At 65.3% G+C, this 57509-nt stretch carries 51 protein-coding genes (2 of these 51 only partly in view); 20 read left to right on the top strand and 31 right to left on the bottom strand.

The window, feature by feature from the left end; genetic code table 11:
- The 4 genes from VGQ44_14295 to VGQ44_14280 all read right to left on the bottom strand — a co-directional run.
- Positions 1–322: the start of an ABC transporter ATP-binding protein gene (locus VGQ44_14295; protein ID HEV8447998.1), read on the bottom strand. Its footprint begins 413 nt before the window's first position; 322 of the gene's 735 nt are visible here — the first part of the coding sequence; the start codon lies at positions 320–322; its stop codon lies beyond the left edge, outside the window.
- 57 nt (positions 323–379) lie between these two features.
- The gene (locus VGQ44_14290) at positions 380–1369 is read right to left on the bottom strand and encodes a sugar phosphate nucleotidyltransferase (GenBank protein ID HEV8447997.1); all 990 of its coding nucleotides are present in this window, start codon (positions 1367–1369) and stop codon (positions 380–382) included.
- A complete protein-coding gene (locus VGQ44_14285; protein HEV8447996.1) occupies positions 1366–1737 on the bottom strand; it encodes a cupin domain-containing protein in 372 nt (123 codons plus the stop codon). The genes VGQ44_14290 and VGQ44_14285 overlap by 4 nt, the downstream gene beginning before the upstream one ends.
- 96 nt (positions 1738–1833) lie before the next feature.
- On the bottom strand, positions 1834–4998 hold the full coding sequence (locus VGQ44_14280) for a M1 family metallopeptidase (protein HEV8447995.1): 3165 nt from the start codon (positions 4996–4998) through the stop codon (positions 1834–1836).
- 64 nt (positions 4999–5062) lie between these two features.
- On the opposite strand from VGQ44_14280, the gene VGQ44_14275 reads away from it, so the two are divergent.
- Positions 5063–6112 (top strand): hypothetical protein, encoded by a 1050-nt coding sequence (locus VGQ44_14275; GenBank protein HEV8447994.1) that lies wholly within the window; start codon positions 5063–5065, stop codon positions 6110–6112.
- Between the two features lie 108 nt (positions 6113–6220).
- On the opposite strand, the gene VGQ44_14270 is transcribed toward VGQ44_14275, so the two are convergent.
- The 6 genes from VGQ44_14270 to VGQ44_14245 form a co-directional block, all read right to left on the bottom strand.
- Entirely contained in the window at positions 6221–8929 is a 2709-nt protein-coding gene (locus VGQ44_14270; protein ID HEV8447993.1) for a prolyl oligopeptidase family serine peptidase, read from the bottom strand.
- A gap of 130 nt (positions 8930–9059) precedes the next feature.
- On the bottom strand, positions 9060–9599 hold the full coding sequence (locus tag VGQ44_14265) for a F0F1 ATP synthase subunit delta (GenBank protein ID HEV8447992.1): 540 nt from the start codon (positions 9597–9599) through the stop codon (positions 9060–9062).
- A complete protein-coding gene (gene atpF, locus VGQ44_14260; GenBank protein HEV8447991.1) occupies positions 9599–10207 on the bottom strand; it encodes a F0F1 ATP synthase subunit B in 609 nt (202 codons plus the stop codon). The genes VGQ44_14265 and atpF overlap by 1 nt, the downstream gene beginning before the upstream one ends.
- Before the next feature lie 61 nt (positions 10208–10268).
- The gene (atpE, locus tag VGQ44_14255; GenBank protein HEV8447990.1) at positions 10269–10553 is read right to left on the bottom strand and encodes an ATP synthase F0 subunit C; all 285 of its coding nucleotides are present in this window, start codon (positions 10551–10553) and stop codon (positions 10269–10271) included.
- Between the two features lie 246 nt (positions 10554–10799).
- Entirely contained in the window at positions 10800–11762 is a 963-nt protein-coding gene (gene atpB / locus VGQ44_14250) for a F0F1 ATP synthase subunit A (GenBank protein HEV8447989.1), read from the bottom strand.
- The gene (locus VGQ44_14245; GenBank protein ID HEV8447988.1) at positions 11759–12043 is read right to left on the bottom strand and encodes a hypothetical protein; all 285 of its coding nucleotides are present in this window, start codon (positions 12041–12043) and stop codon (positions 11759–11761) included. Before VGQ44_14245 ends, atpB begins: the two co-directional genes overlap by 4 nt.
- Before the next feature lie 619 nt (positions 12044–12662).
- On the opposite strand from VGQ44_14245, the gene VGQ44_14240 reads away from it, so the two are divergent.
- Positions 12663–13202 carry a BsuPI-related putative proteinase inhibitor gene (locus VGQ44_14240; GenBank protein ID HEV8447987.1) on the top strand — a complete coding sequence of 180 codons (540 nt, stop codon included), beginning with the start codon at positions 12663–12665 and terminating at the stop codon, positions 13200–13202.
- A 408-nt stretch (positions 13203–13610) separates the two neighbouring features.
- Entirely contained in the window at positions 13611–14621 is a 1011-nt protein-coding gene (locus tag VGQ44_14235) for a MoxR family ATPase (GenBank protein ID HEV8447986.1), read from the top strand.
- A 15-nt stretch (positions 14622–14636) separates the two neighbouring features.
- Here the strand turns inward: VGQ44_14235 and VGQ44_14230 are convergent, their stop codons facing one another.
- On the bottom strand, positions 14637–15602 hold the full coding sequence (locus VGQ44_14230; GenBank protein ID HEV8447985.1) for a dienelactone hydrolase family protein: 966 nt from the start codon (positions 15600–15602) through the stop codon (positions 14637–14639).
- 108 nt (positions 15603–15710) lie between these two features.
- Positions 15711–16475 carry an isoprenylcysteine carboxylmethyltransferase family protein gene (locus tag VGQ44_14225; GenBank protein ID HEV8447984.1) on the bottom strand — a complete coding sequence of 255 codons (765 nt, stop codon included), beginning with the start codon at positions 16473–16475 and terminating at the stop codon, positions 15711–15713.
- 156 nt (positions 16476–16631) lie between these two features.
- On the opposite strand from VGQ44_14225, the gene VGQ44_14220 reads away from it, so the two are divergent.
- Positions 16632–17045 (top strand): hypothetical protein, encoded by a 414-nt coding sequence (locus VGQ44_14220; GenBank protein ID HEV8447983.1) that lies wholly within the window; start codon positions 16632–16634, stop codon positions 17043–17045.
- Positions 17046–17066: 21 nt separating this feature from the next.
- Here the strand turns inward: VGQ44_14220 and VGQ44_14215 are convergent, their stop codons facing one another.
- Together VGQ44_14215 and VGQ44_14210 are read right to left on the bottom strand one after the other, a co-directional pair.
- Positions 17067–17255, bottom strand: coding sequence for a hypothetical protein (locus tag VGQ44_14215; GenBank protein ID HEV8447982.1), 189 nt, complete (start codon positions 17253–17255; stop codon positions 17067–17069).
- A 27-nt stretch (positions 17256–17282) separates the two neighbouring features.
- The gene (locus VGQ44_14210; GenBank protein ID HEV8447981.1) at positions 17283–17780 is read right to left on the bottom strand and encodes a hypothetical protein; all 498 of its coding nucleotides are present in this window, start codon (positions 17778–17780) and stop codon (positions 17283–17285) included.
- A gap of 122 nt (positions 17781–17902) precedes the next feature.
- On the opposite strand from VGQ44_14210, the gene VGQ44_14205 reads away from it, so the two are divergent.
- The gene (locus VGQ44_14205; GenBank protein ID HEV8447980.1) at positions 17903–18820 is read left to right on the top strand and encodes a hypothetical protein; all 918 of its coding nucleotides are present in this window, start codon (positions 17903–17905) and stop codon (positions 18818–18820) included.
- Positions 18821–18831: 11 nt separating this feature from the next.
- On the opposite strand, the gene VGQ44_14200 is transcribed toward VGQ44_14205, so the two are convergent.
- Complete coding sequence (locus VGQ44_14200; protein ID HEV8447979.1) at positions 18832–19152, bottom strand: hypothetical protein; 321 nt, start codon at positions 19150–19152, stop codon at positions 18832–18834.
- 541 nt (positions 19153–19693) lie between these two features.
- Here VGQ44_14200 and VGQ44_14195 point away from each other — a divergent pair.
- Entirely contained in the window at positions 19694–20077 is a 384-nt protein-coding gene (locus VGQ44_14195; GenBank protein ID HEV8447978.1) for a hypothetical protein, read from the top strand.
- A gap of 10 nt (positions 20078–20087) precedes the next feature.
- On the opposite strand, the gene VGQ44_14190 is transcribed toward VGQ44_14195, so the two are convergent.
- From VGQ44_14190 to VGQ44_14180, 3 genes are all read right to left on the bottom strand, one after another.
- Entirely contained in the window at positions 20088–20297 is a 210-nt protein-coding gene (locus VGQ44_14190; GenBank protein HEV8447977.1) for a hypothetical protein, read from the bottom strand.
- A gap of 69 nt (positions 20298–20366) precedes the next feature.
- Entirely contained in the window at positions 20367–20807 is a 441-nt protein-coding gene (locus VGQ44_14185; GenBank protein ID HEV8447976.1) for a GNAT family N-acetyltransferase, read from the bottom strand.
- Complete coding sequence (locus tag VGQ44_14180; protein ID HEV8447975.1) at positions 20804–21331, bottom strand: GNAT family N-acetyltransferase; 528 nt, start codon at positions 21329–21331, stop codon at positions 20804–20806. Before VGQ44_14180 ends, VGQ44_14185 begins: the two co-directional genes overlap by 4 nt.
- Before the next feature lie 174 nt (positions 21332–21505).
- Here VGQ44_14180 and VGQ44_14175 point away from each other — a divergent pair, with 174 nt between their 5' ends.
- The 3 genes from VGQ44_14175 (at position 21506) to VGQ44_14165 (ending at position 25705) form a co-directional block, all read left to right on the top strand.
- Positions 21506–22240, top strand: a complete 735-nt coding sequence (locus tag VGQ44_14175) for a hypothetical protein (GenBank protein HEV8447974.1) — start codon at positions 21506–21508, stop codon at positions 22238–22240.
- A gap of 130 nt (positions 22241–22370) precedes the next feature.
- Complete coding sequence (locus VGQ44_14170) at positions 22371–24872, top strand: fused MFS/spermidine synthase (protein ID HEV8447973.1); 2502 nt, start codon at positions 22371–22373, stop codon at positions 24870–24872.
- 95 nt (positions 24873–24967) lie between these two features.
- A complete protein-coding gene (locus VGQ44_14165; GenBank protein ID HEV8447972.1) occupies positions 24968–25705 on the top strand; it encodes an arginine deiminase family protein in 738 nt (245 codons plus the stop codon).
- Positions 25706–25724: 19 nt separating this feature from the next.
- On the opposite strand, the gene VGQ44_14160 is transcribed toward VGQ44_14165, so the two are convergent.
- The 4 genes from VGQ44_14160 to VGQ44_14145 form a co-directional block, all read right to left on the bottom strand.
- Positions 25725–26006, bottom strand: a complete 282-nt coding sequence (locus VGQ44_14160; protein ID HEV8447971.1) for a hypothetical protein — start codon at positions 26004–26006, stop codon at positions 25725–25727.
- A 124-nt stretch (positions 26007–26130) separates the two neighbouring features.
- The gene (locus tag VGQ44_14155; GenBank protein ID HEV8447970.1) at positions 26131–29268 is read right to left on the bottom strand and encodes a hypothetical protein; all 3138 of its coding nucleotides are present in this window, start codon (positions 29266–29268) and stop codon (positions 26131–26133) included.
- 78 nt (positions 29269–29346) lie between these two features.
- A complete protein-coding gene (locus tag VGQ44_14150; GenBank protein ID HEV8447969.1) occupies positions 29347–30222 on the bottom strand; it encodes a transporter in 876 nt (291 codons plus the stop codon).
- Positions 30158–30967 (bottom strand): SDR family NAD(P)-dependent oxidoreductase, encoded by an 810-nt coding sequence (locus VGQ44_14145; protein HEV8447968.1) that lies wholly within the window; start codon positions 30965–30967, stop codon positions 30158–30160. Before VGQ44_14145 ends, VGQ44_14150 begins: the two co-directional genes overlap by 65 nt.
- 122 nt (positions 30968–31089) lie before the next feature.
- Here VGQ44_14145 and VGQ44_14140 point away from each other — a divergent pair, with 122 nt between their 5' ends.
- From VGQ44_14140 to VGQ44_14130, 3 genes are read left to right on the top strand one after another with little or no spacing between them, the layout of a single operon-like run.
- On the top strand, positions 31090–33252 hold the full coding sequence (locus VGQ44_14140; protein ID HEV8447967.1) for a DPP IV N-terminal domain-containing protein: 2163 nt from the start codon (positions 31090–31092) through the stop codon (positions 33250–33252).
- A gap of 4 nt (positions 33253–33256) precedes the next feature.
- Complete coding sequence (locus VGQ44_14135; GenBank protein HEV8447966.1) at positions 33257–33745, top strand: thiamine pyrophosphate-binding protein; 489 nt, start codon at positions 33257–33259, stop codon at positions 33743–33745.
- The gene (locus VGQ44_14130) at positions 33742–34320 is read left to right on the top strand and encodes a thiamine pyrophosphate-dependent enzyme (protein ID HEV8447965.1); all 579 of its coding nucleotides are present in this window, start codon (positions 33742–33744) and stop codon (positions 34318–34320) included. The genes VGQ44_14135 and VGQ44_14130 overlap by 4 nt, the downstream gene beginning before the upstream one ends.
- A gap of 140 nt (positions 34321–34460) precedes the next feature.
- Here VGQ44_14130 and VGQ44_14125 read toward each other — a convergent pair whose 3' ends face one another.
- Positions 34461–36965 carry an ABC transporter permease gene (locus tag VGQ44_14125; protein ID HEV8447964.1) on the bottom strand — a complete coding sequence of 835 codons (2505 nt, stop codon included), beginning with the start codon at positions 36963–36965 and terminating at the stop codon, positions 34461–34463.
- Between the two features lie 404 nt (positions 36966–37369).
- On the opposite strand from VGQ44_14125, the gene VGQ44_14120 reads away from it, so the two are divergent.
- Positions 37370–40459, top strand: a complete 3090-nt coding sequence (locus tag VGQ44_14120) for a M14 family zinc carboxypeptidase (protein ID HEV8447963.1) — start codon at positions 37370–37372, stop codon at positions 40457–40459.
- Positions 40460–40670: 211 nt separating this feature from the next.
- Here the strand turns inward: VGQ44_14120 and VGQ44_14115 are convergent, their stop codons facing one another.
- Complete coding sequence (locus VGQ44_14115; GenBank protein HEV8447962.1) at positions 40671–41465, bottom strand: hypothetical protein; 795 nt, start codon at positions 41463–41465, stop codon at positions 40671–40673.
- 129 nt (positions 41466–41594) lie between these two features.
- On the opposite strand from VGQ44_14115, the gene VGQ44_14110 reads away from it, so the two are divergent.
- Positions 41595–42962, top strand: a complete 1368-nt coding sequence (locus tag VGQ44_14110) for an amidohydrolase family protein (GenBank protein HEV8447961.1) — start codon at positions 41595–41597, stop codon at positions 42960–42962.
- Here the strand turns inward: VGQ44_14110 and VGQ44_14105 are convergent.
- The gene (locus tag VGQ44_14105) at positions 42959–44617 is read right to left on the bottom strand and encodes an AarF/UbiB family protein (protein HEV8447960.1); all 1659 of its coding nucleotides are present in this window, start codon (positions 44615–44617) and stop codon (positions 42959–42961) included. The two genes, VGQ44_14110 and VGQ44_14105, sit on opposite strands and share 4 nt — an antisense overlap.
- Positions 44618–44656: 39 nt before the next feature.
- On the opposite strand from VGQ44_14105, the gene VGQ44_14100 reads away from it, so the two are divergent.
- Positions 44657–46594: a M1 family metallopeptidase gene (locus VGQ44_14100; protein ID HEV8447959.1), complete on the top strand. Its 1938-nt coding sequence runs from the start codon at positions 44657–44659 to the stop codon at positions 46592–46594.
- Between the two features lie 24 nt (positions 46595–46618).
- Here VGQ44_14100 and VGQ44_14095 read toward each other — a convergent pair whose 3' ends face one another.
- Positions 46619–47275, bottom strand: coding sequence for a copper homeostasis protein CutC (locus tag VGQ44_14095; protein HEV8447958.1), 657 nt, complete (start codon positions 47273–47275; stop codon positions 46619–46621).
- Positions 47272–47796: a DUF1572 family protein gene (locus tag VGQ44_14090; protein HEV8447957.1), complete on the bottom strand. Its 525-nt coding sequence runs from the start codon at positions 47794–47796 to the stop codon at positions 47272–47274. Before VGQ44_14090 ends, VGQ44_14095 begins: the two co-directional genes overlap by 4 nt.
- Positions 47797–47847: 51 nt before the next feature.
- Between VGQ44_14090 and argJ the strand changes: the two genes are divergently transcribed.
- The gene (argJ, locus tag VGQ44_14085) at positions 47848–49020 is read left to right on the top strand and encodes a bifunctional glutamate N-acetyltransferase/amino-acid acetyltransferase ArgJ (GenBank protein HEV8447956.1); all 1173 of its coding nucleotides are present in this window, start codon (positions 47848–47850) and stop codon (positions 49018–49020) included.
- A 25-nt stretch (positions 49021–49045) separates the two neighbouring features.
- Here the strand turns inward: argJ and VGQ44_14080 are convergent, their stop codons facing one another.
- On the bottom strand, positions 49046–49915 hold the full coding sequence (locus VGQ44_14080) for a carboxypeptidase-like regulatory domain-containing protein (GenBank protein ID HEV8447955.1): 870 nt from the start codon (positions 49913–49915) through the stop codon (positions 49046–49048).
- Between the two features lie 36 nt (positions 49916–49951).
- Entirely contained in the window at positions 49952–50386 is a 435-nt protein-coding gene (locus VGQ44_14075; GenBank protein ID HEV8447954.1) for a Rid family detoxifying hydrolase, read from the bottom strand.
- Positions 50387–50837: 451 nt separating this feature from the next.
- On the opposite strand from VGQ44_14075, the gene VGQ44_14070 reads away from it, so the two are divergent.
- Positions 50838–51185, top strand: a complete 348-nt coding sequence (locus VGQ44_14070; GenBank protein ID HEV8447953.1) for a PadR family transcriptional regulator — start codon at positions 50838–50840, stop codon at positions 51183–51185.
- Positions 51182–53848: an ABC transporter permease gene (locus tag VGQ44_14065; protein ID HEV8447952.1), complete on the top strand. Its 2667-nt coding sequence runs from the start codon at positions 51182–51184 to the stop codon at positions 53846–53848. The genes VGQ44_14070 and VGQ44_14065 overlap by 4 nt, the downstream gene beginning before the upstream one ends.
- Positions 53849–53877: 29 nt before the next feature.
- Here the strand turns inward: VGQ44_14065 and VGQ44_14060 are convergent, their stop codons facing one another.
- Together VGQ44_14060 and VGQ44_14055 are read right to left on the bottom strand one after the other, a co-directional pair.
- Positions 53878–54855: an amidohydrolase family protein gene (locus tag VGQ44_14060; GenBank protein HEV8447951.1), complete on the bottom strand. Its 978-nt coding sequence runs from the start codon at positions 54853–54855 to the stop codon at positions 53878–53880.
- Positions 54845–56167, bottom strand: a complete 1323-nt coding sequence (locus VGQ44_14055) for an amino acid permease (GenBank protein ID HEV8447950.1) — start codon at positions 56165–56167, stop codon at positions 54845–54847. Before VGQ44_14055 ends, VGQ44_14060 begins: the two co-directional genes overlap by 11 nt.
- A gap of 306 nt (positions 56168–56473) precedes the next feature.
- Here VGQ44_14055 and VGQ44_14050 point away from each other — a divergent pair, with 306 nt between their 5' ends.
- Entirely contained in the window at positions 56474–57277 is an 804-nt protein-coding gene (locus tag VGQ44_14050) for a hypothetical protein (protein HEV8447949.1), read from the top strand.
- Positions 57278–57437: 160 nt separating this feature from the next.
- Positions 57438–57509 carry the beginning of a hypothetical protein gene (locus tag VGQ44_14045; GenBank protein ID HEV8447948.1) on the top strand. It continues 1125 nt past the right edge of the window, so the window shows 72 of its 1197 coding nt (coding positions 1–72); its start codon is at positions 57438–57440; the stop codon falls past the right edge of the window.

Genomic DNA, 57509 nt, shown 5'->3' with positions numbered 1-57509 from the left:
CGACGTCGGCGACACCATAGAGCCGAGCGATGAACCGCAGGTGCTCCTCGACCGACAGATAGTCGAACAGGTGCGGCTCGTCGGGAATGAACGCCAGCGCGCGCTTCGCCGGAATCGGATCCTTCTGGATGTCGTGACCCGCGATCGCGACCGCGCCGCTCGACGGCGCGATGATCCCCGCGAGACAGCGCAGCGTCGTCGTCTTGCCGGCGCCGTTCGGTCCGACCAAGCCGAGAATTTCGCCCGCACCAACGTCGAAGCTCACGTCGCGCACGGCTGTGAAATCGCCGTAAAGCTTCGTCAGCGCGCGAACGGAGATCATGATGGCGGGTGGGGGAAGACCGCGTTTGGTCGAACAGCGTTTGTGCCGAAGCGCCCTCTAGGAGCGCACCTTCACCACAGAATGGTCGCTCACGTTGACTTGCCCTTGCGCTCCGTCCACGACGGCCGCGTCGCCGATCAGCGAACCGGCCAGCGACGAGTCGACGACCGACGCGCCCTCGCCCACGATCGTATCGCGAACCCGCGAGCGCTCGATGCGGCTTCCGGCGCCGATCGAGACGTTCGGCCCGATCGTCGACGCGACGAGCGAGACGCCGTCCTCGATGTACACGGGGTCGATGAACTCGACCCCCGGAGGAGCCGTCGCTGGTTTCCGCGCTCGTCCCTTCTCCAGCATCGTTCGGTTCGTGTCGAGCAGCGTCCCTTGCTCGCCCGCGTCGTACCAACCCTCCACGTCGATCACTTTGATCTTCGCGCCATGGTCGATCATGTACTGGAACGCGTCGGTCAGGTAGTACTCGCCCTTGTTCTTCGGTTGCTGGAGCGTCCAGTCGATCCCTTCGTACAGGAGCTTCCAATTGCGGATGTAGTACAGCCCGATGTTCGCTCGCTTCGACACCGGCGTCGACGGCTTTTCGACGATCCTCGTCATGTTGCCCGCCGCGTCGCTCACCACCACGCCGAACCGCTGATAGTCCTCGACCGTTTTCACCCAGATGATGCCATCGGCGTCAGTCTGCTTCACCACCGACAGATCCGCGTCGAAGATCGTGTCGACGAAGATGATGAACACCGGCTCGTCCACGTACTCGCGCGCCAATGCGACGGCGCCCGCGGTGCCGTCCTGGACCTTTTGTTCGATGAACACCGCGTCGAACGAATACTTCGCTCGCGCGTAGGCCTCGACTTTGTCCTTCAAGTGCCCCGTGATGTAGATGACCTGGCTCACGTCGCCCAGCTTCGCCAGATCCTCCATCACGTAGTCGATCACCGGCTTGCCGGCGATCTTGAGCATCGGCTTCGGAGTGATGTGCGTGTGCGGCCGGAGCCGCGTGCCCTTTCCCGCCAGCGGAATGATGACTTTCACGGCGCGCTCGTCCCTTCTCGGCCGTAGCGGTCCTTCAGCCGCACCACGTCGTCGAGGTGCGGTGTCGAAACCTCCAAGATGTCGCAGTCCGTGACCGCTTCCATCTGATGTACCGTCCCCGGCGTGACGCGGTACGCGTCGCCGATTTCGAGATTGACGTCCACCGGCCGGTCGCCCTCCCAGATGCGATACTTGAGCTGCCCGGACAGTAGGTAGACCGTTTCGTCTTTCACTGTGTGATACTGCACCGACAGCGCTTCACCCGCTTTGATGTGCAGAATCTTGCCGACGTACTCGTCGGTCTTTGCCCAGATCGTCTCGTGTCCCCACGGTTTGGGAACGTGCGTGATCGGCGCTCGACCGCTCATCGGGCGCGGGCGTCGGCGAGGACATCGAAGCGACTGGCGGTTCCGGTCATGGGACCGAAATAAAGATGGTCGGAAAAGGGGGCGGTAGACGCGGGTCTACCAGAGGTCGCCCACCGTAACGGTCCACCGCCGCGCGATCGATCCGTGTCCGCCCAACCCGGCCCCGCCCGCCAAACCGCTCTGGTTCACGAACACCGGCGCGTCGAGGCGCACGTACACGTCACGGTCGTAGAGACGGCCTCGTGCCACCAGACCGGCGCCCGCGTCGGCGAGCGTCTGGTTGGTCAGCACGGTGTATGCGGAAGTCCCTCGGCCCGCATCGCCGAACACGGCTACCGATATCGAGCCGTGCCCCCATCCCCCCTTCGCCTCCGCCAGCCGCTGGACTAACTCGCCGTTGACGGAGCCGACGGCGTCCAACGCCAAGTCGGTCCGGAAGCCTCGGAGCGCCGCGCCGCCGAGCGGCAGGTAGTTGATCCCCGGCTGCTTGAACAACGCGCCCCGCGCGCGGAAGAGATCGTTCCGGAACGTGTCGAACGGATCGTCGCTCGACGCGAAGATCGATCGCTGCTTCGGCGCGTTGTGCGCTACCCCGCCGTAGACGCGCACGTGTACCTGAGACGCGCTCCCGTTGATCGACCAGGTCCCGCCTATCGATGCGTCGGCGCGCACGTAGTCGCGCGTGTGCTCCTGCCGCGTCGCGAACACGCTGGTCGCGAGCCCCGACGCGAGCGACCCGCGCATCGTGATGTAATCGCTGTCCGCAGTCACCGCCGACCGGTAGGACACCGTTCCGCCCGCCTCGACCACGGTCGCTGGTGCCCACTGCTCAGGCAGGAGAAGCGAGTCGCTTGGCACGGCGACGGTCACGTACGTTTTTGCTTTGATCTGCGGCCCGGGCGTCGAAATGAATGGACTGAAATCCCAGTTCTTGTAGACGTCGGCCTTGAACAGCCCGTCCAGATAGTTCACGTCGGCGCCGTACCCCATCAGCGGCCGGTCGAAACCAGGCAGGTAGGGATTCTCGAGCCTCGCCCACGCGTTCGCTCGCGCGAGAACGTTCGACGTCTTTCCGGTGAACGGGTCGCGTGGATTGCGCGAGGTGAACGCGAAGCCGCCGTCGTGAATGTCCACCATCGACATGTAGTTCGTCTTGGCGCGCAGCCCGAGCACGATGCCCTGCGGATTCGAGTACCAACCGGCCGGCGCCAGCTCGACGAGCGTCTTGGCTCTATCCGCCTGGTCGAGGTACGGCCAGTTGAACGTGACGCGCGGCTCGGGGAGCGTGATCAGCATGTCCTCGGGCGAGTCGTTGCGCCTGTCCCAGTCCCAGGTGACATGGTACGGATCGAGACGCACTTCCTCCGGCCGCTGGCTCGTCGTCACCGTGACGACTTGGCGCGGATCACCCGTCGGGTTCACGCGCGCCACCGTCCAACCGCTCGACGTGCGGACCCCGACCGGCATCGGATGGCGCAAGTCGCCGCGTCGCACGACGCCGACCGCCGTTTTCCAACCGGTTCCGTCCTGGCCTATGCCGTACGAATCCACCGCGTAGTCCATGAGGCCAGTGCCGTGCACCCACTGGTCGAAGAACCAACCCAGATCCCGCGCAGATACAATTTCCGCCGCCGCGCGCATCGCCCGCTCGTCGACGTGCTTCAGCGCCCAGTCGTCGTAGTACCGTCGCAGGAACGCGCGGAAGGTCGAGTCGCCGAGCACGTCGCGCAGTTGGCCGTACATCAGCTTGGCCCGCGTGTAGATCATTTCATTGTAGATCTCGAACTCGGAGAAGTCGCCCGCGTTCGTGCCGACCGGCTGCGCGCGATCGAGAAGCTCCAAACGCAACGACGACAACCCGGCGCTGTCCTTCGCCGGGATCGTGGCCGCCTGAAGTCGATATCCGCGCGGAATGAGCGGTGGAACCTGCGGGCGGCCGATCTGCTCCTGGGGCGTCTTCTCGAGCGCCCAGTCCGTTTGATAGCTCGTCAGCCCTTCGTCCATCCAACCCGAGCGCCACTCGTTGTTGCCGAGGATGCCGTATGTATAGATGTGACCCGCCTCGTGCAGGATGAGGCCCTGCGACGCCGAATCGTCCATGATCATCATGGGGAACTCGGTGCCGCCCTTGTCGAGGCGGTGCACGTTGGTGATTTGCGGATAGGCATATGGCCCATAGACCGACTCGAGCCACTGAAGAGCGAACAGCGTTCGGTCGAGCGCGCGGCGGTCCGCCCACGTCGTTTCGTCGCCGGGCTTGAACAGCACGTTGACCGACACCGTGTCCCACGTCGGAAAGTGCGCGTGCGCCGGCGTCTGCCGAACGTACGTGCCGCCTTCGTATAAGTAGTCCGGCGACGCGCTCCAAGCGAAATGATGGACGTCGTTCGCGACGAACCGCACGGCCCTGAATCCCGCCGGCGTCTCGGCGGTGAGCGTCCGATTCGGCAGCTCCGAATACGCGTGTTCGGCGAGACGTGCCGGTCCGTTCTTCGAAACCCGCGTCCATCCGGGATCTCCGTCGACCGGCACACCGCTCGACGCCAGAACCTGATCGTCGCGCACGATCATTGTCACGTCGTACGTCCCGTATTCGCCGTATAGCTCGCCGGCAGGCTGGAGCGCATTCGCCTCCCAGCCGCCGCGGTCGTAAACGGCGACCTTGGGATACCACTGCGCGAAATCGTACGTTCGCCCGCGCCGCCCTTGTCGGCGCGTTACGGTCGACGGCCGGGCGTTCCAGGCGAAGTGAACGCGAATGGAATCGCGCGGCGCCAACGGCCGGGGCAGCCGAAAATGCGCGACGGTGCTGTCGGGCGCTCCCGGGTAGTCGACGACGACCGGGGTGCCGTCCACGGTCGGCGCTTGCGTGAACCGCTCGTAGCCGAAGTCCGGCTCGGCGAGATTTTGAAAGCGCACGCGATTCTCATTCTCGTCGCGCGTGCTCCACTTGGAGGCTGGCCGGAATGCGTTGAGGTACTGGTGGACGAACATCTCGCGCAGCGTATCCGGCGAGTTGTTCGTGTAGGTCAGCACTGCCTCGGACTCGAGCCGCGCCTGTGCCTCGTCGAGCTTGGCGACGACCTCGTAGTGCACTCGCTGCTGCCAGTATCCGGTCGTGTCCCCGGATGGAGGGCTCGTCGCACCGCGAAATGGGCGGCCCGGCTGTTGAAGGCGAAGGGGGACGGGGAGGACGAGGGAAAGCTCGGAAACGGGGGACCGAGCGGCAGCGAGCGACGCGGCGACGACGTATACGAGCATCTCTGATCGATTCGTGTTAGGCTACTTGCAGGGGCGGGGCTCCACACGTCACGTTCAACGCTCAATGTACTCGACGTGCATCTTTTGCAACCATTCGCTCGGCGCGAATAGGCGCATCGAGCACTTCCCGGTCGGCGAACGGTTGGCGTTCGACGGTACCAAGGGAAGGCTCTGGGCGGTCTGCCCGGATTGCCATCGCTGGAACCTCTCGCCCCTCGAAGAACGCTGGGAGGCGATCGAGGAATGCGAGCGCCTCTTCCGCGGCACGCTCGTACGCGTGTCGACCGAGAACATCGGCATGGCCCGTCTCGCCGATGGGCTCGAGCTGATTCGAATCGGCAAACCGCTGCGTCCCGAGTTCGCCGCGTGGCGATACGGCCGGCATTTCGGGACGAGACGGCGCCGAGCGGCGGTGATGGGCGGCGCGGGCGTGGCGGGCGCGGCAATCGCCGGAATCGCCCTGGGTCCCACAATCGCGCCAGCGCTCGGACTCGGCGCCATTTCGCTGGTCGCGGTGCCGGGCATCACGACTGTGATGGGCGTGATTCCGATGGTCGGCATTCTCGCCGCGCGCGACTACATCCAGCACGATCGAGTCGTCGCTCGGCTCGCTCAGGGCAAGCGGGTCGTCACGGTGCGCGCGAAGCACGTCGGCAACGTCGAGCTGGACGTGAGCGGCGCGGGGGAAGGGCGCGCGTCTCTCGTCGTCCATCATGATACCGGATGGACTCAGTTCAAGGACGCGGCCGCGATTCACGCGACGGGAGTCATCATCTCCGGCGCGAATCGATACGGCGCGCACCAGACGCGTGTGCAGGACGCCGTCCGCGAGATCGAGCACGCCGGTGACGCCGCGAGCTTCCTCTCGGCGGCGTCACGACGCAATTCGTGGCGCCATGGTCGCATCATGTCGCTCGTGAATCAGTACCGCCAGCTCGGCGCGATGAAGCTGTCGCCGATCGAGCGGCTCGCGCTCGAGATGGCCGTGCATGAGGAGAACGAACGGCGCGCCCTCGAAGGCGAATTGGCGATGCTGGAAACCGCGTGGCGCGACGCCGAACACATCGCGGCGATCTGCGACGACGATCTGACGCCGCCCAAGCTCTACGAGTGACGCCGGGGAGTGGCGACTGCCGCTCCCCCCCCCCGCCCCCCCGGCCACGCAAAGCACGACGCCCGCCGGAAGATCCGGCGGGCGTCGAGTAGAGTGGCCTTCGGCGTTTCAGGGAACGATCGCCGCGGGCTTGTCCATCTTTTTCTGCGGGTTCTTCACGTACACGTCGAACCAGGCGATCCAGCGAGCCCACTGGTCCAGATCCGACTCGCGCGTCGCCGGGCCGTGGTCCTCGTACGGATACATGAAGAGAGCGGCCTGTTTCCCCTGGCCTTGCAGCGCCTGCATCATGCGGATCGACGAGATCGGATCCGTGCCGACGTTCTGATCCTCGAGCGAGTGATACATCAAGACCGCGCCGCTCAAACGATCGGCGTAGAAGAACGGCGACATCTCTTCGTACGTGTCTTTCGCTTCCCAGAACGTGCGCCGCTCGTTCTGGAAGTTGTAGGGCGTGAGCGTGCGGTTGTACATGCCGTCGCCCGCGATGCCGGCCTTGAAATACGGCGTGTGCGTCATCGCGTTCATCGTGCTGAACGCCCCGTAGCTGTGGCCGCCGATGCCAAGTCGGTCGCGATCGAGGTAGCCCGCCTTGTCCACCGCGTCGATCACGAGATCGAGATCTTCACGCAGCTCATCGACGTAGTGGTCGTTCATGCGCCCGGTCGGTCCGACGATCGGAATGTCCACCGGCTGAATCACGACGTAGCCTTGCGTGACCCAGATCTCCGGGCTCCGTGCCGCGACGTTGGCGAACTGGTTGATGTTCGTCGTGCGGCGGCGTTGATCGTATTCAGCCTGCGTCGAGAACTCGGTCGGGTAGAACCAGATGATGCCCGGCAGACGCGTGCCTTCCTTGTAGTCGCGCGGCAGCGTGACGTCGATATAGAATTTGTAATTGTCGCGCGGACGCTCGACGAGCAATCGTTTACGGATCGCCTGCGAGACCTCGGGCGCGAAGTCGGTGTTCTTCGTCAGCTTCGTCTCCGAGCCGCTCTTCATGTCGCGCAGGTAGGAATCCGCGACCATCGTCGGCGACTGCTTCGTCACGATGACCTTCGAATAGTCGTCGTCCAGCGGCGCGACGACGTCCTCGGCGATGTCGCCCTTGCCTTCGAACAGCCGCGTCTTTTGGTCGGTCTCGATGTCGACCTTGTCGACGAAGTTGTGCGGCGCCTGCTTCGCCCAGTCGGCGAAGTACCGGGTTCCCTCGAGAAAAACGCTCTTCCCGTCCGTCGAGACGAGCACCACGTTGCCGCCATTCGGGCCGCGCTTCACCTGCAACGCGCCCGGGTTGGCGAAGAACGCCGAATCGCTCTGCGCACCGCCGCGACCGCCGCCACCACCGCCGCCGCCTCGACCACCGCGGCCGCCGGCCGCGATCGAGCCGCCCTTCGCGATCTCGTAATGCTTGCTCGGATCGGCGAGGCGCACGGCATAGAGATCGGTGCCTTCGCTCACGAACAACGTTTTTCCGTCAGCACTGAACTCGGCCGACGTCATGCGGCTGTTCGCTTCGAAGAGCTGCTTCACGTCGCCCGCGCCGAACGGCGGCGACCACAGGAAGAGACGATCCTTGCGGTTCGCTCCCCCTCCACCACCGCCGGCGCGACCCGCGCCGCGACCGGCCGCTCCACCGCCGCGCGCACCATTCTGCCCGGCTGGCGGGGCCTCGCTCTGGAGATACACGAGACCGGTGCCCACCGGATTCCACTGGATGTTGCGCTTCGCGGAATCCGCTTGACCACCGCGGCCGCCGAAGCCCGGGCCCGCGGCGAACGGCGTCGTATCGTTGGCGCCGCCGGTTCCTTCGCGAAGCGCCGTCTTGGAGATTTGCGCGAGCTCCTTGCCGCTCCCGTCCCAAATCTCCTCGACCGTTCCGAAGTTCGCGACGGGGACGAGGTACGAGTACGGCTTGGTCTGCAGCGTGACGCGGAAGTACTGCCCGTCCGGCGATGCGTCGACGCTCGTGATCAACGCGGGCGCGCCGATTTTCTTGACCGCCTTCGTCTTCACGTCGATCACGGAGAGCTGGCCGAGCGTATAGTAGTCGAGCAGATCCTTCTCGTATTGGTCGCGGAGGAGGCTCGCGTAGTTGCGGTTCTGGAGAACCTTCCCGGCTTCACTCGTGCGAACGAGCGGTCCCGTTTCAACCGGCGGCCGCTTCGGCTCGGCGGGACGACCGTCCGGCAGCAGCACGGCGATGATGCTTTTGCCGTCCGCCGTCCAATCGAAGGTCGTCACGCGCACCGCGAGTAGCGGCGTCTTTGCCGTGAGCAGGGTCGACTTCCCGGTCGCGACGTCGGCGACGTAGATGTCGGTTCTTGCGTCGAACGACGCGATGTAACCGATCGACTTTCCGTCTGGCGACCAAGTCGCACCGTTCACGACGGCGCCCTTTGGCGTCTCGATCGTACGGCTCGAGCCGTTCGTCGGGTCGAGCAGCGTCAGGCCGATGCTGCCGCGCGTCGTGAGCGCGCGCGCCCGGTTCGCCTTCCAGTCGATCTCGACGCCGCCGAGTCGATAGTGCGGCTTCCCGAACACGTCGATCGAGGCCAGGCCCTCGCTTTCCGTCTTCAAGAAAAGCTTGTGGTCGGGACTCGGATTCGTGTACGCCACGTTGTTCCGCGGCGCCGACACGATTCGATCGACGATCTCCGGCGGCTTGACGTACGTTTCCTTCGCCAGAACCTCCTTCGGATTCCAGCCTTGCTGCGTGACCGTTTGCGCCGATATCGGCGCGGCGAGAACGAGACCGGCGAGGCCGATCACTGTGCGCAACGAAGCACGCACGACGAGAGGGGACGAGCGCGTCATCTCTGACTCCACAGGTGGCGACAGGTGGACCGGGACAAACGTGGGTGGGCGCATCACGCCCCATTATACGGAAGGCGGGGGCCGTGTGCTGGCCCCCACCACCCGTCCACCCGTCCACCTGTCCACCCGCCTATCTGCCCAACATCTTTCCCCTCAGGATCGCCAGCCGTCGCCGGACCGACCCGTCGAGAACCGTGTCACCCACCCTGACCACGACGCCACCGAGCACGGCCGGGTCGACGTGGAAGTGCGGAACGACCGTCTTGCCGAGGACGCGGGAGAGCTGGGAGGTCACGAGCTCGCGGTCGCGCTCATCCGCGTCGCGCGCGACCGTCACCGACGCGTGGACCCGGCCTTCCACCTCGTCCATGAGGTCATGGTATTGGTGGGCGATGGCCGGAATCAGCATCTGGCGCCGGTGGTCGACCAGCGCCTGGAGGAACCGAACGAAGGTCCGCGGGAGCGCGCCGCCGTACGCCTTCTGGATGATCTCATTCTTTTGCTTGCTGCTGACTCGCGGCGACTCGAGGAAGACCCGAAGACGCCGGTCGGTCTCGAACGCGTTCGAAACGCTGTCGAACATCTCGCCCCAGCCACGCAGGTCGCCCGCGCGCTGCGCAAGCTCCAGCAGCGTCTCGGCATAGTTTCGAGCGATCGTGGGTTCGCGCATCAGCCGACCTTTACGTTGCCGATGGACGACAGGTAGGACTCGACGAGCTGGCGGTTCCTGGCCGACTCGAGGTTCTGCTCGATCACCTTGCTCGCGCCGGCGAGCGCCAGATCCACTGCTTCCTTCCGGAGCTGGGCGATCGCGCGATCCTTCTCGCTGTCGATCTCCCGACGAGCCCGCTCGAGCATCTCCTGCTGTTCGCGGCGCGTCTGGTCAAGCAGATCGCCCCGCATCTTCTCGGCGACCGATCGGCCGTCGGAAATCAGCTTTTGCGCCTCCCCCCGCGCGGCGTCGATTTGCGCCTGGTGTTCGGCGAGAAGCTTGGCCGCGGCGTCGCGATCGGCTTTCGCAGCGTCGATCGCCGCCTCGAGCGCCTTTTCGCGCGCCTCGACGGCAGCCGCGATGGGACCGAACGCGAATCGGCGGAGAATGAAGAACAGGATCAGGAAGATCGCGAGCGTCCAGAACATCAGGTTGAGCTGGAGGCCGACCAATGAGCGGCCAGGATGCTCGGGGGCGGGGCTAGCGGCGGCTTCCTGAGTAAGGGCGACGCTCGCCGCCACGGTCTTCGTGGCGAATACGGTCACCGACCAGAAACGCATACGCATGAGATAGTCTCGATTGAGGTGGCGAGACTGGCGCCCCCGGGGGCGCCAGTCGGCCGAATCGCTAGAAGTAGGTCTTGAGCTGAATCAACAAACACACGACGACGCTGAACAACGCGACGCCTTCGATGAGCGCCGAGAGGATCAGGGCGCCCGTCTGAATCGTGCCGGCGATCTCTGGCTGGCGCGCCATGCCTTCGGTCGCGCCCGCGCCAATTCGCCCAATACCGATACCCGCACCGATCGCGGCCAGACCAGCACCGACACCGGCACCGAGCATCGCCCAAGCGCCCGTATACGCGGGGTTGAAGGCCCCGGCTGCGGCCTGCAACAGCGGAAGAATTGCCATGGTTCAGTTCTCCAATCGAAACAGCGGTTCACATCCGTTGCTTCGCACCGGTTGGCGATCGTCCGCCGCAGTGCCGCTCGTCAACGAGCCCCGGGGCTCAACGAGCATCGCCAAGCATTCGCCCGGCTACTTCTGCGGAGGTTGAAGCACTTCCTCCGCAGTACTGCAACTGTATGGTTGACGGGTGGACGGCAAAAGCACTCACGTCTGGGTTTTTCCTGTCCACCTGTCCACCCGTCCACCTGTTTAGTGATGCGCCGCCCTGATCTGTCCAATGAAAACGGCGGCGAGCAGCGAGAAGATGAACGCCTGGATGAAGGCCACCAGGATCTCCAGCACCATGATGAAGAGCGCCATCAGTAAGGCGAGCGGGGCGAGCGCGAACACGAGCCACCCCACCATCATGAAGATCAGTCCGATCAGCGCGAGAATGATGACGTGACCCGCGATCATGTTCGCGAACAGACGGATCGTGAGCGCGAAGGGCTTGGTGAACTTTCCGACGATTTCGACCGGCGTCATGATAATCGTCATCGCCTTCAACAGCACCGGACCCTCGGGCCAGTAAATGATCGTGCCGATGTAACGCGCGCCGAGCGCTTTGATGCCGGCCGCCTCGATCACGACGAAGGTGATGATGGCCAGCGTCGCCGTGACAGCGATGTTGCCCGTCGGCGTCGATCCGTATGGAATCAGCCCGAACAGGTTACAGACCAGAATGAAGAAGAAGAGGGTGAGCACGAACGGGACGTATCGTTCGCCGCCATGGCCTCCGAGTACCGGGACGTAGATCTCGTTTCGGAGGTACAGGATCACCGCTTCGAGCCCGGCGGCGAATCCTCTGGGGCTCCCCGCTCGCTGCGTGCTCCGGACGTGTACCCTGGCCGTCCAAATCAGCACGATCGTCAGGAGCACGGCCGCGAACAGCATGAAGAAGATGTGCTTCGTCAGCCCCATGTCGAACGTGTGTCCGGCGATCGTCACGTTCCACGTAGCGAACGTGTGCTCGCAGGACCACTCCTGGAGACTCTTGAAGCACGGGAACTCGATGGTCTTCGAGTCCGTGATGTGCGGCATGATGATGTCCGCGGGGCCGAGCTGTTTGGCGAAGGGAGTGACGGGCTCCTGCGCTCCCTGGGCGCGTGCCGCGGTCGGTGCGAGGAGCGCGGCCGCGACGAGCCATCCGAAAAACCGCGAGGTCAGTCTCATGTTCGAATCAGCAATGGTTCGAGCAATGACGATGCGAAGAGTAAGGTCGCCAAGGTGATCAGCGCCGCGACCGGCGGCAGCCTCAAGGCGAGTGCAACGACCAGCGCGTAGCCGACGAGGCCCAGGAACCGAACCAGCATCCCGGCCCCCATTCGGGCCGTGATTCCAGCTCGGCCCGCAGCTCTGGCGACGGCGAACGCCGCCAGCTGGAGCAGGACGGCAAACCCGGCGCTGATCCAGACGGCGGAACGCTCACCGGGCCCCCGAAATGCGAGGCTCAAAAGCGCTCCCCCCAAACCCGCTACCGCCGCAACGAGTAACCCGTACCGCGCAAGTGCCTTTGTCACCTACCCCGCCCGGTCCCGCCGTCAGATTGTCCCTGGGCGACGACGTCCTTGGACCTTCGTTGAGCTGCTGTAACGCGCCGATACATCGAGTAAAAGCCGCCAGCCGCGCCGACGAAAACGAAGATGAGAAGGAGCCACGGGGACGTGCCTAATCTTTTGTCGAGCCAAACGCCGGCGAACACGAAGACCAGGATCGTGAGGGCGAACTGGAGTCCGATCCCAGCGAATTCCGCCCCGGACACGACCTGGGCGGTGCCGCGGCTGACCCTGCTTCCGCGTCCTTCCGGCCCCTTTGGCGCGTCCCGCTTGTCGTCCATTTCGATGCAGAATTTAGGAGCTTGTGAAATTTTTCGCAAGCAAACCTGGCAGTCTGCAACGCCGATTGCCAAACGCACGACCGGTGCTCATAAGTCGATGCATCACCGTTGCTTCGCCGTTGCCTCTCATGTTGACTATTCGTCCACGCGCAGATAGGTTGGCGCACGGCCGTACTGTGAACGGTTACTGCGGTTCACGTGCAACCGGGGGCCAACCCTCGCCGCCACCGGGATTCATGAACATTCGTATTGCCATCGCGTTGGCTTTCGTAGGCGCGCTCGCGTTCGCCTGCAGCCCGCGCTCGCGCTCCAGCTCACAAAACTCGCAGCCCGCCGCGCTCGCGAGCGCCATGCCGTTGAGAACCAGCGCAACCGGCGAAATCGTCGAACGACCGGAACGTCCGCGCGCTCGACCGGCGTCATCGCAGAAAACAGAAGCGAAGCTCGACTCGCATCTCGACGTCACCGTTCAACCACGTGCGATTCAGTTCGCGCTCGGCGTGAAGAACGTCGGTAAGAAACACCTCGAGCTCACGTTCCGCAGCGGACAGTCGTACGACTTCGTCGTCGTCGACTCCATCGGACGCGAGGTGTGGCGCTGGTCCGCCGGCCGCATGTTCACGCAAGGCGTCCAGAACAAGCAGCTGAGCGGCGGCGACTCCATGCACGCGCGCGAAACGTGGATGGCGCCGACACCCGGCCACTACACCGCGATCGCCACGCTCAACAGCGCCAATTTCCCCACCGAACAGCGCGCCGACTTCGTCGTGCCGTAAGAAAACTCTAAGGCTCCACGTACCACGGATCGGGCCGCCCATCTCGGCGGCCCGTTGTATTTCTGCCTAGATAACTAGGACTGCAACAGCCTGACGCAGAGGACGCAGAGAAACAGAGGGACGCAGAGGAAAGCAAACAGCGAAGAAACACTTGGCTGTCGACCTCAGTCAGCCACGCCGCAGCTGCCCGAGGTCGTTCTCAAAAGCCGCTTCGCTCTTTCTCCTCATGTGTTCCCTCTGCGTCCTCTGCGTCCTCTGCGTCCTCTGCGTCCTCTGCGTCCTCTGCGTCTCTGCGTTGAGTAGTTGCAGTTGTCGTCCAGCAGCCCGGAATCGGCCGGCCCTGGACCGTCGGGCCGCACCGGTTAGGTTGTCCCGGACACCTCAATCGCGAGACAGGAGCGATCCCGAGTGGCGACGCGACAGGCAACGGTGGACGATTCGCGCGACGTCGAGCTGCTCGAGCAGCTCGCGCGCGCACGATCGGAGTTGATCGCGCAGATCGGCCGACGGATCATCGGGCAGCACAAGATCGTCGACGATCTCGTCGCGGCGCTCCTCGCCGGCGGCCACGTGCTCCTCGTCGGCGTTCCCGGTCTCGCCAAGACGCTCCTCGTGCAGACCGTCGCGCAGGCGCTCGATCTCACGTTCTCACGCGTGCAATTCACGCCGGACCTGATGCCGAGCGACATCACCGGTACCGAGCTGCTCGAGGAAGATCACACATCGGGCGGCGCGCGCCGGTTCTTCAAGTTCGCGAAGGGCCCGATCTTCGGGAACGTGGTACTCGCCGACGAAATCAACCGCGCGCCGCCGAAGACGCAGGCCGCGCTGCTCCAGGCCATGCAGGAGCATGCCGTTACCGCGGCGGGCCAGACTCACCGGTTACCGGAGCCGTTCTTCGTCCTCGCGACGCAGAATCCGATCGAGCAGGAAGGCACGTATCCGCTGCCCGAAGCGCAGCTCGACCGCTTCATGATGCAGCTCACGATCGGCTACCCGAGCCGCGACGAAGAAGAGAGAATCGTCGCCGCGACGACGGGCGACCTCGACGTCGAGATCCGACCTGTGCTCGACGCCGCGCAACTGTTGCAGCTCCAGCATCTCGTGCGCCGCCTTCCCGCGCCGCCGTCGGTCGTCAGCTACGCGGTCAAGCTCGCGCGTTCCACGCGCCCCGCCGCCGATGAAGCGACGCCGATGGTCAAGAAATACGTGAGCTGGGGCGCCGGCCCGCGTGCGTCGCAGTATCTCATACTCGGCGCCAAGGCACGCGCGGCGATGGACGGGCGCGGCGTGCCCGATCTCGAGGATGTGAACGCGATGGCAGTCCCAGTGCTCACCCACCGCGTCGTCGTGAACTTCCAGGCGGAGGCCGAGGGGATGTCGCCCGAGCGCTTGGTGACCGTCCCCTCGAAGCCGTAACCGCGCGGGCGGGGATTACATCATCCCCATGTTCTTCTTGAGGAAAGCGATCGTCTGCGGCCACGCTTCCTTGATCGCCGCAAGATTTCCCTGTTGGACAACTTCGTTGGGCGGGGTCTTCGGGTCGTCCTGGGCGCGAACGAACCCGTGCTCGGCGTTCGGGAAATTCTTGCCGTAGTACGACTTATTCAAAGCCTTCATCGCTGAGTCGACGCCAGGCATTCCAGCCCCTGTTCGTGCGTCTATGGCGCCGTTGAACATCATCACCGGCACTCTGATTTTGGCGAGCGAATCGCCGATCGGTACGGCCCCGTTCATGTAGGGAAGGCCGTAGAACGCCACACCACCCGATAATCCCTGAATGCCGCCGTTGATCATGTGGTCCCAGACCGTTCCACCGCCCCAACAAAACCCGATCACCGAATATTTCTGAGCGGCGGAAGGCTGTGACATCGCATAACGTGCCGCGGCGTCGATGCCCTCGTTTCGCTCGGCGATCGATACGCCGCGGATGAGTGCTCGGGCTGTATCCCCCGACAACTCCACCGTGCTCGCCCCGCCACGGACTCGAGAGAGCAAGTCGGGTGCGATCGCGATGAAGCCGTCCGCCGCTACCTGATCGGCTACGCCGCGCACCCATGTTTGAAGTCCGAAGATCTCGTGCACGACGACGACTACGGGCGTGCGCGGGTTGGACGTGGCAGGGTAGACCACCCACGCCATCAGCGAATCCGACGAGCCGGGCCGCCAGGCGATTTTGACCCACTCGCCATGCCGGTTGCTCGCCGCGAGCCTGGCCGCCGCCTGGTTCGCGCTCGGCGGCAGCGCGGGGTTGCCTTGGTTGTTCGATGCCGCAACCGAGGTCGCCGCGAGATCGCCGGCCGCCATGTGCGACATGTGCTCGTCCATTTGCTGCGGGCGGTGACACGCCGCCAGTGAAAGCGCGGCTACAGCGCCAACGAAAATGCGCGGGAACGACATACGCAGCTCTCCGTCGTGTGAGGGCTATGATTTTTTCTGCGGGGGCCGCAAATCAATACGCGGCCTGACAATAGATTCCCCGTCCCCCGCGCGGAAGGGCGGCGGACCTCAGAGAATCCACGGAATCAACGCGCGTGTTTGGCGACGATATTCCTCGTAGCGAGGGCCGAAGACCCGCGCGAGGCTCTGCTCCTCGAGTCGAATCTTCCTCAGATACGTCGCGACGACGACGGCGACGGCGAGAAACGCGTGCAGATCTCCCGACACGAGGGCCGAACCAAGAAACATTCCGAGGATGGCCGTATAGATCGGATGCCGCATAAAGCGATATGGCCCCGACCGGACGAGCTCGTGGTCGACCTTCTCGGTGATGGCGCCGCTCCAGTTGCGGCCGAGCGTGCGCCTCGCGCTGATCGCTAGACCAAAAAAGGCTGCCTGCACCGCGAGGCCGAGGTAGACCCACCCGGTGCCAACCGGCAGGATGCGGTGGTCGAGCCATGGAAGCGGCGCGAACAACAGAAAGAATCCCAGCAGCAGCAGGTATTGATGTAAGGCCCGCGATTTCGCCGACTCCGAGCGAACCGTCGATGCCGTTTTCGTCGCGGAGACGCCCCAGTACACTTGCCACGCGATCCAGAGCAGCGCCGAAATCGTGAACGGCGTGGAAAGAATCCGCGCCCGGTAGTACACGACCAGCGCGAGAAGCGTCAGCAGGATCGCCTGTACCGTTAGTTGCGCCGCCCGCCCGGTCAGCCGCAGCGGACCCAGCGCCAGAACCGCCGTTTGAGACCGTGTTCGGTTTGCGGCGACGGCGGGGTTCGCCTCGTCGGCCTGGGCTTCTTTCACCGCGTGGTCGACGCGTTCAGAGGTCATGGAATCCCCTCGAGGGGCCGTCCTGGTTTCGGGGCCGATGTCGGACCTTCGTCCAATCTTTGGCCAAAGCCCTTGCGGACTCTTGCCTTCCCCGCTGATTATGTCGCTGTCTGGCGCGAACTTGCAAACGCTCTCGATCCGCCGAGAGGAACACCGATGGGTCTCCCGCAGCGCGCAGGATCACCCGCAAGCTCGTTCTCCGCGCTTCCCCCAGGCGTCGCTCACGCCGCGGGAGAGTATCAGCGACTGCGTGAGATCGAAAAGGGACATCTCGCCTTGATGGCGCGGCATAACCTGCTCGCCGACTGGACGCCGGAGATTCGGGAGACGGTCATCGAGGCGCGCAAGCACATTCAAGAGGCGAACATAGCGCGCGAGAAGCTGCGCGGGCTCGTCCGCGATATCGTCACGACGCTGCGCGCGGAACGGATGTCGCTCTCCGGAGTGCTACGACACGCACGCTCGCTGCTGCAAATGCTCGAGGCGTCGGGCGCGATCCAGAGCGACGGCGGCTGGCTCGAAGCCGACGTGCTCGAATGGGCGATCGAGGACTACGAGTCGAGCGCGTGACAGCCACCCGACTCCGGAGCGTCAGACGCGCGCGCGCCACTCCGCGGTCGCCTCGGGGACCAGTCGTGCTCCCCAATGACTGACCTCGAGGATGTAGTAGTCGCGCCGCTTCGGATCGCGGGGATCGACGACCTCGTAGTACGTCGGCTGGGGCTCGACCCTGACGGTGAGCCCGTTGCATTCGCCGCCTTCACAAGTGACTTGAATCATGCGTTCGTCCTCCCCCACCGGCGGTCGTCAGCTCGCCTGTTGAACGGCGGACCTGGCGCCGGTGAGAAACCGGGGCCCACTCTCACACGCGCGCTCGACCGTGCGCGCGATACTCTCCGGCAGTCGGACCGCGCCGCGCGCGTGCGCTTCGAGCACGAGCGCGAGGGCGCGACGCTGACGGTCGAACGCGGAAAGCAGTTGCGCCCCGCCGTCGGGGGTCGCGAACACTCCGTGCACGAGCCCCTGCAACGAGCTCTGCTCGGCCGCGTCCGATGATGCGTCGTTCATGCAGACTTCGAGATTCCAGGTTTGGCGGTGGTGCTCGCACAAACCAGTCCTGCTATCTGGGGATGCGCCCTGGGTGCACGCCGCGCAAAGAGCGATCGCGCGCAGCAGGTCCGCACTCGGAACGAAAGCCATCGGGTCTTCCTCGAGAACTTGTCGTAGCTCCTTCGCCAGGTCAGGATCGCGCGTCGTGGCGTAGACCAGGTGAAGGCGGCGGCGCGCGTTGGGTTCGATGCTCATGACTGGACTCGCCGCGGGATTGATCGCACGCTGTTACTGGGGTTTGAAATGCCTGTCAGAAGAGTGAGCGAGGATGGGGCGGCGGCGCCGGCGCCCGCATCCTCGCCGTTCGCAGATCCCACATGACCACGCCGTCGACTCCTGCTCTCTCGCCGAACGCGCTCGAGACGCTCGACCGCCATTGGGCGGTGAAGGTCGTCACGCCCGAGGACCGGGCGTCGTCCATCCAGTTCGCAATGGGTGTGCTCACGCGGCTCGGCGCCGGCGAGGCTCCGCCGCCTGAGACGACGCTGCCCGAGTTCGTCGTGCCATTGGCTGGCGCGTACGTCATCGCGGCCAGTGAGTGGCTCGACTTCGAGGGATCCGCGTCGCCCAGCGCGCTGCTCTCCGCCGAACAAGAGGCCCAACGCACGGCTCACATCGAGGTTGGCGCCGATCGAGCGTTCACGCTCACGGCCGCGCTCCCGGTCGAGGCGCACGAGCAGGTCGCCGCCCTCTACCGGACATTGCTCCTCGCCGGGCTCGCCCAGCTCGGCAACAAGCACACCGAGTTTCGCCATTGGCTGCGCGCCTATGCCCCCGTGCTCTTCCCGCCCGAGGAACGCGGAGCGGGCGGCGAGCGATGGGACATCGTGCTGCTGCGACGCGTGGTCGAGCTCTGGACTCACGTGCTCCGCGGCGCCGGACCGTCGGGCCTCGGACACGCGATGGAGCTCATCGCGTCGATTCGTGAAGAGCGACCCATTCGCGAGGTCGCCCTGCTCGCGACCATCGATCCCGCCGACGAGACGCGCACGCGGTTCTACCTCTTCACGCTGTTCCATCTGACCGAGGCGGCCACCGAGCTGCTGCTCTTCCGCCTCCACGGCGAGCCGTCGCGTGTCGACGCGCGGCTGTACAGCCACTTCACCCTCGCCCGCGACGCCGCCGGCGGCGATCCGCGTCTCGACGCAAGCTTCGATTGGCTCTACGAGGCTGCCCGTCGAGTGGTCGAGCTGCGCACGGCGCAACTCGAGCTCCTCCCCGAAGCCGCTCGTTGAGCGTTCTCTGATCATCGCGGTGATCGCCGGGTGCTCCCCACGAGCATGCGGTGCCCACTCGGCGACCGCGCGACGACGACCGACACGCGCGATCCCGCGCGCGCGGCAGGTCTGAGGGCGAGCACCCGCGCGCCGGACTGCGTGGAAGGCGCGACGTCATCGGCGAGACGGAACCACGCCACATCGCCCGCGTCCTTCGTGCAGCGAACGTAGTACGCATCAGCCGACCAGAAGCCGTCCCAACGCTCGCCTTCGGTAAGGTCGGCGAGCAGCGCCGTACGCGGCGCTTCCTCGAGCGGTTCAGGCGGCGTTGCACAACTGACGAGTCGCATTGCAGGGAAGACGCGAGTTGTCGGTGGGAAGAGACGTCGTGACGCCGATGTTGCAATCGGAAGGGAGCGGAACGTAGAAAACACTGATTCAAAGCGCAATAGTAAAGTTTTCCATAACTCGTTGTCGTTGCTGTGGATAGCGAATGTGGACAGTTGTCGATAATGCGGTAACTCCGTTGGTGAGTGCGCTTAAGACCCGGCCTCGTCCTGTTGAAAACGATTGTGGACAGATGTGTACGAACGGAAAGCGACGTTCGGAGAGCGGCGCGCGGAGAACGACGACACCCGAGTCGAAAAACGGCGCGATTTTCGGCGCATTTGGCGCAAAAAAACGCCGCGCCGATACTCGCTGGCGCGTAACCAGTTGCATCGTCTCCGCGGTCCCAAGCGTGTCGAGAAAAACACAGCTGTCCACACGCAGATGTGGACAGCCTGTTGATAGCATCAACGTTGCTGACCACCCTGGCGCAATGAAGCACCGCGGCAATATTGCCAGATCTCAAATGTCGTCGCGTGGGACCGCGCGACGCGCCCAACGAGCATGACGAGAACGAGTCTCGATCGACGATCCACCGACACGCTGATGGCGAAGTTGGTGGTGTATCTGGGCGAATTGGAGCGCGCGTTTCTCGCGCGCAACTCGCTGCGCGTCACGGCGCTGCTACGCCGCCGCATGGCGGGACATCTCCCGCGTGTGGTCCGGGAAGAGTTGATGGTGCTAGCGCGCGCGCCGCGCGACAGTCTTCGCGCGCCGGTGCAGTTCTATCGCTTCGAGCACCGCATGGCGCAACTCGCGAAAGGCGGCGAACGACTTCTCGCCGCACAGATGGAGCTTCGACTCGATCCGCGCGTCGGGGGCACGGCGCGTCGTCGCGCGCGCTCCGCCGCGGCGCACGCTCCGGCCGAGCGGGAACGAGACGACTGACGCCGCGGAGTTAGCCCTCCGACGATCCCTCGTCGAGCGACGCCTTGAGACCCGCGGTGAGCTCTTGCTCGCCGCTGATGATCGCGCGCCATGAAACCTCCGGACCATTCCGGCGGCCCTTTTCCGTCACTTTGATTCCGTCCGGGCCGATCGCGATGGTGTAGAGTTTTCCGTCGAGCTCCAGCTCCCGCTTGATCGTTTTGTCGAGCTTCGCAGTCATCCTTCCTCCTCTATGGTTCGGGCACCAGGTGCCGTGCGAATCGAGTAAAACAAAGTAGCACCCTCCGGATCAAGAAGGCGGCGCGCGGCGTTCCATATATGTAGAGGTCGCCATTCGGGTGGAGAACCCAAATCGTTCGTACAGTGCCTGCGCATCGCGCGTGAGGAGAGCGATGCGCCGAAGCCCTTGGAGGTCCGGATGCGCGAGGATTTCCTCGACCATCCACGAGCCGATCCCTCGCCCGCGAGAGTCGTCCGCCACGATCACGTCGGTGAGATACGCGAAGGTCGAGAGATCCGTGACCGCGCGCGCGAACGCGACTTGCCGGGAGCCGTCGTAGACCCCCACGCACAGCGAGTTCGCGATCGAGCGCGCGAGGATATCCACCGTGACCTCGGCGCCCCAATGAGAATCGTGCAACATCGCGAGCACCGCACGTTGGTCGATTCTCGCTCGGTCGGTCGACAACAACAGATCGCCGCGCCGGCGCTCGACCAATCGATCGTTCATGGAGATTTCGCCTCGCGCAGCTCCAGCACCAACAGGTCGCTCGCCACCTCGAAGCCCGTTCGACTGTAGAGAGGAACGCTGCGTTCCGACGGCCACAGAAACACCGTGTCCACGCCGTGCGCTTTGCAGTGCGCGACTGCCGCGCTCAGAATCCGAGTCCCAAGGCCGCTGTTTCGCGCTTCGGGAACGATGAAGAAGTTCGAGATATATGCGTGCAGCTCGGACTCGGGGCCGGGATTCGGAATCTTCTCGACGATCTGCACCCAGAGGTTGCCGACGATCGTGCCGTCGCGCTCCGCCAACCAAACCGTCCATCGCGAATCGCCGCGAAGCCGCGGCCGCATCCAATTGGAGCAGCGAGCGGCGAACGCGTCGCGCGATTCCGTGGCGGGCCGCCGCTCGAGGCGGAACGCGTAGCGCAGTTGGGCGAGCGCGTCGGCATCGCGAGGAAGCGCACGCCGAATCTGGACGGTCGTCGACTGACTGTTCCCGATTGCGCGGGCCTCGATGGGCGGTTGTTGCATAGGTGACCCAAAGCACGATAACGAGGCCGGATACTCAGGCGACAGCCTGAGTCGGACGTCCCCAAAAGGCAGAATGACCGATTCCTATTTCGGTTGCGACTGGCGAAACGCGAGGCGGTTGCGGCAAAGCGCATGAGCTCGTCCCGACTCTTGGTACGAGTGACGAGGAGACGGATGACGCACGCGATGGAACTGCCGACCAATGCCTGCCCCCACGAGCTGCGTCCCGGGACGACGGTGTGTTTGCACTGTCGGTGGGAAGCAAAGAGCGCCGCGCGCAAACGACGACGCCGGCTTCTCATGAAAGGAAGCTCGGGAATCGCGTTGCTCACGACGCTTGCCGTGATAGGTCTCGTGGGACGGGTCACGATCCTTCAGCACATGTCCGCCGCGGGAATACGCGTTGTGACGAGCGACGTCGGCGGTGACGCCGCGCCACCGATGCCGGTTATCCGCCATCGCGATCCGGCCACCCAACAGGGCGTCAACGCCCCGTCCACGTCGGCTCCGACGCCGGCGCCCGTCGCCACCATTGCCCTCTCACCCGTGAGCCCAGTTGTTCCGCAGGGGCAATCGACGCTGCCGGACAGCCTGATGGCGACGCGCGCCGACAGCGTCATCACGGTCTCGTTCGATCGGACGATGATTCGCACGCGCAACCCTTGGAAGTTCGAGCGGCTCGTCAGAACGACGCTGCCGGCGCTATACGGCCCGGCGGCCGACTCGGCGCTCTCGAGAATCCCCGAAGGCGGTCTGGCTCGCCAGGGCGACCTGATCAATGAACTCCCGACCCGCGGCATGCGCATTCCGGTCGCGCCGGGCTGGACGTTTACGCTCTTCCCGATCACGCGGCCAGGCCATGACGGCCCGCTGGTCACTCAGTACCGGGTGTCCGTCGTGCGCGGATAGCCGGCAGAGACCATCGTCTTGCCCCTCGTCCGTTCGAAACAGGCGCGCCCCAACTATCGGCGCGCCTGCTTCGTATCAGGCGTATGGTCAATGGACGTCCGCGAGCGCACGCCCAAGATTGCGGCGATTGATGCCGAAAGTCTCGTCGCGTCTGCAACAATCGCTCAACCCGCCGCTCGCGCTTCCGCCGACGCAGCGGTTTCTGCCGGCGCTGCTCCTGCTATTCGTCGGGAGCGGCTGCGCCGCGCTGATCTACGAGATCGTGTGGTTCCAGCTCATCGAGCTGGTCATCGGCTCGTCGGCCATTTCGCTCGGCGTTCTGCTCGGCACGTTCATGGGCGGCATGTGTTTGGGAAGTCTGCTGTTGCCGCGGTTCGTGTCGCCGGAGCAGCATCCGTTGCGCGTGTACGCGGCGCTCGAGGGCGCGATCGGAGCGCTCGGCCTGATCGTGCTGGTGGTCGTTCCATTGATGGGAAGCATCTATACCGCGACAACGGTCCAGGGACTTCCCGGCATTCTCTGGCGCGGCGTTCTGTGCGCGGTGTGCTTACTGCCGCCGACCCTGTTGATGGGTGCGACGCTGCCGGCGATCGCGCGGTGGGTCGAGGCGACGCCGACAGGCGTGTCGTGGCTTGGGTTCTTCTACGGAAGCAACATCGCCGGCGCGGTGTTCGGCGCGGTCCTGGCCGGCTTCTATCTGCTGCGCGTCTTCGACATGACGGTCACGACGGTGGTCGCGGCCATCGTGAACTTCGGCGTCGCCGGCGTCGGACTCGCCCTGTCGCGCCGCGCGCCGCATCGGCCGGCGATCCCTCGCCCCAACGCCGAGGTTGAGCGGAGCCCGACCGGAATCAACGCGGTCTACGTCGCGATCGGCTTGTCCGGCTTCGCGGCGCTCGGCGCCGAAGTGGTGTGGACGCGATTGCTGTCGCTGATGCTCGGCGCGTCGGTCTACACGTTCTCGATCATCCTCGCCGTTTTTCTCGTGGCGCTCGGCACGGGAAGCAGCGCCGGTTCGTACATCGCGCGCTCGTCGCGGCCTCGCACCGCGCTGGCGTGGTGCCAACTGCTGCTCACGTTGGGCGTCGCGTGGGCGGCGTTCATGATCGCGCGCGCGCTTCCGTTCTGGCCGATCAATCCGTCGTTGTCGCCGAGCCCGTGGATCACGTTTCAGCTGGACGTCGTCCGGGTGGCGGTGGCGGTTTTCCCCGCCGCCGCGCTTTGGGGCGCGAGCTTCCCGCTGGCACTCGCCGCGGTTGTCGGACCGGGTGATGACGCCGGCCGCCTGGTCGGTCGTGTCTATGCCGCGAACACCGTGGGAGCGATCCTCGGCTCGGCGCTGTTCAGCGTCGTCGTCGTTCCGCATTGGGGCACACGACACGGCCAGCAGTTGCTCATCGCGATCAGCTTGGCGTCGGCGATCGTCGTGTTCGCCGCGGTGCGCCGAGCGCACGCGGCCGAAGCGGAGCGCGACGTGCCGCGTCCGAGTGGCTGGTCGCCGCGACCCGCGGGAACGATGCTCGCGATCGCCGGCGCGGCCGCCGCGATCGCGTGTGTCGTCACGGTGCCCGGTGTGCCGGACGGACTCGTCGCGTACGGACGTTTCCTACCGACGTACACGAACCAACCGAGATATCTGTACGTCGGTGAAGGCATCAACTCGTCGATCGCCGTGTCGGAGGAGCCGAGCGGCGTTCGCAACTTCCACGTGGCCGGCAAGGTCGAAGCCTCGAGCTTACCGCAGGACATGCGGCTGCAGCGAATGCTCGGCCACCTGTCGGCGCTGTTGACGAAGACGCCGCGCACGGTGCTGGTGGTCGGGTTCGGCGCCGGCGTGACGGCCGGTTCGTTCGTGACGCAGCCCGGCGTAGAGAAGATCGTGATCTGCGAGATCGAGCCGCTGATTCCGAGAGTCGTCTCGACCTATTTCACGCAGCAGAATTACGACGTCACGCAGGACCCGCGCGTCCAGATCGTCTACGACGACGCGCGGCACTACATCCTCACGACGAAAGAGAAATTCGACGTCATCACGTCCGACCCGATCCATCCGTGGGTCAAGGGCGCGGCGACGCTCTACACCAAGGAATACTTCGATCTCGTGAAGGCACACCTGAATCCCGGCGGCGTAGTGACGCAGTGGGTTCCGCTCTACGAAAGCTCGCCTGACGTCGTGAAGAGCGAGCTTGCCACGTTCTTCGACGCGTTCCCCGACGGCACGATCTGGGGAAACGACATCAACGGCAGCGGTTACGACGTGGTGCTCGCCGGGCACGCCTCCCCGCAGCCGATCGACGTCGATTCGGTGGACGCCAAGCTCGGGCGCCCTGAATACAGGCGCGTCGCGCGGTCCCTGGCCGACGTCGGATTCTCGTCGGGACTCGCGTTGCTTTCGACGTACGCGGGGCAGGCGCGCGACCTCGCCCCGTGGCTCACGGGAGCGCAGCTCAACCGCGACTCGAACCTGCGGCTGCAGTATCTCGCGGGCTTCGGGCTCAACACCTACGAGAGCTCGGCGATCTACGCGCAGATGTTACGCTATCGAAAATTCCCCGACGCTCTCTTCGTCGGCGGCGGGCCGGCCCGGGAGCAACTGCGGACCGTGATCGAAGCGCCGCGCGAGGAACCGTGACCGCTCCCGGTGGACCGGTCGACCGGGAGACCGGTGGACCGCAACGGCAAACTACGGAAAGGCTCGTCGCGATAACGCGCGGGCCGTCGCCCCGAATGGCACTCGGGGAGCGAACGTACGCCGACGATTCGCCGATCGATGGAACGCTGGCGGCGAAACAGCACGACGAGTATCAGAACGCGCTGCGCCGCTGCGGTGCGCGTGTCGTTTCGATTCCCGGCTGCTCCGAGTTGGCGGACTGCGTGTTCGTCGAAGACACCGCGATCGTGGTCGACGAGATCGCGGTGATGATGTCGATGGGCGCGCTGTCGCGGCGCGACGAAGTGCCGACGATCGAAGCGGCGCTCAGAGACTTCCGAACGATCGCTCGCGTGGAGCTGCCGGCCAGAATCGATGGCGGCGACGTCGTGTGCAGCGGCCGGGACGTGTTCGTAGGTCTGTCCAAGCGCACGAACGCCGCGGGGGTCGACGCGCTGCGGACGATTCTCGCTCCCTTCGGCTACAGGGTCACGGCGGTGCCCGTGTTGCACTGTCTCCACCTCAAGTCGGCGTGCAGCGCCTTGCCTGATGGAAGCCTTCTCGTGAACGCAGGTCTCATCTCGACGTCGCCGATTCAGGGGCGCGAGTTCGTGCCGGTTCCGCCAGCGGAGCAACTCGCCGGCGACGTCCTCGTGATCGGAGAGCGCATCATCGCGTCGGATGCATTTCCAGAGACGATTTCGCTGTTGGCCGCGCGCGGCTGGGAAGTGGTTCCCGTGTCGGTGAGCGAATTCGCGAAGGCCGAAGGTGGAGTGACCTGCATGAGCCTCGTGTTCAACACCGGGCTCGACTGACGGCTTTCGCGGCCGTCGCCTACTTCCCTTTGCCGCTCTTCGGGGGACCCTTTCCCATCTTGGGACGCGTCCACTTTTCGGCGAGCAGCGCCAGCATGATGCCGAACGGAATGTTGAGCGCGGCCATCAGCACGGCGACGACGAGAGACAGGAACTCGTAGGGCCGCTCGGTTCGCACGAGGTTGATGGCGAGCGCGGCGACAGCAGCGAAGCAGCCGAGGACGAACCCCGTCTTGCCCGCCGCATCTTGGCGCGCTTTGATCGCCGGATCGTCTTCCGGCCTCCGTCGTGGGATGTCCACCGAGGAGAAGATAAGCGTGCGCCTGGCGGCGTCACGCCCGCGCCGATCGCGCTGAAAACAAGCGCACCCGCCGACGTTCCTTTGTCGACGGGTGCGCACGAGTTGAAGCCGCTACGTCACGCGTTTAGCGCGCCTTGAACCATTTGTCCTCGAGAACTTCGAACGGCTTGGTGAGCGTCACTCCGCCAACGACGATCTTGGCGGTGTACGTGCCCGGCTGAATCGCGGCAGCGGCGCCGCCGCGGCCGCCACCACCGCCGCCGCCGCCGCCGGAGCAACTACCTTCGGCCGCACCACCGCCGCCGGCACCGCCGCCGCCACCACCGCCACCACGGCCGCCGAAGCCGCCGCCGCCGAGTGCCGGCGTGACGAGCGCCCATTGCACCTTATGGATGCCCGCGGTAGTTGGAGCGTTCGTGGTGCACAAGGTTCGTCCGGTCGCGTCGACGACCGACACCTTCACGTCGGTCGCGTTGGACTTGAGGTAGTACGTGATCGCGGTGCCGCGCGGCGCGTTCTCACCGACGAAGTTCTTCTGTCCGCCGATGTGCGGATTGTTGGTGAGGTCCGTGATGTAATCGACCGCCGAACGCGGCGCGAACAGATGCACTTCTTCCGCCGCGACCGCGGGCGTGAACTCCTCGAGCGCCGTGATGTCGTCGGCGATCCAGATGCTGCGGCCATGCGTCGCGACGATGACGTCGCCTTCGCGCGGATGGATCAGGATGTCGTCGGTGCGCACCGTCGGGTAGTCGCTCATGAACCTCTCCCAATGCTTGCCGCCATTGAGCGAGGTGAAGAGCCCGAACTCGGTGCCGACGAACAGCAGCTCCTTGTTCTTGGGATCTTCGCGGACGACCTGCACGTTGCCGTACGCCGGCAGGTCGTTCGTGATGTTGGTGAACGTCTTGCCGTAATCGCGCGTCACGAACACGTACGGATGCAGATCGTCGCTGCGGTGTCCGTCGATCGAGACGTACGCGGTGCCCGCGTCGAAGTGCGACGCGTCGATACGCGAGATCCAGAACGGATCATCGTTGGTCAGCGCGCCCTGCGGCAGACCCTGAATGTTCTTGCCGACTTCGGTGAACGTCAGCCCGCCGTCGCGGCTCACCTGCAGGTTGCCGTCGTCCGTGCCGGCCCACACGACGCCCGGCATCACCGGCGACTCGCTGACCGCGATGATCGTGCTGTACGCCGACAATCCGTCGTTCTTGGAGAGCTGCGCCTTGTCGCCGCCGACGCCCATCACCGCCACCTTGCAACGATCGACCTGCTTGGTGAGGTCGGCGCTCGCGACCCACGACGTGCCGCGGTCGTACGACTTGAACAGACGGTTGCCGCCGAGGTAGATGATGTCCGCGTTGTGCGGCGACAGCTCGTACGGCGTGTTCCAGTTGAAGCGATACGCCTCGCCACCGTCGGCGTTGATGACGTTCTTGCGTGCGGGCGCTCCGCCGCGGCCCCCGCCGCCGCCCCCGCGGCCGCCCCCGGGCGCGCGGCCATCGACGCACGCGGCGCCGGACGCCTCGCCCCCCGCCGCGCCGCCCGCGAGCTGCACGCGAGGACCGGAGTTCGGCTTGATGCTGATCGTTTGTCCCGCGTTCAAATCGTAGCGCGAGGTGTTGCCGTCCTGCGACTCGCAGAAGATGATGTTCGGATGGTCGACGTTGACGCCGGTGTAGAAGCCGTCACCGCCGCAGATGCCGAACCAATCCATGTTCGTGATGCCGCCGCGCCCGCGCTTCGAGCTCGGGCCACCCCAACTGTTGTTGTCCTGCAATCCGGTGTAGACGTTGTACGGGTGCTCGTTGTCGGCCGTCACGACGTACGCGAGGCCGGTCGCCATCGTCGCGACGAAATCCCACGTGCGACCCTGGTCGTAGCTGATGTCCAGGCCGCCGTCGTTACCGATCATGAGATGCTTGCCGTTGCGCGGATCAATCCAGATCGCGTGCTGGTCGACGTGCGCCGGCGACTCGTTCCCGCCCGCATCGTCGAGCGTGGCGAACGTCTTGCCGCCGTCGAGCGACTTCGCGACCGGCAATCCGGCGACGTAGATCGTGTTCGGATTCTGCGGATCGACGCGCAACTGGCTGAAGTACATCGGCCGAGAATTGCAGTTGCTGATGAACTTGAACGAGCGGCCGCGATCGTCGGAGCGGAACACGCCGCCGAGCTTCGGATCCGGCGTGGGAAGCGAGTCTGCCGCTCCACCGCGACCGCGTCCGCCGCCACCGGCGTTCGCCGCGCGCGGCGCGCCGTTGTTGCAGTAGGCCGTGCCCGCCTGTCCACCACCACCACCGCCGCCGCCTCCACCACCTCCACCGGCGCCGCCTGCAGCCGTTTCCGTCGCCGCGGCCACGCCGCCGCGTCCGCGAAGCGCCGTGCCGCTCTCACCGGCTTCGATCTGCGCGTACACGATGTTCGGGCTCGACGCGGCGATGCTCAGCGCGATGCGCCCATAGGTGCCGCCCGGAAGGCCATTGGTCAACTTGGTCCAGGTCTTTCCGGCGTCGTCGGTCTTCCAGATCGCGCTGCCCGGACCGCCGCCGTTGAAGCAGCAGCTCGTGCGGCGCCGCTGATAGCTCGCCGCGTAGAGGACGTTGCTGTTCGATGGGTCAATGGCAATGTCGGTAAATCCGGTGTTCTCGTCGATGTACTTGATCTTGTTCCACGTCCTACCGCCGTCCGTAGTCTTGTAGATGCCGCGCTCCTGGTTCGGGCCGAACAGGTGGCCCGGCGACGCGACGTAGACGACCTCGGGATTGCTCTTGTCGATCACGATACGCGCGATCGATTGAGTCTCTTTCAATCCGAGGTTCGTGAACGTCTTTCCGCCGTCGGTCGACTTGTAGATGCCGTCGCCGAACGACGACGTCTGGCGGTTGTTGGACTCACCCGTGCCGACGTAGACGATGTCGGGATTCGTCGGATGAATGGCGATGTCGCCGATCGACGCCGAGCCGTACGTCTGGAAGACCGGCTTGAACGAGACGCCGTTGTCGACGGACTTGAAGACGCCGCCGACCGCGTAGCCGATGTAGATGACGTTCGGATCGCTGAGCGACACCTCGATGTCGTCGAGACGCCCGCCCATGCTCGCCGGTCCGATCGAGCGGAACGTGAAGCTCGAGAGGATGGGGTTCGTCGACGTGTTGAACGGTTCCTCACGATTCCCCGCCCCGCGGCCTTGCGCGGGCATCTGGGTCGCGATGAGCGACGCGGCGATCGGGAGGAGGGAGATATAGCGCGCACGCATGACGGTTCCTCCAAGTGGGGTTGTTGCGCGCAGGGAACATGCGTCGCGAACCGCCGTCTGGCGAGCGCTCAGCGTCGACTACATTCGGCCAACGTTGTAGACGGCACCCGCGTAGAGCGCGTGCGGTTGCGGCCCGGTCACGGGCACGATGACGCCGGCGTCCATCGCCAGCCATTTGCGAAGAAGAAAGGTCGGTCCAGCGAGCACCGCGACGATGGGCGCCTGGGCCGCCGGGCCGCCCGTGCCGGGATACCCATAGCACTCGGCCGTCCACCCGAAATTTCCCGCGGCGGGCCCGCCGAACGACAGCGTCCAGAGCGACGCATTGCGCGGTGCGTTGGAGCCGTCTCCGCTCCGTCGCGTGTACCCGACGTTGATATCCATCGAGACCGGGCCGAGCGAGTGGCTCGAGATCAGCAGAAACGAGCCGTCGGTCGTGCCGGTGCCTGTGCCCTTGTTCGAATCGCCCGTCGGAAACTTCACGGCCGGAAGAATCGCGAAATCGCCGAGCAGCGGAGCGTCGTCGAGCAGCCGCCATTTGACGCCGACGCCGACGTCGCCGAGCCCCGTCGTCACCGGGTCGTGGACCAGGGATCCGAAGACGCCGAGCTGGGCGTGGCTGGCGACACCGAACTTGAAGACCGTCGGCGTGAACGCGGTCGAGAGACTTGGATCGAAGCGGTCGCGCTCGACTCCCATCTCGATCTCGAGCCAGCCGGGCGCGACCGTGCCGGCGTGCGTCGCAACAGTCGGGCGTTCGGGCTGGACTGCGTGGGGATCGGATGCTTCCTGAGCACCGAGAGGCGCGGCGATCAGGACGATCGCGGCACGCAGCGCCGTCCTCCACGAGAAACGCGAGATCCTTTCGCCTGGTCCGGAGCCTGGGGCGTCAGCGGCTCGCAGGAGCGGACCCCCAGACGATGCCTCGAGCCTCGAACGCCTCGACGTCGGCAAAATAGTCCTGCACCATGTCGTGCGAGCGTGGATTCGTGTACACCTCGGCAACCGGATTCTCGATCACCCGCGCGAAGACATCGGCGACGTCCTCCACCGACTGCACCTGCGGGCCCGAGTAAACGGGTGTGCCCTCCGGAGAGTAGACCGCGTTCCGTCCGAATTCTGTCGCAACCATTCCAGGCATGACGAGCGTGACGTGAACGTTCGGGTGCGTCCGGCGAAGATCCATTCGCAGGTTCGCGGTGAGCGCGTTGAGCGCGGCCTTGGCGGCGTTGTACGCGGAGCGATGCGTGGCCAGCGGAACGCGCGCGAGGAACGACGACACGTTGATGATCTGACCGGTGGCGTCCGGTCCGTTCGACATGTAGTAGCCGGCGGCAATCTGCATCCCGTGGAGCGCCGACTTGAGATTGACCGACATCATTTCATCGACGTCGATGTCGGTCAACTCGAGCACCGTCCGCGTCATCCCCTGGCCGGCGTTGTTGATCCACACGTCGAATCCGCCAAGCGTGTCGATCGCGGTGGTGGCAACGGCTTGCAGGTCGGTGCGGCTCGTGGCGTCGGCGACCACGGCCAGGGCGCGCGAACCGTTTTCGTTCAACTCGGCCGCGAGACGCTCGAGCTCAGTTTGGCGCCGTGCGGTCAATACGAGGGTATGACCATCGGCGGCCAGTCGCCGCGCGACGCCGGCACCGATTCCGGCGCTCGCGCCGGTGATCACGATCGTCTTTTTCGCCATTGGTCAGCGTATGCTCGGTGCGGCGGGACCCGCGGGGAACATAGCGGGACGCCCATCGACTTTCGACTGCACCCGCCCGAACTTATTGAAGTCAGTTTCGAACATCTCAGAGGTCATCCTACATGATCGAAAGGTTCACGGCCCGGTTCTTCGCAAGGATCGGGCTCGCCGTGGTCGTCTCGGCGTCGGCGGCTCATTCCGCCGCCGCGCAAGACCGGCTTAAGTCGATGCCGGGATACGACCAATATCAGCGCATGGCGCCGCAGATCGCGCAGGTTGCCGCGTCGCTGGGCGGCCGCGCGTTCGGACAGAACGCGGCGACTGTCTCCTGGACTCCGGACGGCAAGTACGTGCTGTATCAAGTCGGCGGCGAGACGCGCACCTACGACGTCACCGCCCACAAGACCGTCGATCGTGCGACGCCGTCGGCCCAGACCGCGGCCGCGGGTCGTGGACGCGGCCGCGGCGCCGGCGGGCAGCCTGAGCGCGGACGTCAATTCGCCGAGGCGGTCGCGCCGATGGGCAACCACCGCGCGATCTACAAAGACCGCAACGTGTGGATCGGCGACTCGACCGGCGCCAGCGCGGTCGCCATCACGACGGACGGCAGCGACAAGACTCGCATCAAATATGGAACGGCGAGCTGGGTCTACGGCGAAGAGCTGAGCCAGCGCACGGCGATGTGGTGGTCGCCCGACGGCAAGAAGCTGGCGTTCTACCGGTTCGACGAGAGCAAGGTCCCGGATTTCTATCTGACGCCGAACCTCATGAAGATCCAGGACACGCTCGACGTCGAAGCATACCCGAAGCCCGGTGTCGCGAACCCGGTCGTGGATCTTCTGGTCTACGACGTCGACACGAAGACGACGACCAAGATCAACGTCCGCGACGGGAAGGATTTCGCGAACGACGCGCTCGGCTACTACGTGTTTCGCGTCGAGTGGTCGCCGAAGGGCGACGAGCTGACGTTCCTCCGCACGAACCGCCGGCAGAACGTGCTCGAGCTGGTCGCGTGCGCGCCCTCGGCGCCGACCTGCCGCGTCGTGGTCCACGAGGAGTGGCCGACGGGTTGGATCGACGACGACCCCGCGCCAACGATGCAGTGGCTCCAGGACGGCAACCGGTTCATCTGGGAGTCGGACCGGTCGGGATTCAAGAACTATTATTTGTATGACTTCAAGGCCGGCAAGCTTCTCAACCCGATCACGAAGCTTGGCGCCGAAGTGTCGAGCATCGTGCGGGTCGACGAACCGTCGAACGCGCTCTACTACATTGCGCGCGACGGCGACAACTATATGAAGTTCCAGTTCCACCGCGTGAAGCTCGACGGCACCGGCGACGTCCGGCTCACCGATCCCAAGTTCAACCACGCCGTTCAGCTCTCGCCCGACGCGAAGCACTTCGTGGACGTGGCGGAGACGCACGACCAGCCGGCGGTGACGCGCCTGGTCGACATGAAGGGAACGGTCGAAGGCGAGATCGCGCGGACCGACATCTCGAAGTTCGAGCAGCTCGGTCTCAAGAAGCTCGAGATGTACACGTACAACACATCGGACGGACAGGCGACGCTGCACGGTTTGATCAGCTACCCGTCGAACTTCGATCCGGGCAAGAAATATCCGGTGTTGGTGAGCGTCTACGGCGGCCCGGGCGTGGGCAACAGCACCAACGAACGGTTCGGCGTGCCGAGCGCGCTCACCGAGCTCGGGTTCATCGTGCTCCAGGTAGAAGCGCGCACGAATCCCGGTATGGGCCACAAGTATCTCGACGCGGTCTACCTCAAGCTCGGGCAAGTCGAGATCGACGACATGGCCGACGGCGTGAAGGCGCTGTTCACGCGCCCGTACATCGACGCGAACCGCGTCGGCATTTTCGGCACGTCATACGGCGGCTATACGTCGGTGATGGAGCTGCTTCGACATCCCGAAGTCTTCGCGGCGGCGTCGGCGTCTTCGCCACCGACGGATTGGCGGAACTACGACACGATCTACACCGAGCGCTACATGTGGATTCCGCAGGAGAATCCCGACGGGTACAACAAAGGCTCGGCGATGACGTACGTGAACAACCTTCGCGGACGCCTGATGCTCTACTTCGGCACCGCCGACAACAACGTGCATCCGTCGAACATGATGCAGCTCGTCGCGGCGCTGCAGCGAGCCGGCAAGAGCTTCGATCTACAGCTCGGGCCGGACCAGGGGCACTCGGGCATCAACCAGCAGCGCATGCTCGAGTTCTTCATCGAGAACCTGGTGATCGCGCCGCCCGGCCCGAAGACGCACTAACGGAATGTTCTCGGGCGAAGAGATCGCATCGCTGCTCGAGCGGCTCGGCGTCACGCACGTGGTGACGGTGCCGGACAGCACGATCGGACCGTGGCAGGCGGAGCTCGAGCGGCGAGGCACGATTCGGGTCGTGCGCGTGTGCCGCGAGGGTGAAACGTGGCAGGTCGCCGCCGGGTTGCACCTCGGCGGCGCCGTTCCGCTCGTGCTGATCCAGTGTACCGGATTGTTCGAGTCGGGCGACGCGATCCGGAACGCGCTGCACGACTGGAAGCTTCCGATTCTCAGCATGATCGGATACCGGAGCTATCTGAACCAGGAAAATCTGCCGGGCGATACGTGCCTCGTGTTCACCGAGCCGACGCTCGATGCGTGGCGCATTCCGTATCGTCTGATCACGCGGCGCGACCAGATGCCGGACATCGAGGCGCACTATCGTGCCGCGTCGGTCTCCGGTGCGCCCGCGTCCGTCGTCATCGCGGAGGGACGGTCGTGAGCGCCCGCATGCCGGCGCGTGAGGCGTTGGCCGCGATCCACGGTGCACGCGGTGAGCGCGACATCGTCGTCACCACGATGACGCCCGCGCGCGACTGGATGACATTCGCGCAGCATCCGCTCGACGTCGTCATGGTGCCGTCGGCGATGGGCCACGCGACGTCGATCGGCCTCGGGTTGGCGCTCGCCCAGCCGTCGCGCCGGGTGATCGTGTGCAACGGCGACGGTTCGATGCTGATGAACCTCGGTTCGCTGGTCTCGATCGCCGACGCCAAGGCGACGAACCTGACCGTCGCGATGTTCGAGAACGGCGTCTACGAGGTCACCGGCGAAGAACCGATCCCCGGCTCAGGCAGCGTCGACTTCGTCGCCATGGCAAGAGCGGCGGGCTTCTGTTCGACCTTCGAGTTCTCTGATCTCGCGAAGTGGAAAGACGCCGCGGCCGGGGCTCTCTCCGCACCGGGCCCGACGTTCGTTACGCTCCACGTCGACACGCAGCCCGGAACGCCGGCGCCCAAATCGCCTGGCCCCGCATCAGAGCGCGGCCGACGACTGAAGGACGCGCTGCGCGGTTAGCAGGCCGCCCTCAGTCGTTCACAGAGCAGTTCCTCCGCTTGTCTCCGTCATATCCGTTTGTGTCCGCTTCCAAATCGTTGATGTCGTCGTGGCGGGTGAGGCCAGAGCGCCAAGACGGGCCAAAGGACTGAGAGCGATCGTCACTCCTCGCGCAGCGCCACGTTCGGATCGAGTGACGCCGCTCGGCGGGAGGGGACCCAGCAGGCCAGAGCGGCGATCGCGGCGAAGAGGACGGCGATCGCGGCGTAGGTGAGCGGATCCGTCGGTGTGATCGCCACGAGCATGTTCGCCCGCTGCATCACGCCGGTCAGCGCGAATGCAGCCACGAGCCCTGTGGCGATGCCGATGCCGCTGAGGACCATGCCCTGCCCGATCATCAGACGGAAGATGCTCTGAGCCGTAGCGCCGAACGCCATGCGCACGCCGATCTCCGCGGTGCGTTGCCGCACGGCCGTCGACAAGACGCCGTAGAGACCGATCGACGCGAGCGTCGCGGCCACGATCGCGAACACGCCGATCAGCACGAGCGAGAATCGGGTCGGCGCCATCGCGCGGTCGACGTAGTCGGACATCGGTTTGAGCTCGCCGATCGGCACCAGCGGATCGACCGCGGCGACGGCCCGACGGATTTCGGGCGCGAGTCGGGTCGGATCTCCGGTCGTTCTCAAGGCCCATCGACCCGCGGCGTTGAATCCGGGAGTACCGTCGACGACGAAGACTCCTTCGCGTCCCGGATCAGCCAGTGAGAGATGCCGTTCGTGCGCCGCGACGCCGATCACCTGATACATCTGCGGCTCTGGAGTGAAAATGCGGCAAAGCAGCTGCTTGCCGATCACCTCCGTGAGCGGCATTCCGGGGAATGCCTTCGAGGCCAGCAGGTCGTCGATGATGATGCCCGTCGCGTTGTTCGTGTTGTCGCCATCGGTGAACGCGCGCCCGGCGAGGACGCGAGCGTGCATCGCCTCGAAATACCCCGGCAGCACGATGTGCACCGTCGCCTGGCGGAAACGCGACGCGTCTTCCGCGGCACTGGGCAGACCCCAACGCATGCTGAAGTCGAGGCCATCGAGCGGAAGCGGAGTGGCGGCGGTCACCGCGGTAACGCCCGGAATCGAGGCAAGATGCTGCTTCATGGTGGCGACGAACGCCTGCCGCGCTTCCGGCGTTCGCAGACCGTTCGACGGCGCCGAGAAGGTCATGATACCGGTGGGATCGTAACCGGGATCGATATGCGACAGGGCCACGAAGCTGCGCAGCATGAGTCCCGACCCGACCAGAAGCACGAACGAAAGCGCCACCTCGGCGACGACCACCGCTTGTCGCACGTACCTGCCCGACTGCAGCCCTGACGATCGTCCGGACGCGCGAAGCGTTTGTGCGAGGTTCGGTCGCGACGCCCGAAGCGCGGGAAGAATTCCAAAGACGAATGCGGCGACCATCGCGATCGCCGCCGTAAAGGTGAGCACCATCGGGTCGATCGAGACGTCGGCGATGCGCGGCAGGTTCGACGGCGCGATGCTCAAGAGCAGATTGATGCCAAGCTTGGCCAGACCGAGTCCGACGATCGCGCCGCAGCCGGCGAGGACGAGGCTCTCGGCCAGCATCTGCGCGATGAGCACGCGTCTCGACCCGCCGAGCGCGGAGCGCACGGCGAGCTCGCGTTCACGGGCCGAAGCGCGAACGAGCAGCAGGTTCGCGACGTTCGCGCACGCGATGAGCAGCACGAACATGACCGCGCCCATGAGGGCAAGGATCGCCGGGCGAACACTCTTGACGATCCCCTCCGACATCGGTTCGGCGTACCACACCGTGTTCGACGTCTTCTTGATCGGAAAGCGCGACTGAAGATCGGCCGTCAGACTCGCGAGCTGCGCGTTCGCGGTCGCGAGGTTGGCGCCCGGCTTGAGTCGTCCGACCGTGCGGTACAAGACGTTGATGCGGGACGCCGTGGTGTAGTCGATGCGATTGGCTTGATAAGCGTCCGGTTCGTCGGCCGTTCCGCCGATGCCGGTGTTGAACACCATCGTGAGGTCGGGCTCCGACACCCCGACGATCGTCGACCGCAGGCCGAAGATCTGGACGGTCTTGCCAATCACCGACGAATCGCCGCCGAACTTTCGTTGCCAGAGTCCGTGGCTGATGATCGTGATCTGCGGCGGGAGTCTGGCGGGATCGAAGGGCAACGGTTTCCCATCCGGTCCCTTCGGCGGCGGTGGCGGAGCCGCACCGTCCGCTTCCACGAAGTTGCGGCCAAACGCGATCCGCGCGCCGAGGACCGAAAAGAAATTCGGCGTCACCCCAGCGACCACGATCTGCTCCGGCTTGGCATCGTCGGCCACCAACGGACCTGGAAACGAGGCTATGCCAGCGATCGACTCGAACGACGTCGCTTTCGAGCGGAGGTCGAGCCAGTCGCCGGGAGCGATCGGGAAATCGAGGACCTTCCGCACCTTCATGTCCGACTTGATCAGGGCTAGCCGATCCGGCTGCACGTATGGAAGCGGCCGCAACAGCACCGCGTTCACGACGCTGAAGATCGCCGTGGTTGAACCCACGCCGAGCGCGATGGTGACGATCGCGGTGAGCGTGAACGCGGGATGTTTTCGGAGCGATCGAACGGCGAAGCCGAGGTCTTTTGTAAACATTTGAGTGCGGTGAGCGGAGGCGGCGTGTTGGGACCGGAAGGGAAGCGAGTGCGGTGTGCGGGAGACCTGGGACGGGAGCGTGGCGCGGAGGTCGGAGTCCGGCCGTGGAGGCGCAGACCCGTTCCTCCTCGCGCAGCCACGTTCCGGGTCTTCGCACGCCGCCCCCGCACCCGTCCCGCCAAGCACGCCCCATTCCCCGGGCGAAACACGTCAACCCCTTGATCCATTGACGCTTAGAATTCCGCGCGCGATGTTCCGACGCTCGGCTGTGGGACTCGGTGTTCGGATACGAACATGGGTCCACCGGACTTCGCGCGGTTTCGGGCACTCGCGCGTAGATCAAGCGAGCCAAAGACTCAGAATCACTTGTCAGGACCCGCCCACTTTCCGTACAAGGAGATCGGATGTCCCGTTCGATTCGATCGATCCGCCGATGGAGCACGATCGTCGCCGCCGGGCTGTCGCTGCCCGTCGCCGGTGCGCTCGCGCAGTCGGCGCAGAAAATCGATCAGGAGTACACCGCGCAGATCAAGAAAGAGTTGTCCGATCCGCGCATCTCGACCGAATTGGTCGATCATCTGCCGGCATCGAGCACCGTGCCGACGCCGCTCAAGTTCCTCGGACACATCGTCGGCGCGCGCGGCGTGCTCGATCACGCCGAGGACATTCACCGCTATCTCGAAGCGGTGGCCAAGGCGTCGAACGGGCGCGCGAAGTTTTGGAAGATCGGCAAGACCGAGGAAGGCCGCGACATCGTCCTGATGGCGATCGCCGACCCCAAGACGATCGCGAATCTCGAGCAGTACAAAGGCTACCTCCACGAGCTGACCGATCCGCGCAAGACGAGCGAAGCGCGCGCGAAGCAGCTCATCCACACGGCCAAGCCGATCTACTGGGCCGTGAGCGGCATGCACTCGCCCGAATCGGGCGGGCCCGAGATGCTCATGGAGCTCGCGTACCGTCTCGTGGTCGAAGAAACGCCGCTCATCCAGAACATCCGCAACAACGTCATCACGTTGATCACGCCGGTGATCGAAGTCGACGGCCGCGACAAATACGTCGACAACCACAACTTCAACGTGCAGTGGGCGAAGGATCACCCGAACCCGAACGCGCAGGCCGGCGGACGTGGGGGCGGCGGCAATGCTTTGCCACTCATGTACTGGGGCAAGTACGTCCAGCATGACAACAACCGTGACGGCATGGGACAGTTCCTCGACCTGACGAAAGTCACGACGAAGACGTTCCTCGAGTGGACGCCGACGTTCCTGCACGACCTGCACGAGGCGCAGACGTACCTCTACGCGTCGACGGGAACCGGCCCGTACAACGACGCGCTCGACCCGGTCACGGTCGACGAGTGGTGGTACATGGCCAAGAACGACGTCATGGAAATGACCAAGCGCGGCGTGCCCGGCGTGTGGACCTACGGCTTCTACGACGGCTGGGTCCCGAACTACATGTTCTTCATCGCGCACACGCACAACGCGACCGGTCGCTTTTACGAGGTCCAGAGTTATTGCTCGGGCAACTGCGAGTGGTATCCGGTGCAGCCGGGCCGCACGACGACGAGCAAGGAGTGGTTCCGTCCGAACCCGCCGCTCGACTCGATCATGTGGAGTCCGCGCGCGAACACGAACATCCAGGAGTCGGCGATCCTCTTCGCGCTCAACCGGGTCGCGAAAGACAAGGAGATGTTCCTCGAGAACTACTGGATCAAGAATCAGCACGCCGTCGACCGCGGCAAGAAAGGCCCGGTGTACGCGTGGGTGATTCCGGCGAACCAGCACGCGCGCGAGAACGCGGCCGAAGCCGTGAACGAGCTCGAGACGCAGGGACTCGAGTTCCAGCGCGCGACGTCGTCGTTCACGGCCGGCAAGGTGCAGGTCAACGCGGGCGACTACATCATCCGCGGCGACCAGCCGTATCGCACGATCGCCGACATGTATTTCTCGCTCCAGAACTTCGCGCCGGCCAACCCCTCGCCGTACGACGACACGGGGTGGACGTTTCCGCTCATGCGGAACATCACGGTCACCGAAATCACCGACGCGAGCGTTCTCAAGCAGCCGATGACGGCGGTGAAAGGTCTCGTCACCGCGCCCGGCGGCATCACCGGCACGGGCAACACGGTCATCGTCGAGAACAACAGCGACAACACGCTGGTCTCGTTCCGCTTCAAGAATCCGAGCGTGAAGATGTCGGCAGCCGAAGAGGCGTTCAGCGCCGACGGCCACAACTTCTCGGCCGGCGCGATCATCGTCGCCAACGCGAACCGCGAACAGCTCGATCCGTCGCTCAAGACGCTCGGCCTCACGGCCTACGCGGTGGCCTCGGCGCCGACGGTCAAGTCGCACGACCTCGACATCCCGCGCATCGGCTACATCCATAGCTGGACGCGCACGCAGGACGAGGGTTGGGTGCGCGCCGCGTTCGACACCTACGGCGTGCCCTACAAGTACTTCGGCGAGAACTCGGTCGCGAAGATGGGCGACCTGCGCTCGCAATTCGACGTCATCATCTATCCGCACGGCGGCAGCGGCGTCGGAAACGCCGGCGGTGGACGCGGCGGCCGGGGTGGCGCCGCGGGCCAGGATCTGCCCGTTCCGTACAAGAGCACGAAGGAGTTCCCCTCCCTCGGCTATCCGGATTCGACGGACGACGTGCGCGGCGCGCTCGGCGAAGACGGCATGAAGGCGCTGTACGCGTTCGTGCAGCACGGCGGCACGCTCATCACGGAAGGCGGCACGTCGCAGATCCTGCCGGAGATGGGTCTCACGCCGGGCGTGAAGTACGAGTCGGCTCAAGGCCTCTTTGCGCGCGGAACGATTCTCCGCGCCGAGATCACCGACATGAAGAGCCCACTCGTCTACGGGTACAACCACAGCGAGCTGCCGGTGTACTTCAGCTCGGGCCCGGTGCTCAACGCGGGCGCGACGACCGTCGCGGCGGCTCCGGCGGCGACTGCTCCCGCGGCGGACGCTGCGGGTGGCGGCCGCGGTGGCAACCGCGGCACGCAGACGCAGAATACCACGCCGATGGCCACGCCGCTCAAGCTTTCGTCGTGGGATCCTGACCACACGGGCGTCGCCTACGGCGTCGCGACGAGCATCGGCAACGACTTCAACGTCGCGCAGGCCGGTGCACCCGCCGGCGGCCGCGGTGGTCGTGGCGGTGCGGGTGGAGGCGGCGGATTCGGGGGCTTCGGTGGAGGCGGCGGACCGGCGACCGTTCCGGGACTGACGGCCGACCCGAGCTCGTCGACACGCGTCGTGATGCAGTTCCCGGCGAAGGCGGAAGACATGCTGCTCTCCGGCACGTTGGAGAACGGCGCGCTGCTCTCGAACCGCGCGAACCTGGTGGACGAGAAAGTCGGCCAGGGTCACATCGTGATGTTCGCCTTCCGTCCGTACTGGCGCTGGCAGACGCAGGGCACGTTCGCGATCGGCTTCAACGCGATCATGAACTGGAACGATCTCGACGCGGGCAAGTAATCTGGCCCGATCTCTCAAAACAAAACGGCCCGCGATGAGCGGGCCGTTTTCTTGTCTTGTCGGTCACCAAAAGCAGTAACGCGGACGCTCGCGGATTCCGATTCTCATGCACACGGATTCAAACCTCTTGAACCGCAAGGCCTTCCAAGAATGTTGTATCCGCGCTCATCCCGGCTTATTCGCGTGCATCGGCGTTCAAGCTCTTGTCTTGTTACTTCCCGACGCGCCGGCCCAGGATCATCTTCACGATGTGCTTGTCGCCGGTCGCGGTGAGCGTGGTTCCATAGCCGAAGTTGAACTCCCACTCCGGCCCGAAATCGAGATTCGTCGCGAGAAAGATCTGGTGCTCCTGGTCCTTGATCGGATCCAGCCGGTTGATCGGTCCCGTCGCGCCGTAATACTCCACCGACAAGTTGACGCGCTTGGTGACGTCGTAGCCGACGTCGACGTTCGGCGAGAAAACGAACGGCACGTTGGCGTTGTCGCCGCGCAGGGTTTTTTCCAGCGTCGGGTTGATCGATGCGTACCACGGACCCAATTGCTTGTCGATGATCGGACGAAGCTCGTAGGTCCACGTGTCGCCGTCGGTGAAGGCCGCCTTCGAGTAGCCGAACTCCTGCGAAATGCTCACGCCCAGCGGCCATCCCCAACTGTCCGGCACGCGCACGCGCGGACGAAGATGCGTTCCGACCCACTGCCACGACTGGCCGGAGGGCACCGACGTGAACCAATAGAAGCCAAGCTCCGACCACTCGTTGAAGCCGTGCGTGATCTCGACGGTCTCGTGCAGCGCGTGATTCGTGGGACTCAGGGCACTGCTCGGCGAAAGCTTGCTGCCGATCAGCGTGTAGTTCGAGTGGAGCTCGAACATCGTCACGCCGCGCGGAACGGTTTCCGAACCGTAAACCTGGATCTCGTAGTTCTCCTGGGCGGCCAGCGAACCCGCGCCCGCGACGGCGGCGAGCAGCGCCACGGCGGCCACGAGTCGAGTATCGAGAATGGACATTCGCGGTGAGTCGAGGAAAGGGGGATCTTCTGGAGATTCCTACGGCAACCGACGGCTCGGCGCTGCACATTGACGCCGAGTACCGCGACAAAGTATATCGGCGACGTCCTGATCGTACGGGAGAATTCCGTGGGCAGAACGCCGTTCATGCAAGTCGGGGCCTCCATCGTGGCCGTCATGCTGGCCTCCGCGTGCACCAACGCGCCGGCGCAATCCGGCATCGACCCCGCCCTCGCCCGCTACATCAACGGCATTCACGCGATCGACGATCACGCGCACCCGATGCGCCCCGTCACTCAAGGCGCGCCGGCCGACACGGATTTCGACGCGCTGCCGCTCGATGGCATTCCGCCCTTCGACCTGCCGTCGCGCCTCAAGGCGGACGATCCCGTGTGGCGGCAGGCTCAAAACGCCCTCTACCACATTCCGCTCACGATGAGCGGCCCGACCTACCACTCCACGCTCAAGAACGACGTTGCCGCGGCGCAGCGGACAAACGGGTTGCGATTCCCCGAGTGGGCGCTCGACCAGGCGAACATCGACGTGATGATCGCCAATCGGATTTCGGTCGGGCCGGGACTCATGCCGCCGCGATTTCGGTGGCTGGCCTTCGCCGATCCGCTGATGCTGCCGCTCGACGTGAGCGGCGAAGCTACTCTCACGCCCGACACAAAGCCGCTGTACCCGCGCGAGGCGAAGCTTCTCCAGCGGTACATGCGCGAGATCAACGTCTCGACGCTGCCGGCGACACTCGCCGACTATGTCCGCACCGTGGTCGCGCCGACGCTCGCGCGCGAGCGGGCGAACGGAGCGATCGGAATAAAGTTCGAGGCGGCGTACCTCCGCCCTCTCAACTTCGACGATCCCGACTCCGTCGCCGCCGCGAAGGTCTACGCGAAGTACGCGCGCGGCGGCACTCCGACCCACGCCGAGTACAAGACGGTCGAAGATTACCTCTTTCGCGCCATCGCGCGCGAAGCGGGCGCGCAGAAGATGCCCGTTCAGATCCACGTGCTCGAAACCTTCGGCGGATTCTACGCGACGCACGGCAGCGCGCCGCATCTGCTCGAGCCGGCGTTCAACGACTCCACGCTGCGCGGGACCAAATTCGTCATCGTGCACGGCGGGTGGCCACTCGTCGGCGAGACGCAGGCCCTGCTCAGCAAGCCGAATGTCTACGCCGATTTCTCGATGATGGACGACATTCTGTCGTCCGCGGTTCTAGCGGGTGTTCTACGCCAGTGGCTCGGCGAATGGCCGGACAAGGTCCTCTTCGGCACCGACGCGTTCGACGGCGGCGCCGAGCAGGGGTGGGAGCAGATCGTGTGGGTGGCGTCGACGACGGCCCGGCGCGCGCTCGCCATTTCGCTCAGCGGCATGATGCGCGACGGCGACGTCACGCGCGATCGCGCCGAGGCGATCGCGCGCATGGTGATGCATGACAACGCCGCCGCGGTTTATGGATTGAAGGAAAGCGGCTCGCGTCCCATCCCTTAGCGGCGGCGCGACACGACCAGCATCGACCAGGTGAGTCCGCCCAGGAAGACGATCGCGATGACGAGCAGTGGGAGCGCGATCAGACGCTGGCCGCGGTCGTAGGCCTGATAGGAGAGCACGCCGGAGGCCGTGCCGATCACGGCAAAGATGAGCTGCCGCGCGCCTGCATAGACGAGCCGCGCCGCGGCGTTGATCTCCGGCACGCGGATCTCCAGCTCGCCGCGATTTGCCCGCCCGAGCGTTTGGCGGACGTCTTCGGGCAGCACGGCGGCGCTCTTGGCCATTTCCTTGATCGCGGTGACGATCAGGTCGGTCCAGCTGCGATCAGGTCCGGCCACGACGCCCTCCAGATAGGGTCGAATCACCGTCATCGGGTTCCACGACGGAGCAAGCTCGATGCACAGGCCGATCAAAAGCAGCAGCGTCCGCTCGAGCAGCACCCAATTCTTCGGCACCTGAAACGTCGCGGCGAGCTTACGAAACGAGACGTCGAGTCGGCGCAGGTCGGCCATCTGATCGAGCTTCGCCCGCATGTCGAGCTGGAGCTGGCCCAGCCCCCACGACTCGGTGGTGAGCTGCTCGAACACCGTGCGCTGAAAGTAGTCGATCACCCGCTGCGCGACGTCGATCGATCCGGGGTTTCGCGCGATGAAACCCATCGTCGTGACGGCGTTCGTGATTTCCGACGCGTCGCGGCGAATCACGCCCTCGAAGAACTGCCGCACGCCGAGCCGCATCGTGTCCGACAGCTCGCCGACCGCGCCGAAATCCACGAACACGATCGCGCCGTCAGGTGCGACGAACAGATTGCCCGGGTGAGGGTCCGCGTGGTACACGCCGTCGACGAAGATCATCCTGCAGTACGCGCTCACCACTCGCTCGGCCACCGTCTGGCGGTCGAGGCCGAGCGATTGAATCGCGTCGAAGTCGATGACCTTGGCGCCGTCGACGAATTCGGTCGTCAACACGCGGGAGGTGGAGCGCTCCGGCACGACCGCCGGCATGCGGACGAGCCGGTTGCCCGCGAAACTGCCGGCGATCCGCGCGACGTTTTCGGCCTCGCGCCGAAAGTCGAGCTCTTCGCCGATCATCTGACTGATCTCGGGATGGTACGACTCCATCCCGCGCAACCGCGTGAAAAACTGAACGATCGCGAGAATGCGGCGGATCGTCTCGAGATCTTCCTTCGCGATGCGGTCGATGTCGGCGTGCTGCACTTTGACGGCGACGCGCCGGCCGTCGGCCATCCGGGCTTCGTGGACCTGCGCGAGCGACGCCGTCGCCAGCGGTTCGCGGTCGAACGACGCGAACACCGCGTCCGGCTCACCGCCGAGCTCCGCGCGGATACGCGCGGAGATTTCATCGAACGGCCGCGGCGGAAGCCGGTCTTGCAGTCCCTCGAGCTCCGCCCGGAAATCCGCGGGGAGCACGTTCGCCAGAACGCTGATCAGCTGCCCGACCTTGATGAACAATCCGCCCGCGCGGATGATCGCATCGCGAATCCGCCGGGCGTTGGCGCGATGCTTCGCCTCGAGCAGCTCGGCGTAGCGCGCGGGATCGACGAACGGGCGTCGTGCCCGGAGCCAGAGGTAGCTCGCGAGCACGCGCGTCGTAGTGCCGTAGATTCGGATGAGCCGGAAGCGAGCGCGACCCATGCAGCGTAAGCTACAGCACCCCGTATGGAGGGTTCCGAGATGAACGTCGTGCGGCGCGGAGCATGGCCGATCACACTACTCGTGCTTGCGGCGCTGTCGGTTGGCGCGCAGACCCGGTCGTCGGTCGCGGATACGTCCCATTTCCGCGCCCTCGCCCTCCCCACGCCCAACGAATATCGCGCGTCGGACGGCCGCCCCGGTCCCAAGTACTGGCAGCAAAAAGTCGACTATCGCATCGAAGCGACCTTGGATCAGTCCCGCGACGAAATCCGGGGAACCGAGACGATTCACTACGTGAACCGCTCGCCGATGGCGCTGCCCTATCTCTGGCTGTTCGTCGAGCAGAATCTCTGCGAGCCGAACAGCATCACGAACGTGCTCAACCAGCCGCCACTCGTCTTCCTCGGCACGAGCTTCGATTTCTCGTGTCAGGGTTTCAACAGCGCGCCGCGGCTCGAGTCGATGACGATCCGCGGCAAAGAGGTGAAGCGAACGCGGTTCGGCACCACGCTCAGAGTCGATCTCGATTCGGCGATCGCGCCAGGCGGATCGGTCGACATCGCGGCGAAATGGCACTTCAACGTGCCCGCGCAGGGCGGCGGCCGCATGGGGCACGACGGGCCGCTGTACGAGATCGCTCAGTGGTATCCGCGGCTCGCCGTGTACGACGACGTCAAGGGATGGAATCACGAGCCATACATCGGCGCCGGCGAGTTCTATCTCGAGTACGGCGACTTCGACGTCACGCTGACAGTGCCGAACGAAGACATCGTCGCCGCAACGGGAGAACTACAGAACGCCGCTCGGGTTCTCACGACAACGCAGCGTCAACGGCTCGAAGCCGCGAAGCACTCGGACACGCCGATCGCGATCATCACGGCGTCTGAGGCCGGCGATGTCGCCAAGACACGCCCTGCCGGACCCGGCGGCGCCCAACCCGCGACGCGCATCTGGCATTACACGGCGCACAACGTGCGCGACTTCGCGTTCGCCGCCGCCCCCGGCATGCGCTGGGACGCGAGCGGCTACAATGGAATTCTCGTCGAGGATCTGTATCGGCCGAAGGCCGACAAGTGGCCCGAGGTGAATCGCATCGGGCGCGAGGCGATCAAGTACTACTCGGAACAGTGGTTTCCATATCCCTACTCGCACGCGACGACGATCGAGGGTCCGATCGAGGGCATGGAGTACCCGATGCTCACGTTCACGCCCAACAGCCCGACGCGCGAAGATCAACAGTGGGTGATCGCGCACGAATTCGGCCACGAGTGGTTCCCGATGGTCGTCGGCTCGAATGAGCGCCTCTATCCGTGGATGGACGAAGGCTTCAACACGTTCATCGACTTGGGCAACGCGGCGAAGTACTTCGCGGGCACGCCGTACGGCGACACGATCGAGGTGCATCCGCTGCACCTGTACGCGGAGCACGGCGTGCCGGGCAACGAGCAGCCGCTGATCGAGAAGCCCGTCGAAGTGCGCGACCTTTTTTGGGGTGGCTATCAGAAGCCCGCGCTCATGATGCAGATGCTCCGCTACGAGGTGCTCGGCAAAGATCGTTTCGATCCCGCGTTCCGCGCCTACATTCGCGCGTGGGCGTTCAAGCATCCGACGCCGTCGGACTTTTTCCGAATGATGCGCGACCAGTCGGGAATGGAGCTCGACTGGTTCTGGCGCGATTGGATTTTCACGACGGCCCGACTCGACCAGGCAGTGGACTCGGTCGCCCGCGGGTCCGACGGTCAGACGAGCGTCTACCTCTCCAACCGCGGCACCATGGTCATGCCCGCGACGCTCGCGATCACGTTCTCCGACGGCACGACGCAAGACGTCAAGTTGCCGATCGAGATGTGGAATCTTGGCGATCGATTCACGTATCACGTGCCGGGGACGAAGGCGGTTCAGCTGATAGTGCTTGATCCACGGAACGCAGTGCCTGATGTCGACCGAACGAACAATGCCTGGCCGCGGCGACGGTAGGCCGGTGGACCGGTGGACCGGTGACTAACTGCGAACGGCGGCGACGATGCCGCTGATTCTCGTCGGATCCAGCTCGCAGCGGGCGTGCAATTCCGCGACGCCGGTTTGGTCGACGATTGAGCGGGCGTTGTCACCGCGCACTTTTCCGCCGGCCATGATCGTGATGCGGCCGAGTGCCTCGAAGACGAGATCGCGCAGCAGGTCGATGCCTTCGACGGCGGCGCCGGGACCGCCGCCGGTGAGCACGCGATCGACGCCGGCCTCGACGAGCGCCTCGAGCGCCGTCGCCTGACTCCGCGCTTGATCGAAGGCGCGGTGGAAAGTGACGGGATGCAGCGACGCGCGCTCGACCAGCTCGCGGGTGAGCGCGCGATTCACGTCGCCCATCTCGTTCAATGCGCCGACCACCAATCCGTCCGCGCCGAGGTTGAGGGCGGCGTCTATGGATTTGCGCATCTGGTCCGTTTCGGCGGCCGTGTACACGAACGAGCCGCCGCGCGGACGGATCATCACGAACACGGGAATCTTCACTGCCTTCTTCACGGCGGCGATCAGCTCGGCGCTGGGCGTCGTGCCGCCGACGTCGAGCTGCGCGCAGAGCTCCAGCCGGCCGGCTCCGCCCCGCTCGGCGGCGAGGGCCGACTCGACGCTGTCGACACAGCCCTCGACGAGCACGTTCACCGTGAGGCTGGTCGCTCGAAAATCGGATTCTGGTTGTATTCCCGCGATTTGCCTTTCGGAATGGTGATCCATTGCCAATCGCTGGTGAGGACGCGGGCGACGATGATGATCTGCCCGCAATGGTTGGCGATGTGCGAGAGGGATCGGGTCAGCTGCGCGTGCACGCTGGCGCCCTGCCCGCGAATGTAGACCGTCTTTCCGAAGTCGTCGTCGGTGAGTGACGCGAGAGTGGCTTCGAGAGTGCCCCAGCCGGTGTCCCAGAGCGCGCGCACGTCGGCGCGCACGAAGGGTCCCTCGTCGAACTCGCTGTCCCGGTCGCGCCAGGGCTTCTCTCCATCCGACGTGAGAAAATCGCTGAAGCGCGATTTGAGGTTGCCGCCCACGTGGCGCATCAACATCGCGATCGAGTTGCCGTCCTTCGCGAGGATGCGGTTGAGATCATCGTCGCCGACCTGCCCGATGGCCTTTTCGGCGGCAAGGCGCCAGCGGCGATACTCGTCGGTGAAATCCGTGATGTACATGGTACGTGTATCTTATGCGCTTCCCGTTCCCCGTCTACACCCGCTTCTCGCATGGACTTTCACGCGACGCCCATTTTCCCGCGCGGATTCAAGTGCGCGAGCCGGAATTGCGGCCTCAAGCCGCAGGCGAAAGACCTCGCCCTCTTCGTGAGCGACATCGATGCCGCCTCGGCGGCGGTCTTCACGCGAAACCAGTTTCCCGGCGCGCCGGTCGTGCTCGGCCGAGAGACGATCCGAGGCGGCTCCCTCCGGGCGATCGTCGCGAACAGCAAGTACAGCAACGTCGCGACCGGCCCGGAGGGGTTGGAGTCCGCTCGACGGATGGCGGCCGCCGCGGCGGAGGAAGTCGGCAGCGAAGCGTCGCGCGTGCTGGTGAGCTCGACCGGCGTGATCGGCGTGCGGCTGCCGATCGAGACGATCGAGGCCGGTATCGTCGGCATGTCTCGAGACTTGGTGCCGGACCCGCTCGTCGGCGCCGAGGGCATCATGACGACCGACACGTACGCGAAGGCGTTGTCGGTGTCTGTGCCGAACAGCCGCGCGACGATCACCTGGGTCGCAAAGGGCTCGGGGATGATCGAGCCGAACATGGCGACGATGCTCGTCTACATCTTCACGGATGCCGAGCTCGATGCCGCTTCGCTCGATCGCGCGCTGCGCGACGCGGTGCACGTCTCGTTCAACATGCTTTCGGTCGACACCGACACGAGTACCTCGGACACGTGCGCAATTCTCGCGAACGGGCTCGCGGGGCCCATCGACATGCGCGCGTTCGCCGCCGCGCTCACCGCCGGCTGCATTCGGATGACGGAAATGCTCGCGCGTGACGGCGAGGGCGCCGAGCATCTCATCCGCGCGGCGGTGCGCGGCGCGGCGAACGAGGATGAAGCGCGGCGAGTCGCCAAGTCGCTCGTGAACTCGCCTCTCGTCAAGACGATGGTCCACGGCGCCGACCCGAACGTGGGACGCCTGCTGATGGCTGTCGGCAAATGCGTCGACGTTCGCATCGACCCGAGCCGCACGGACGCGTCGATCAATGGACATCAAGTCGTGCGAGGCGGACGGCGGCTCGACTTCGACGACGCGGTGGTTCGCTCGACGCTCGCCGCCGAGCGGGTGGATCTCGAGGTGTCGCTCGGCGTCGGCGATGGCTCGGCGACGGCTTATGGATGCGATCTGACCAAGGGCTACGTCGAGGAGAACGCGGCGTACTATTCCAGCTAGGTGACCGGTGTCCGGTCACTGGTAGCTACTTCTCGCGGGTCCAGAGCCATAGGGAGCCGCAACCTTGGTCGGTGCTTGTGTGCATGCCGATCGGCATCGACGCAGCGTCGGGATAGAATTCGACGCCGGCAAATTCGGTGACGCCCATCTTTGAGAGATCCGGTGGCTGAAGCCCGGGGTCTTTCGGATTTTTCTGGGTCATCCCCGGATAGTAGATCAGCGCGCCGTCGATGTAGATCTCGACGTAGCAGTTGGGCTGAGTGCATACGTGGAACGCAAGGCCCAGGCAGCCCTTGCGAGTCGAGACCAGCCACCGTGCGCCAAGCTGCCCGGTGGTCAGCATCGCCCCGGGGAGACGGCTGGCGACGATGTTCGCGAGCACGTCACTCTCGTTCGCGCGCAACACGCTGTCGGAGATGAAACGTCCCCCCTGACCGGAGTGGCGCCGCTCCTCGAACCCCCGCAGCATCGGCGAGATATACGTCGATTCCCTGGCGACCGACCGCATGGTGTCGAGCGGCTGAGCGTTGGGCGTCAGCGAAAAGCGGTGCGTGGTCTCCTTCCCGCCGTCGAGCTTGATCGTCTCACGTCGCGCGTCGAAACCGATGTGGCGGATCTCGATGAGAAGTTGGCCCGCCGGCAAGCCGTCGACCTGGAACTCGCCCGTCGAATCGGTTCGCGTTCGCCGATCGAGCGAAACGAACCAGACCTCGGCCTCGGCGACCGGCGTCTTTCCATTTTGATTCGTGACCACTCCGTGAAGGCGCGCCGCGGTCGCGCGAGCGGACGAATCGTGCGTCGGACGGTCCGTACGTTGGGCGTTCGCGCGGCTCGTGACGAAGGCGAGGATCGCGCAGAGGTGAGCGACGCCGGTGAGGCAGCGGCGCGAGCGCATTCGTGCTCGTGGAATCATCGTGCCCGCCCGCCCCCCTTACGTCACCGCCATGCACTCGATCTCGACGCGCGCGTTCAGCGCCAGCCCCGACGCCGCCATCGCGCTCCGCGCCGGTTTGCGCGCGCGGAAATACGTGAGGTAGATCTCGTTGAAATCATTGTAGTCGCGAATGTCGGCGAGGAACACGGTGCACTTCACGACACGGTCGAGCCCGGAGCCGTGCCGCTCGAGCGTCGCCTTGATGTTGTTGAGCGCCTGCCGAGCCTCGGTCTGGAGACCGCCGGGTACGAGGCGACCGGTCGAGTCGGTACCGATTTGACCCGCGAGATAGAGCACGTCGCCGACACGAACCAACTCGGAAAAGGGAGCGGCGGGTCGAGGAGAAGGAATCCATTCGACCTCGAGCGCGTTCGGGCGGGCGCACGCGGCAGCGAGCGAGGCCAGAGCGACGAGACGCAGAGTCCGGAGCATGGGGGCGGGGAAAGAGTTGCGACCATGATGGCGGGGGGAGGTCCAGGGCGGTAGCCCGAGACTGCCGAACTCTAAAACGACCGGCCCCGAAACTGCCGAGAGCCGAACTGCCGAGAGCCGAACCGCCGAGAGCCGAAACTGCCGAAAGCCGAAGCTGCCGAAAGCCGAAACTGCCGAAAGCCGAGACGCCGAAATGGCCGAAGACCGAAACGGCCGAAGACCGAAACGTCCGGAAGCGGAAGGGTGGGGCGCGTCGCTGGTGCGCGTACTCGGAGTTCGACCCTTCGGAGCTTGGCCTATTCGGAGTTCGGCCGTTTCGCCCCCCTCGGAGTCTGGCCGTTTCGGAGTTCGGCCGTCTCGGGGCTCGGCCGCTTCGGAGTCTGGCCTTTTCAGTCGCCCAACCTTTTCTTCTTCCCTTGTGTCACACAGGGTGGAAGATTCCCGAGCGACCATGGCCGACGCCCAATCCGACCTTCTCCGCAGTAGCCTCGATCTCCTCATCCTGAAAGCCCTCTCGTGGGGTCCGCTCCACGGCTACGGGATCAGTGAATGGATCGAGGGCGCCAGCGAATCCGTCCTCCTCCTCGAGGAGGGCACGCTCTACCCCGCCCTGCACCGCCTCGAGCGGCGAGGGTGGATCGCGGCGGAATGGGGCGTGTCCGACAACAATCGCCGCGCGAAGTTCTACAAGCTCACGAGCGCCGGACGGTCGCGCTTTCGCGCCGAGTCGCCGATCTGGCATCGGCACGCGAACGCGATCGTCGCGGCGCTCGCGCGCAAATCACCGGAGCCATCGTGAGCGTCGGGCGGGGCTGGCGCCGGTTCTTCCGAATCTCACGCGACGGCCAATCGGCGCGTCGCGACGTCGACGACGAGATCGCGTTTCATCTCGCTATGCGCGAGGAGAAGCTGCGCCGCTTGGGCGCGTCGCCGACCGACGCCGAGGCCCAGGCGCGCGCGAGGTTCGGCGACCCGGGACCAGTACGCGACGAGTGCGTCACCATCGACCAGCGCTATGCGCGAGAGGTGCGTGTCATGGAATGGATCGAATCCGTGTGGTCCGACCTCCGGTACGCGTTCCGCACGCTCCGCCGCATGCCGGCGTTCACGCTCGTCGCCACGCTCACGCTCGCCCTCGGCATCGGCGCGACCACGGCGATGTTCACCCTCGTCGACGAGATCCTCCTGCGGCCGCTGCCCTATCCCAACGCCGATCGGATCGTTCGGCTCATTCAATCGTATCCGGAGATCGGGCTCGCCACGTGGGGCATCTCGCAGGCGAATATCGCGCTGTACCGCGACGGCGCGACCGATTTCGAGTCGTTCGCGGGATATCGAACGAACGGGATGACGCTCGCCGCCGGCGGCCGCGCGGAACGAGTCGACGCGGCGTTGGTGACCGCCGACTTCTTTCACGTGCTCGGCGTCGACCCTGCGCGCGGTCGGCCCTTTACTCGCGACGAAGACACGAAGGGAAACAATAGCGTCGCCATTCTCAGCGACGCGTTCTGGCGTTCGCGATTCGCCGGGCGAATCGATGCGATCGGCTCGACGATCGATCTTGACGGAAGCCCGATCCGCGTCATCGGTGTGATGCCTTCGGGATTCGCGTTCCCGACCGCCGGGACCCAAGTCTGGCTGCCGATGGGTCTCGATCCGTCGCGGCAATTCGGATTCACGAACGTCGGTATCGCTCGACTGAAACCGGGAGTCTCGGTCGAGCACGCGCGCCGGCAGACGACGGCGATCATGTGGGATTGGGCGCGCCGCGGGCCCAACGTGGCCCGTAGCAAGTCGGTCGATCCGGCGCGCACGCACATGGCGACGATCGTCGGGCCGCTTCAGGAAGCGATGACGAAACGGACTGCCCGACCTCTCATCGTGCTGCTCGCCGCCGTTGGACTCATCCTGTTGATCGCGATCGCCAACGTCGCGACATTGCTGTCGAGCCGCGCCGCGATTCGCCAGCGTGAGATTGGACTTCGCGCCGCGCTGGGCGCGACCGGCAGCCGCGTGATTCGCCAACTGCTCACCGAGAGCGTCGCGCTGGCGCTGCTGGGCGCCGCGGCCGGCGTCGCCATGGCGTTCGCAGCGGTGCGAGTCTTCACCAACTCTCGGCTCGTCGCGCTCCCCCGCTTGCACGAAGTCCATGTCGACGGCCGCGTGTTGGCGGTGACGCTCGCGATCTCCGTGCTGAGCGGCGTTCTCTTTGGCCTCCTGCCCGCCCTGCAAAGCGTTCGCGCCCGGACCACGGGGGAGCTCACGATGCGCGAGACCGCCCAGCGCTCGGTGCGCCGGCTGAACAGCGGACTCGTCGTCGCGCAGCTCGCGCTGTCGGTGATTCTGTTGATCGCCGCGGGACTCATGCTCGAGAGCTTCCAGCGCCTCACCGCGGTCAACCTCGGCTTTCGCCCGGAGGGTATCACGTCGATCGCGCTTCCACTTCCATCCAAGTACAACAGCGCGTCGACGGCGAATCCGTTCTTCGCGACGATCCTCGAGCAGGTTCGCGCGGTGCCAGGCGTGCGCTCGGCGGCGCTCGCCTGGGGCTTGCCGTTCGAGGGCGAGTCGAACTACGACGGTTTTTTGGTCGGCGACCGCCCGGCGCCATCGTCCGGCGCAGAAGGCCAGACGTATCAGATCGGCGTGAGCCCGGGTTACTTCGCGACGATGGGCATTCCGCTCCTGTTCGGGCGCGACGTGTCGGCCAGCGACGACACGACGAGCGTTCCGATCGCGTTGATCGACGAATCGATCGCCAAACGATACTGGAAGGGACCCGACGCGCTCGGAAAACGCATTCGCACGACCGGCGACACGACGTGGCTCACGATCGTCGGCGTCGTCGGCGCGATCCACGACGGCGACGCGACGCGGCTGCCGGCGCCGCATCTATACGTGAGCCTCGCGCAGAGCGGCTCCCAGCGGGTCTCGTTGGCGATCCGCGCCGACATGGACGGCGCCGGCGCCGTTCGCTCAGTGCGGTCGACGATCTCGAGACTCGACTCGGCGATTCCGCTCGACGGCGTTCGGACCCTGGGATCCGTCGTCGGGGATTCGTTGGCGACGAAGCGGTTGACCGAGATCCTGCTCGCCGCCTTCGCGGCGGTGGCCGTGCTGCTGGCCGCCGTCGGGATCTACGGCGTGATGTCGCTCTCGGTGGCGAATCGCCGGCGCGAGTTCGGAGTCCGCCTCGCCGTCGGCGCGGAACCTCGCGCGCTCGTGCGGCTCGTGCTGCGCGAAGGCGCGATCGTCGCTGCCGCGGGAATCGGCATCGGCGTGATCGGCGCCCTCGTCGCGACGCGGTGGATGGCGTCGCTGCTCTACGACGTCAGCCCGACGGATCCGGTCGTGTTCGTCACGCTGTCGGCGTTGCTCGCCGCGGTCGCCGTGGCGTCGTGCTTCGTACCGGCGCTTCGCGCGTCGCGAAGCGATCCGCTCGTCGCGTTGCGCGCTGACTGATGTTCCGCGCGCGCAACGCAACTACGCCGCTACAGCTTGTAGAGCGCTTTCGCATTTTCGCCCATGATCTTCTTGCGCTCAGCGTCCGACACGCTGAGCGCGGCGAGACTCGACTTCATCTTCGGGATGCTGCCGATCTGGTGCGGGTAGTCGCTTGCCGCGAGCACCTGACTCGCGCCGGCAAAGTCCACGCAGAGCCGCACGGCGCGCGGGTCGAAGTTCACACCGTCGTAGTAGAAGTTCCGCAGATACTCGCTCGGCTTGATCGAGATGTCGGCGCGACAATCGGGAAAAGCCTCGAACCCGCGGTCGAGTCGCTCCACCAGATATGGAATCGCCCCGCCGAGGTGGCCAAGCACCCATTTGATGTTCGGGTAGCGCTCGGGCACGCCGGCGAAGACGAGCTTCGCCGCGGCCAGCGTCGTATCGCCCAAGAATCCGATGAGCGGCATGAGCCAGTAGTCGGTCATCGCTTCGACGCCGACCGGATCCGTCGGATGGATGTGTAGAATCGCGCCGAGCCGGTTGGCTTCGGCGTAGAGCGGCTCGAAGCGTTTGTCGGCGAGCGCGACGCCGTTGACGTTGCTGAACAACATCGCGCCGGGCATGCCGAGTTGCGTGACGGCGCGCGTGAGCTCGGCGACCGAGGCCGCCGGGTCGCACAGCGGAAGCGTCGCCAGCGCGGCGAAGCGCGGCGAGCGTTCGCGCACCACCGTCGCGAACGCGTCGTTCACGAGACGCGCGAAGCGCACGGCGCGGTCGGGCGGCTCGACGTGCGTGCCCGGCGTCGTAAAGGTGATGATCTGCGTGTCGACGCCTTCTTTGATCAGAACGTCCTGGCGATACCCGATGTCCCGATGTCCGCGCACGGCGACGTTGTAGTCACCGGGATAGTGGAGACATGGATTGCCCTCGGCGTCAATCGTCAGCTTGACCGCGCTGTCGCCGGCCTTGAGCGCGTCGAGATATTCGGGCGGATAGAAGTGGTTGTGAACGTCAATCAGCATGTCGTGGAGTTTGCGAGAGGGAGGACTTGCGGAAGAAGACAAGGTAGACGGGCAACCCGGCCGCGACGAAGAGGAGCCCCGTCCACGCGTTCGCCGCGTCGGTTACGAGCTGGTGCGCCACAATGAAGCCGGACGCCAGAATGAAAATGATCGGCACCGCCGGAAAGCCCCACACGCGGTACGCCGGTTGATAGGTGCCGCGTGCCCGCAGACGAAAGAGCCCGGCCGCCATGAGCGCGAAGAAGATCCATTCGGTGTACACGACGCGCGTGAAGAGCGCGCGATAGGTGCCCGTGGAGACGAGAATCACCGCCCACGCGCCTTGAAGGAGGATCGCCCGGTGCGGGGTGCGGAAGCGCGGATGGATCGCGGCGGCCCACGACGCGAGCAGCCCGTCGCGCGCCATCGCGAGGTAGGCGCGCGGGCCGGAGAGAATCACGCCGTTCAGCGCACCGAAGGTGGACACGGCGACGATGGCTGACATGAGCGCGGCGCCGCCCCGTCCGAGTACCGCGTCGGCCGCGTCGGCCGCGACGCGCGAGGAGCCCGCGATCCGATCGGGGCTCAGCACGTGGAAGTAGGCCGCGTTGAGCGCGATGTAGCAGGCAGTAACCAGCAGCACGCCCGCGACGAGCGCACGCGGAATCGTGCGCTCCGGAGTCCGCGTCTCCTCGGCCGCGTACGTGACCATGTGCCATCCGCCGAACGCAAATAGGCCGGCGACGATGGCGGGCGGAACGCTCGAGAGAGTCAGCGAGCCACCGGCAGTCGAGACGCCAGGGGTGAGGGGCGAGCGCGGCCCGAGCGCGAACGCGACGGCGATGATGAGGACGATGGCCGCGACCTTGAGCAGCGTGAACGTCGTCTGCACGACGCTCCCCTGCTTCACGCCGACGTAATTGATCGCCGTGAGGATCACCACGGCGCCGACCGCGATGGCGCGCGCGCCGAAGTCGTTGGTCGGGAAAAAGAACGTGGCGTAGCGCGCGAAGACGGTCGCGATGACCGCGATGATTCCGGTGTGCATCGTCCAGAACATCGCCCAGCCCCACAAAAACCCGACGGCAGGCGAGAAGCTCTCTTTCAAGAAGACGTAAACGCCGCCCGCGCGCGGGAAGGCCGACGCGAGCTCGGCCGCGATCAGCGCGCCGAAGAGCGTCAGAACTCCCGAGGCGAGCCAGACGGCGAAGACGCCGCTCACGGTCGGAACCGCGCCGGTGATCACCGACGGCTGCACGAAGATCGACGCGCCAATGATGATGCCGACGACGAGCGCGGTGGCGTCGAGCTGGTTTATGGAACGCGAAAGCATGGGCGCGGAAACCTGGCCGAACGAGGGTGGGCCGGCCAGTAGTTTCTCGGCGAACGCGGCTGTCTTGAACGTCGGACGCAAAACTGTCCAGGGGCGGGGACGATGTGCCTAGGCATGGCTGCGGCGCGCGTCACAAATGCGCGGTTACCTGGCGGTGTCAGGATCGCCTAAAGAACGTAACGACAAGAACTTACAGCATGCAGAGCCGAGTTCCAGCGTGAACGGGCCGGTGCGGCATGGGCGCTGCGAAACAATGGGCTCAGGCCGGCCACCAAACCCGGGCCGGTCTCAACCAGGAGCAAGAAAATGTCAAAACTCACGTGGATTCAGCGCTCGATTCCATTGGCAGCCGCCGCCCTCGTCGGCGCGGCACCGGTGGTCATGGCGCAGGGTCAGCAGCTTTTCGACTGGACCGGTCGAGTCGACCGCGAGGTTCAGATCTATATGCGGGGCAATCAGATCTGGACGCAGAAAATCGGCGCAACCGAGCCCAACTTCCAGCGCGGCCGGGCGATGACCGACCTGCCTCGGCAGAACGGCGTCGTTCGCGTGCAGGTGATGCAAGGCCGGGGTGACGTCGCCGTGATTCAGCAGCCGAATGCGCAGAACGGCTTCACGACGGTCGTCCGCATTCAGGACCCGCGCAGCGGGTCGGACTCGTATCGTCTCGTCGGATATTGGGAGGGCTACTCCAACGGCGAGTACGTCGGTTGGCCGGGCCGAGGCCGTGGACGCGACCGTGACTATCCGAACAATAGCAACGGCGGCTATGGCGACCGCGGCGACCGCGGCGACCGCGGGCGCAATGGCAATCGCACCATGCTGCACTGGAGCGGCCAGGTCGACGACCAAGTCGAGCTTCGCATCCAGAACGGCCGCGTCTTCTCGCGCACGCTCAGCGGCAAGCAATTGATGAACGAGCGCTTCGACGCCGGCAACATGGACATGCCGCGTGGCAACGCGAACGTGGCGGTTGTTCAGAACAGCGGTCGAGGCAGCGTAACCGTGGTGCAGCAGCCTGCGTCGTGGAACAACTATACGACCGTGATACGCATTCGAGACCCGCAGGGCGGCTACGGATATTACGATTTCAACCTGATGTGGCAGTAACGAAGACCTCGCGTTCGAGATCGCGCCGCCTTTGCGATTCGCGATGTAGAACGACAGCGGCGTAGCGGACTCTCCGCTGCGCCGCTGTTTTCTTTGGTCGGGCTACCGCGGCTTGTAAGCTGCATTCATCTTCACGGATCATCGGACGACCGGACTCGTCATGGCAGTCATGCTCGGTGCTCGCGGAAGATGGACGCGCAGATGGACGTCGCGGCTCGCGCGACTCGTGGTG

Source organism: Gemmatimonadaceae bacterium (genome assembly GCA_036003045.1).
In the GTDB taxonomy this organism is placed as follows: Bacteria; Gemmatimonadota; Gemmatimonadetes; order Gemmatimonadales; family Gemmatimonadaceae; genus JAQBQB01.
This window is presented reverse-complemented; position numbering and strand designations above follow the sequence as displayed.

Coding starts and splice junctions, on each gene's coding strand:
- VGQ44_14070 (HEV8447953.1), top strand. CDS start 50,838: ATGGCCGACGCCCAATCCGACCTTCTCCGCAGTAGCCTCGATCTCCTC.
- VGQ44_14190 (HEV8447977.1), bottom strand. CDS start 20,297: ATGACTGCGAAGCTCGACAAAACGATCAAGCGGGAGCTGGAGCTCGAC.
- VGQ44_14060 (HEV8447951.1), bottom strand. CDS start 54,855: ATGCTGATTGACGTTCACAACCACTTCTATCCGCCCGAATATCTCGAC.
- VGQ44_14195 (HEV8447978.1), top strand. CDS start 19,694: ATGACGAGAACGAGTCTCGATCGACGATCCACCGACACGCTGATGGCG.
- VGQ44_14225 (HEV8447984.1), bottom strand. CDS start 16,475: ATGACCTCTGAACGCGTCGACCACGCGGTGAAAGAAGCCCAGGCCGAC.
- VGQ44_14205 (HEV8447980.1), top strand. CDS start 17,903: ATGACCACGCCGTCGACTCCTGCTCTCTCGCCGAACGCGCTCGAGACG.
- VGQ44_14055 (HEV8447950.1), bottom strand. CDS start 56,167: ATGCTTTCGCGTTCCATAAACCAGCTCGACGCCACCGCGCTCGTCGTC.
- VGQ44_14200 (HEV8447979.1), bottom strand. CDS start 19,152: ATGCGACTCGTCAGTTGTGCAACGCCGCCTGAACCGCTCGAGGAAGCG.
- atpB (HEV8447989.1), bottom strand. CDS start 11,762: ATGAGACTGACCTCGCGGTTTTTCGGATGGCTCGTCGCGGCCGCGCTC.
- VGQ44_14220 (HEV8447983.1), top strand. CDS start 16,632: ATGGGTCTCCCGCAGCGCGCAGGATCACCCGCAAGCTCGTTCTCCGCG.
- VGQ44_14115 (HEV8447962.1), bottom strand. CDS start 41,465: ATGTCCATTCTCGATACTCGACTCGTGGCCGCCGTGGCGCTGCTCGCC.
- atpF (HEV8447991.1), bottom strand. CDS start 10,207: ATGCGTATGCGTTTCTGGTCGGTGACCGTATTCGCCACGAAGACCGTG.
- VGQ44_14285 (HEV8447996.1), bottom strand. CDS start 1,737: ATGAGCGGTCGAGCGCCGATCACGCACGTTCCCAAACCGTGGGGACAC.
- VGQ44_14090 (HEV8447957.1), bottom strand. CDS start 47,796: ATGTACATCACGGATTTCACCGACGAGTATCGCCGCTGGCGCCTTGCC.
- VGQ44_14145 (HEV8447968.1), bottom strand. CDS start 30,967: ATGGCGAAAAAGACGATCGTGATCACCGGCGCGAGCGCCGGAATCGGT.
- VGQ44_14230 (HEV8447985.1), bottom strand. CDS start 15,602: ATGTCGTTCCCGCGCATTTTCGTTGGCGCTGTAGCCGCGCTTTCACTG.
- VGQ44_14280 (HEV8447995.1), bottom strand. CDS start 4,998: ATGCTCGTATACGTCGTCGCCGCGTCGCTCGCTGCCGCTCGGTCCCCC.
- VGQ44_14265 (HEV8447992.1), bottom strand. CDS start 9,599: ATGCGCGAACCCACGATCGCTCGAAACTATGCCGAGACGCTGCTGGAG.
- atpE (HEV8447990.1), bottom strand. CDS start 10,553: ATGGCAATTCTTCCGCTGTTGCAGGCCGCAGCCGGGGCCTTCAACCCC.
- VGQ44_14080 (HEV8447955.1), bottom strand. CDS start 49,915: ATGCGCTCGCGCCGCTGCCTCACCGGCGTCGCTCACCTCTGCGCGATC.
- VGQ44_14135 (HEV8447966.1), top strand. CDS start 33,257: ATGTTCTCGGGCGAAGAGATCGCATCGCTGCTCGAGCGGCTCGGCGTC.
- VGQ44_14240 (HEV8447987.1), top strand. CDS start 12,663: ATGAACATTCGTATTGCCATCGCGTTGGCTTTCGTAGGCGCGCTCGCG.
- VGQ44_14185 (HEV8447976.1), bottom strand. CDS start 20,807: ATGAACGATCGATTGGTCGAGCGCCGGCGCGGCGATCTGTTGTTGTCG.
- VGQ44_14120 (HEV8447963.1), top strand. CDS start 37,370: ATGTCCCGTTCGATTCGATCGATCCGCCGATGGAGCACGATCGTCGCC.
- VGQ44_14270 (HEV8447993.1), bottom strand. CDS start 8,929: ATGACGCGCTCGTCCCCTCTCGTCGTGCGTGCTTCGTTGCGCACAGTG.
- VGQ44_14155 (HEV8447970.1), bottom strand. CDS start 29,268: ATGCGTGCGCGCTATATCTCCCTCCTCCCGATCGCCGCGTCGCTCATC.
- VGQ44_14215 (HEV8447982.1), bottom strand. CDS start 17,255: ATGATTCAAGTCACTTGTGAAGGCGGCGAATGCAACGGGCTCACCGTC.
- VGQ44_14140 (HEV8447967.1), top strand. CDS start 31,090: ATGATCGAAAGGTTCACGGCCCGGTTCTTCGCAAGGATCGGGCTCGCC.
- VGQ44_14175 (HEV8447974.1), top strand. CDS start 21,506: ATGACGCACGCGATGGAACTGCCGACCAATGCCTGCCCCCACGAGCTG.
- VGQ44_14125 (HEV8447964.1), bottom strand. CDS start 36,965: ATGTTTACAAAAGACCTCGGCTTCGCCGTTCGATCGCTCCGAAAACAT.
- argJ (HEV8447956.1), top strand. CDS start 47,848: ATGGACTTTCACGCGACGCCCATTTTCCCGCGCGGATTCAAGTGCGCG.
- VGQ44_14165 (HEV8447972.1), top strand. CDS start 24,968: ATGGCACTCGGGGAGCGAACGTACGCCGACGATTCGCCGATCGATGGA.
- VGQ44_14050 (HEV8447949.1), top strand. CDS start 56,474: ATGTCAAAACTCACGTGGATTCAGCGCTCGATTCCATTGGCAGCCGCC.
- VGQ44_14075 (HEV8447954.1), bottom strand. CDS start 50,386: ATGCTCCGGACTCTGCGTCTCGTCGCTCTGGCCTCGCTCGCTGCCGCG.
- VGQ44_14170 (HEV8447973.1), top strand. CDS start 22,371: ATGCCGAAAGTCTCGTCGCGTCTGCAACAATCGCTCAACCCGCCGCTC.
- VGQ44_14100 (HEV8447959.1), top strand. CDS start 44,657: ATGAACGTCGTGCGGCGCGGAGCATGGCCGATCACACTACTCGTGCTT.
- VGQ44_14105 (HEV8447960.1), bottom strand. CDS start 44,617: ATGGGTCGCGCTCGCTTCCGGCTCATCCGAATCTACGGCACTACGACG.
- VGQ44_14210 (HEV8447981.1), bottom strand. CDS start 17,780: ATGAGCATCGAACCCAACGCGCGCCGCCGCCTTCACCTGGTCTACGCC.
- VGQ44_14180 (HEV8447975.1), bottom strand. CDS start 21,331: ATGCAACAACCGCCCATCGAGGCCCGCGCAATCGGGAACAGTCAGTCG.
- VGQ44_14275 (HEV8447994.1), top strand. CDS start 5,063: ATGTACTCGACGTGCATCTTTTGCAACCATTCGCTCGGCGCGAATAGG.